Origin of the sequence: Rhodoferax sp. (assembly GCF_034519335.1) — a bacterium.
GTDB lineage: Bacteria > Pseudomonadota > Gammaproteobacteria > Burkholderiales > Burkholderiaceae_C > Allorhodoferax.
This window is the reverse complement of sequence record NZ_JAXHOL010000007.1, coordinates 1-57450: the sequence shown is the minus strand read 5'-3', so window position 1 is coordinate 57450 and position 57450 is coordinate 1. Positions and strand designations below refer to the sequence as shown.

Here is a 57450-nt window from a genome sequence, read left to right as displayed (position 1 = left end):
TCTTTTCCCCGGCAAGCGAGAGCGCGCGGGCCAAGCACCGCTTCGAAGTGGCCGACTGGCACGGCCAGCAACGTGCCCAGCGCGAGCGCATCGAGTTTTACGACCTGCGCGTGAAAGAGTGCTCCAAGCGGCTGGAGCGCGAGTTCAAGGCGGGGGCGCAGGCCATGGAGGTCTGGCAGCAGATCAAGCTGCACTACATCGGGCTGCTGGTGGACCACCACCAGCCAGAGCTGGCCGAGACCTTCTTCAACTCGGTCACCACCAAGATCCTGCACCGCAGCTATTTCCAGAACAATTTCATCTTTGTGCGCCCCGCGGTCAGCACCGAGTACATCGAGAACTTGGCCTCCGCCGGCCGCCCCAGCCACCGCCCCACCTACCGCTGCTACTACCCCACGCAAGACGACCTGCAGCAACAGCTGGTGCGCATGGTGCAGGACTTTGACCTGCGGGCGCCGTTTGAGGATCTGACGCGCGACGCCGCACGTGTGCGGGGGGTGATGCAAGCCCAGCTGGGCGACGTCAAGCTGCGCGCCAACTTTCAGGTGCAGGTGCTTACTGGGCTGTTCTTCCGCAACAAGGGTTGCTACATCATCGGCAAGCTCATCAACGGCTTTTACGAGCATGGTTTTGCACTGCCCGTGTTGCACGGCCGCGGTGGCCTTCGCATCGATGCGGCGCTGTTCGGCGAAGACGATCTGCTGCGCCTCTTCAGCTTTGCGCGAGCCTACTTCATGGTGGACATGGAGATTCCCAGCGCCTACGTGCAGTTCCTGCGCAGCATGATGCCGCGCAAGCCGCGCAACGAGCTCTACAACGCGTTGGGGCTGGCCAAGCAGGGCAAGACCTTGTTCTATCGCGACTTTTTGCACCACCTGCAGCACAGCACGGACCAGTTCCGCATCGCGGCTGGCATCAAGGGCATGGTCATGCTGGTGTTCGACCTGCCCAGCTACCCCTATGTGTTCAAGCTCATCAAGGACTTCTTTCCGCACCAGAAGGAAACCACGCGCGAGCAGGTGATGGCCAAGTACCAATTGGTGAAACACCACGACCGTGTCGGGCGCATGGCCGACACGCTGGACTATGGTGATGTGGCGTTTCCGCGCGAGCGCTTCAGTGACGAGCTGCTGGCGGAGCTGCAACAGTTTGCGCCCAGCCAGGTGGAGATCAGCGACCGCGACGCGGATGGCCGCACCGAAGTCATCATCAAGCATCTCTACATCGAGCGGCGCATGATCCCGCTGAATATGTATTTGCAGGAAGCCTTTGACGCGGGCGGCGCCGATCCTGCCAACACCAGCCCGGCCGCACTGCGCGCGCGCGAGCAGATCACCCGCGCTGTGATCGACTACGGCTACGCCATCAAGGACATGGTGGCTGCCAACATCTTTCCTGGCGACATGCTGTGGAAGAACTTCGGCATCACCCGCAACAGCCAGGTCGTGTTTTACGACTACGACGAGATCGAGTACCTCACCGCGTGCAACTTCCGCAAGGTGCCCGAGCCGCGCAATGAAGAAGAGGAAATGTCCAGCGAAATCTGGTACCGCGTCGGCCCGCACGACGTGTTCCCCGAGACCTTTGCCCCTTTCCTGCTGGGCAATCCGCTGGTGCGCGAAGTCTTTATGCAGTACCACGCCAACCTGCTCGATCCTGCGTTTTGGCAAACGCAGAAAGAGCGTATTGCCGCAGGGTATGTGCACGATGTGTTTCCCTATGAAAAGGGAAAGCGGTTTCCCCGTCACTCACATTCGGAGGCCTAGGTATGTGGAAGAGGTTTATAGGCGTCTGCGTCTTGGTCGCTCTGGCCGTCTTTCAGTCGGTAGCCGCGTATGCCCAGCCATCGACTGTCATCGATGTGCCGACACGTCCTGGCGTGACCGTGCGCTACCTGTGGCAATCTCCCCAGCAGCCCAAGGCGGTGGTGATTTTGATGGTGGGTGGCAACGGCGGGGTACGGCTGGGCGCCGACGGCAGCCTGGGTGGCATGGGCGGAAATTTTCTGGCCCGCAGCCGTGCACAGTTTGTTCAGCAGGGGCTGGCGGTGGCCTTGATGGATGCGCCATCCGACCGGCAGGTGGCGCCGTTTCTTGGCGGTTTTCGGCAAACACCAGAGCACATGGCAGATATCAAAGCCCTGATCGCAGACGTGCGTCAACGCAGTCAGCGTCCGGTCGCGCTGGTTGGAACCAGTCGTGGCACCCAGTCGGCCGCGGCTGCGGCGATTGCACTGTCGGATTCGGGTGGCCCCGATGCCTTGGTCCTCACGTCCACCATCCTCACCGACCCGCAGAGCCGCGCCGTGCCCAAGATGGCGCTCGAGCAATTGCGCATTCCGGTGCTGCTCATGCACCATCAGCAGGACGGGTGCAAGCATTGCGCATTCGCTGATTTGCCGGCGTTACGGGAAAAGCTGCCTGCAGACCATGCTGTTCGGCTCTACGAGGGCGGCAATAACGTAGGTGATCCTTGCGAGGCGATGGCCTTCCATGGGTTCAATGGTTTGGAAGCCCGGGTGGTTCAAGACCTGAGCACCTGGCTCATCGCCAAGCTCGCCCCCTGAAAAGCAGGGCACCGGGTTTCGCGTACACTCCGCGCTGCCCGGGGTGCGCAGTGGTTGCGCTGAGATGGATTCCAAACCCGTGAACTTGATCTGGTTCATACCAGCGTAAGAAGTGCAGAGCAGTGCCCCCCGGTCGTGTGCCGCGCGGGCGTTCGCTCACTCCAAGTTTTCGGGGGCCTATCGTTCTCTTCCTTCGGGCGTTAACCCGGAGATTTCCCAGTGAACGCACCCGACAAACTTGCCCAGTTCATCCGCCTCACGCGCGAACCGCTTCCCGCTTCCACCAAACGTTATCTGCAAGGCAGCCGGCCTGACATCCAGGTGCCGTTGCGCGAGATCATGCAGAGCAATGGCGAGGCCATCACGGTGTATGACACCTCCGGCCCCTACACCGATCCGCGTGCCGACATCGACGTGCGCAATGGCCTGCCGCTGGTGCGTGCCGGCTGGGTGGAAAGCCGGGGCGACACCGAGGCCTACGAAGGCCGCAAGCCCTTTGCGTTGGACGATGGCCTGAAGAACGGCGAGACCGATGCACTGGCCGCCCTGCGCGCCCAGGCCGCCGGCCTGCAACGCCAGCCGCGCCGCGCACGCAGCGGTGCCAACGTGACGCAGATGCACTACGCGAAGAAGGGCATCGTCACCCCCGAGATGGAGTACGTGGCGCTGCGCGAGAACCAAAACCTCGAATGGCAGGCGCAGTACCTGGGTAACGCCGAGCGCGAGCAGCGTCTGGCCGGCAACAGCTTTGGTGCCAGCATCCCCAAGATCGTGACGCCCGAGTTTGTGCGCGACGAAGTGGCGCGTGGCCGCGCCATCATCCCGGCCAACATCAACCACACCGAGCTGGAGCCCATGGCCATTGGCCGCAACTTTCTGGTGAAGATCAACGCCAACATCGGCAACTCGGCCGTCACGTCCAGCATCGAAGAGGAAGTGGAAAAACTGGTCTGGTCCATCCGCTGGGGCGCAGACACGGTGATGGACTTGTCCACCGGCAAGAACATCCACACCACGCGCGATTGGATCGTGCGCAACAGCCCCGTGCCCATCGGCACCGTGCCGATCTACCAGGCGCTGGAAAAAGTGGGCGGCATTGCCGAAGACCTGACCTGGGCCATCTTCCGCGACACATTGATTGAGCAAGCGGAGCAGGGCGTGGACTACTTCACGGTGCATGCCGGCGTGCGCCTGCCCTTCATCCACCTGACCGCCAACCGCGTGACTGGCATCGTTTCGCGCGGCGGCTCCATCATGGCCAAGTGGTGCATTGCCCACCACAAAGAGAATTTCATCTACACGCACTTCGACGAGATGACCGAGATCATGCGTGCCTACGACGTCAGCTATTCGCTGGGCGACGGCCTGCGCCCCGGCAGTGGTGCGGACGCGAACGACGAAGCGCAGTTTGCCGAGTTGCGCACGCTGGGTGAACTCACGCACAAGGCCTGGCAGCAGGACGTGCAGGTGATGATTGAAGGCCCCGGCCATGTGCCCATGCACATGGTGCAGGCCAACATGACCGAGCAGCTGAAGCACTGCGGCGAAGCCCCGTTCTACACACTCGGCCCGCTGACCACCGACATTGCGCCGGGCTACGACCACATCACCAGCGGCATTGGCGCGGCCATGATTGGCTGGTTCGGCACCGCCATGCTCTGCTACGTCACGCCCAAGGAACATCTGGGCCTGCCGGACCGCGAGGACGTGAGGGTCGGCATCATCACCTACAAAATTGCCGCCCACGTGGCCGATGTGGCCAAGGGCCACCCCGGTGTGCGGGCGCGGGATGATGCGTTGTCGAAAGCACGCTTTGAATTCCGTTGGATGGACCAGTTCAACCTCTCGCTGGACCCGGAAACCGCCAAGCAGTTCCACGACGAAACCCTGCCGGCCGAAGGTGCCAAGGTGGCGCACTTCTGCTCCATGTGCGGCCCCAAGTTCTGCAGCATGAAGATCACGCAGGAAGTGCGCGAATACGCCAAGAACCTGGGCGTGAGTGACGAGCAGGCGCTGCAAAGCGGCATGGACGTGATGTCCAACGAGTTCAAGAAGGTGGGCGGGGAAATCTACATTCCCATCGCCTTCGTGCCTGCGACGCCTGCTGACGCGATCTGACCATGCCAGCCATGCGCATAGGCATTGCTGGTGCGGGCGTGCTGGGGCGGCTGCTGGCCGTGCAGCTCAGCCGCGCGGGCCACGCCGTGCAGGTGTTCGACCCGGCCAGCGGCCCTGGCCCGCGCGCCGAATCCGGCTCGCAGGCCGCGGGCTGGACGGCCGCTGGCATGCTGAGCCCCGTGGCTGAGCTGGAGCGCGCGGGTGCCGAGGTTTTTGGCTTGGGCCTGCGCTCCTGCGTGCTGTGGCCGCAGATCGTGCTGGGCTTGGGCCAGCCGGTGGATCTGCGTATGCAAGGCAGCTTGCTGCTGGCGCACCGCAGCGATGCGGGCGCCGCGCAGCGCGTGGTGGGCCTGCTGCAGGCCAAGGCCGAGTCGGCCTACCAACCCCAGTCGTTGACGCTGGAGAAATTGCGCGAGCTTGAGCCCGCAGTGAGCGGCCCGGCGCTGGCCTGGCTACTACCCTGCGAGGGACAGATTCACCCCGTGCAAGCCCTGCAGGCCTTGGCCGCGCAAGGCACGGCGCAGGGTGTGGCGTGGCACTGGAATAGCTACGTGACGCACGTGAAAGCGGGTGCGTTGATGGTTACCTCCGCTCGCCCTGAGCTTGTCGAAGGGCTTCGACAAGCTCAGCCTGAGCGGGTTGGTTTCGACCACGTGTTCGACGTGCGCGGCGTGGGCGCCAAGCCCGCCGTGCCCGTGCGCGGTGTGCGCGGTGAGGTGTTCTGGCTGCACGCGCCCGGCGTGCCGCTGCACCGCCCGGTGCGCCTGCTGCACCCGCGCCACTCGGTCTACCTGGTGCCGCGGCCGGACGACATCATTGTGGTGGGCGCCAGCGAGATCGAGAGCGAAGACCGCTCCCCCGTGTCGCTGCGCAGCACGCTGGAACTGCTGAGCGCTGCCCATAGCGCCATCCCTGCACTGGCCGAGGCGCGCGTGGTCCACTTTGAGACCAACCTGCGCCCCGCGCTGCCCGACAACCTGCCCGCGCTGCGCCACGCACCGGGCCTCACCGTCATCAACGGCCTCTTCCGCCACGGCTGGCTCATCGCGCCGGCACTGGTAGAGCAGGCCCTGCAAGAGCTGGAACTATGAGCACCACCGACACCGCGCCGCACACCATCACCGTGGTGGTGAACGGCCAAGCCGAGAGCACCACCGCCCGCACCTTACAAGCCTGGGTCGACGCGCGCGGCGCGTTGCCCGCCGCACTGGCTACTGCTGTCAACGGCAACTTTGTGCCGCGCAGTCTGCGCGCGCAACAACCGCTGGCAGAAGGCGACACCATCCTCACCTTCCAACCCATAGAAGGAGGTTGAAACATGTTGAGCACACCAACAGACTGGGAGGCTGAGCGTTCTGCGCAGGTAAAGGAGGAGACCGCACAGCGGTCGGGGGACACGGAGCAGAACGCTCTGACTTCCAGGCTCTCCCCCAAACAGAGCGAATGGCAAATAGGCGGCCGTACCCTCACCAGCCGCTTCTTCCTAGGCACCGCCGCCTACCCATCCCCCCAAGTCCTGCAAGACGCCGTCGCCGCGTCCGGCGCCCAGGTCGTCACCATGGGCCTACGCCGCCAACTCAGCGCTGGCAGCGAGGCCGGCGACTTCTTTGCCCTCATCAAAGCCACCGGCGCCCACCTGCTGCCCAACACCGCCGGCTGCCACACCGCGCGCGAAGCCATCACCCTGGCCCACATGGCACGCGAGTTGTTCGATACGAAGTGGATCAAACTCGAAGTGGTCGGCGACGCCCACACCCTGCAGCCCGACCCCTTTGCACTGCTGGACGCGGCACGCCAGCTGGTCAGCGATGGCTTTGAAGTCTTTCCGTATTGCCTGGACGACCTCGTGAGCTGCCAGCGCCTGCTGGACGTGGGCTGCACCATCCTCATGCCCTGGGGTGCCCCCATCGGCTCCGGCCAGGGGCTGGTGAACCCCGGCGCGCTGCGCACCCTGCGCGCGCGCCTGCCCGGTGTGCCGCTCATCGTGGACGCGGGCATTGGTTCGCCGGCCGACGCCGTGCAGGCCATGGAGCTGGGGCTGGACGCAGTACTGCTGAACAGCGCAGTCGCCCACGCCATCGACCCCGTGCGCATGGCGCGTGCCTTCAGGCTTGGCATCGAGTCCGGCCGCCTGGCGTTCGAAGCCGGTGTCATGGCCCGCCAGGACATGGCCGTGGCATCCACCCCCGTGGCTGGCTATCCCATCTTGTTGTGAAATTGCTATGAAAAAAGAAGCTGCTTGCGCAATATCCATAAGGGCTAGAGGCACTTTAGACACTAAAGTTGGTCCCGTAGCGCCCGGTGCGCGCCCCGTGGTCTGGAGCATTGCCGGCTCCGACTCTGGTGGTGGGGCCGGTGTGCAAGCTGACATAAAAGCGCTGCAGGCCTTTGGCGTGCATGGCTGCTCGGCTGTGGCCGCCATCACCGCGCAAAACTCGGTGGCCGTCACGCGTATGGACCCTGTCAGCTCCGAACTGCTGGACGCCCAGCTGGCCGTGCTGGCGCAGGACATGCCGCCCCACGCCATCAAGACCGGCCTGCTGGGAAGTGCAGAGAACGTGCGCGTGGTCTGCCGTTGGGTGGATCGTGTACGCGCCGATGCGGCGGCCCACGGCTGGCAGGTGCCGCTGGTGGTGGACCCGGTGCTGGGCTCCAGCACGGGCGCCGCCTTTGCCGACGATGCAGTGCGCCAAGCCTATGTGGATGAACTGCTGCCCCGCGCCACCCTCATCACGCCCAACCAGACCGAGGCGCAGCTTCTCGGGCTGGCACAGCCCGTAGCGCAACAAACTCTGCTGGCACAAGGTGCATCCCTGTGCATCACCGGCGGTGATGCCAACGACGCCCAGGCCAGCGACTGGCTGCACAGCCCGCAGGCCACAGGCTGGCTTAGTCTGCCGCGTGTGGCGACCATTCATCACCACGGCACCGGCTGCACCTTCGCGTCCACCGCCGCCGCCGCGCTGGCCAGCGGCTACTGCGTGGCCGACGCCGTGGTGCTCGCCAAGATGGCCACCACCCACGCCCTGCGCCATGCCTATGCCGCAGGGCAGGGCGCTGGCCCGGTGAACGCGCAACCAGACTTCGCGCAGCACATCGACAACCTTCCCGTCTTCACGCTGCCGGGTGCGACGGCACCGATGAACGTGCACGCGCTGCCGTCCTTCGCACCGCTCAGCAATCCGGCCCTGGGCGTCTACGCCGTGGTCGATAGCGCCGCATGGGTACGCCGCGCGCTGGACGCCGGTATACGCACCGTCCAGCTGCGCATCAAAGACCCGGCCGAGCCCACGCTGGCCGCGCAGATTCAGGCGTCTATTGCCGCCGCACATGCCGTACCCGGCGCGCAACTCTTCATCAACGACCACTGGCAGTTGGCCCTGCAGCACGGCGGGTACGGCGTGCACCTGGGGCAAGAGGATCTGGAGCACGTAGACCTGCAAGCGCTGCGCCAGGCCGGTATACGCATAGGCCTCAGCACCCACAGTTATTGGGAAGTCGCCCGCGCCTGGGCGCTGCGCCCCAGCTACATCGCCTGCGGCCCCATCTTCGCCACCCAAAGCAAAGACATGCCCTGGATTCCGCAAGGCCTGAACAACCTGCGCTACTGGGCCAATGTGCTGCCGCTGCCCGTGGTGGGGATTGCGGGCATTGATGCCAGCAATGTGGCGGATGTGGCCGCAACTGGGGCGGCCAGTGCAGCGGTGATTTCGGCGATCACGAAGGCGATTAGCCCTGAGCAAGCGTGTGCGGCTTTGCTGCAGGGCTTTGCTGGCGGGACTACGCGCCCGGCTTGAGCGGGATGGCGATGTAGTTTTTCTCCGCCCCGTGCTGCACCAGCAGCGCCACGGAGCCCTTGGCCTGCGCCAGCAGCGCGCGGGCTTGTTCCACGGACGTCACCGGCACTTGGTTGATCGCCAGCAGAATGTCGCCGGGGGCGATACCGGCCTTGTCGGCCTCGGGTTGCACGCCCTCAATCATCAGGCCGTGGCGTGCCTCGGCGGCGCGCTGCTCCACGGGTAGCAGGGGGCGCACGGCCAGGCCCAGCTGGGAGAGCACAGGGACATTGGGTACCCCATGGGGCGCAGGTTTTGCGGTTGCGGTGTCTTCCAGTGTGGCGCGCACTTGCATGGCCTTGCCGTTGCGCAGCACGTCGATCTGCATCTGTTGGCCCGGCAATGCCATGGCCACCCACAGAGGCAGGTCGCTCGACGCGAGGATGGCGTGGCCGTCAATGCCCGCGATGACGTCTCCGGCTTGCAAACCTGCTTTGGCAGCTGCGGTGTCAGCGCGCACCTCCGAGATGAGTGCGCCTGCGGGGCGTGGCAACTTGAACGCATCAGCCAGCGCCTGCGTCACCTCTTGTACCGACACACCCAGCACGCCGTGCGATGCATGGCCGGTGGCCACGATCTGGCGTGCGACCGATTGCGCCAGGTCGATCGGGATGGCAAAGCTCAGGCCCTGGTAGCCGCCGCTGCGGGTGTAAATCTGCGAGTTGATGCCCACCACCTCGCCGCGCGCATTGAACAGCGGGCCGCCCGAGTTGCCGGGGTTGATGGCTGCATCGGTCTGGATGAAGGGCACGGTGTAGTCATCGGGCAGCGTGCGGCTCTTGGCGCTCACCACGCCGGTGGTGACGGTGTTGTCCAGCCCGAACGGCGAGCCAATCGCCAGCACCCACTCGCCCACGTTCAGGTCCCCCGGTTGGCCGATGGCTACCGTGGGCAAGTTCTTCGCGTCGATCTTCAGCACGGCCACATCGGTCTTGTTATCGCTGCCCAGCACCTTGGCCTTGAACTCGCGCCGGTCCGTCAGCTTGACGGTCACCTCGCTGGCGTGCGCGATGACGTGGGCATTGGTGAGCACCAAGCCATCGGCACTGACGATAAAGCCCGAGGCCCGACCGCTCACGGGAATCTGCATGCTGGCGCCAGTAGCGCCAAACTGCTCTTGAAACTTGCGCAGGAACAGCTGGGTCGGGTCTTCGCTGTCGGCGCCTTTGGCGCTGGTGTCACTGTCTTTGCTGTCGGCGGTGATGAGCCGCGTGCCGCTCACACTGATGTTCACCACCGCCGGTCCGTAGCGCTGCACGATCTGGGCGAAGTCGGGCGTGCCCAAGGTGCGGATGGCAACCGGCGTTGCGGGGGTGGGGCTGGTGTTTTGTGCATGCGCGGTTACCAGCAAGTTGGCGCTGGCCAGCGCAACAAGGGTGAGTCGGGTCAGGCGGGTAAGGGTAGAAGAGCTCATGCCCGCCATGGTGCCGGGCCCGCATGAAGACGTGTATGCGGCGCGTGAAGCCGGGGTAAAGATTTTCTGCCACAATTGACGTTTACGTAAACGTCAATTGCGACCTAGCAACCGAAACACCGAGGAAGACCATGCCAGAAGCCATCGTGATCGTCAGCGCCGCCCGCACGCCCATGGGGGCTTTTCAGGGTGATTTCGCCAGCCTTGCCGCCCATGACCTGGGGGGCGCCGCCATCCAGGCTGCCGTGCAGCGCGCGGGCATCAGCCCGGAGCTGGTGAGCGAGGTGATTTTTGGCAATTGCCTGATGGCGGGCCAGGGCCAGGCGCCTGCGCGCCAGGCGGCATTCAAGGGTGGCCTGCCCAAGAGCGCGGGCGCAGTCACCTTGAGCAAGATGTGCGGCTCCGGCATGCGCGCAGCCATGTTTGCGCACGACATGCTGCTGGCCGGCAGTCACGATGTGCTGGTAGCCGGTGGTATGGAAAGTATGTCCAACGCGCCCCACCTGCTGCTCAAGGGCCGCAGTGGCATCCGCATCGGCCACGACCGCGTGATGGACCACATGATGCTCGACGGCCTGGAAGATGCCTACGAGCCTGGCCGCTCCATGGGCACCTTTGGCGAAGACTGCGCCGCCAAGTACAGCTTCACCCGCGAACAACAAGACAACTTCGCCACGGCTAGCGTGCAGCGTGCGCAAGCAGCTATTAAATCAGGAGCGTTTGAGGCGGAAATCACGCCTGTCATTGTCAAAACTCGCACCGGCGATGTGCAGGTCAGCGTGGACGAAGGCCCCGGCAAGATCAAGCTCGACAAGATCCCAACGCTGAAAGCCGCGTTCAAAAAAGACGGCACCATCACCGCCGCCAGCAGCAGCTCCATCAACGACGGCGCGGCCGCGATGGTGCTGATGCGCGAAGGCACGGCCAAAGACCTGGGCTGCAAGCCGCTGGCCCGCATCGTGGCCCACACCACGCATGCGCAAGAGCCCAACTGGTTTGCCACCGCCCCCGTGGGCGCCACGCAGAAGCTGCTGGCCAAGGCCGGCTGGACGGTGGAGGACGTGGATCTGTGGGAAGTCAACGAAGCCTTTGCCGTGGTGCCCATGGCCCTGATGGCCGAGCTGAACATCCCGCACGACAAGGTGAACGTGAACGGCGGCGCCTGCGCGCTGGGCCACCCCATTGGCGCGTCCGGTGCGCGCATCATGGTCACGCTGATCCACGCCCTGAAGGCTCGCGGGCTGAAGAAGGGTGTGGCCACCCTGTGCATCGGTGGTGGCGAGGCCACTGCAATCGCGTTGGAATTGCTATAAATTCCGAAGCTGCTTGCGCATATTGCACGCGGGCTGGAGGCATAAATGAATGTATTCGTCATCGGCGCATCGCGCGGTATTGGTTTCGAAGTGGTGCGCCAGCACCTGGATACCGGCGATCGTGTCATTGCGACCGCACGCGACGACGCTGGCCTGCAGCGCTTGCGCGACATGGGCGCGCAAGCCATGAGGCTGGATGTGACGGATCCCGCCAGCGTGAGCGGCCTGAGCTGGGCGCTGGATGGTGAAAAGCTGGACTTGGCCTACTACGTGGCCGGCGTGTTCAGCACGGAAGATGCCAAGTCGCCCCCCACCACGCAGGCTTTCGATTCGATGATGCACGCCAACGTGCTGGGCGCCATGCAGGCCCTGCCCCAGGTCGCGCCCTGGGTGGAAGAGGCGCAGGGCCAGTTCGTCTTCCTGACCAGCGACTTTGCCCAGATTGGCGGCGTGGAGAGCAGCCGTGGCTGGGTGTACCACGTCAGCAAGGCCGCGCTCAACATGGCCGTGGTGGCCGCGCAACCCGACTACCCCAAGGCGCAGTTTCTACTCATCCACCCCGGCTGGGTGCGTACCGAGATGGGCACGCCCGATGCCCCCTTGCTACCCGAAGAAAGCGTGGCTGCCATCCGCGCCACCGTGGCAGCCCGCAAGACTGGCAAGGCCAATCTCGGCTGCAGCGATGTGCCCTACATCCGCTGGAACGGCACGCCCTTCTCCAGCTGGTAAGCCCCACAACATAAAGACCCGAGAGAGACAAACCCCATGCTGCTGACCCAAGACCAGGAAATGGTGCGCGACGCCGTGCGTGCCTTTGCGCAGGTTGAACTGTGGCCCCACGCCGCCCAGTGGGACAAGGAGCACACCTTCCCCAAAGCGGCGCACCAAGGCCTGGCCGCACTGGGCGCCTACGGCATTTGCGTGCCGGAAGAGTTAGGCGGTGCAGGGCTGGACTATGTGACGCTGGCCTTGGTGCTGGAAGAAATCGCCGCCGGCGACGGCGGCACCAGCACGGTCATCAGCGTGACCAACTGCCCGGTCAACGCCATCCTCATGAAATACGGCAACGCGGCACAACAAAAGCAGTGGCTGGAGCCGCTGGCCCAAGGCCAACTGCTGGGTGCCTTTTGCCTGACCGAGCCGCATGTGGGCAGCGACGCCTCCAGCCTGCGCACTACGGCCGTGAAAGAGGGCGATGAATACGTCATCAACGGCGTCAAGCAGTTCATCACCAGCGGCAAAAATGGCGATGTCGCCATCGTCATCGCGGTGACCGACAAGGGCGCGGGCAAGAAGGGCATGAGCGCCTTTCTGGTGCCCACCAACGCGCCGGGCTATGTGGTGGCGCGGCTGGAAGACAAGCTGGGCCAGCACAGCAGCGACACCGCACAGATCAACTTCGACAACTGCCGCATCCCCGCCGAGAACCTGATTGGCAAAGAGGGCGAGGGTTATGGCATCGCGCTGGGCGGGCTGGAAGGCGGGCGCATCGGCATTGCCGCGCAAAGTGTCGGCATGGCGCGCAGCGCGCTCGATGTGGCGATTGCCTACGCCAAAGACCGCCAGAGTTTTGGTCAGCCCATCTTCAACCACCAGGCCGTGGGCTTTCGCCTGGCCGAATGCGCCACGCAGATCGAGGCTGCAAGGCAATTGATCTGGCACGCCGCAGCGCTGCGCGATGCGGGCCGCCCGTGCCTGAAAGAAGCCGCCATGGCCAAGCTGTTTGCCAGCGAGATGGCCGAGCGCGTGTGCAGCGCCGCCATCCAGACCCTGGGCGGTTATGGTTATGTGAGTGACTTCCCGGTGGAGCGCATCTACCGCGATGTGCGCGTGTGCCAGATTTACGAAGGCACCAGCGACGTGCAGAAGATCATCATCCAGCGCGCGCTGGGCTGAGCGCATTGGGCGTTCAGATGGCGGGGCTTGCGCAGGCGCAGCGTTTGAGCGAGTATTTCCCTTTTGCAGGGGAGCGCGCCCAGGCGCGGAGATGATGTTCAACCGTCGGATCTTGATCCTGGCCTGCGGCATGCGGTTGTCGCTGGCAAGCATGGCACAAACCCCGGCGGAACTGCGTTTTTCGGGCGCCTCTGGCTGGTACCCCATCTTTCCCGCGCAAGACAAAAAGATGGTGCTGCCGGCGCTGGGGAACGACGTGGCCCAGGAGCTGGCCCGGCGCCTCGCGTGAGAGCCAATTGGGTCAAGGATGTGCCATGGGCACGCTTGTGGACCATGATGGACGATGGCGAACTGGACCTGATTGTTGGCGGTGCCAGCAGCGCAGAGCGACGGGAGAAGTACCTGCAGCTGGAGCCCTTCATGACCAGCAGCTACCACCCCTATGTGCCCTGGGGCAAGCAGTTCAAGTTTGAAAAACTCGAAGACCTGCGTGGCAAATCGGTAGCACGCGGCCTGGGCTCCAAATATGGCGACGAGTACGAGACCTTCCTCAAGGAAAGCAACGCCCCCGTGCAGGACATTGGCGGTGGCGTGAAGGAAAACCTGTTTCCCATGCTCGCTGCGGGTCGCATGGACTACATCGTGCAAGACCCCATGGACGCGAACTACTGGCTCAAGCAGAACAAGCTGGAGGGCCTGTTTGTGCCTCTGCCCCGGCCCATCTGGACCTCGGAAGTCTTCATCTTCTTGTCCAAAAAGTCACCTTGGGCGAAAGATGCAGCGCTGCTGCGAAAGACCTTGCAGGACATGAAGAAAGACGGATTTCTGGTCAATGCACTGACCCGCTACTGAAAGACCCCACCCGACATGACATTGCCCGACAGCATCACCGTTTTTGAGCGCGGCTGGCTCTCCAGCAACAACATCTTGATCCAGGGGCGCGACAGTGTGGCGCTAGTCGACAGTGGCTACTGCACCCATGCCGACCAGACGCTGGCGCTGGTGGCGTCTGCGTTGCAGGGCCGCCCGCTGGACCTGCTGCTTAACACCCATTTGCACAGCGACCATTGCGGAGGCAATGCCGCCTTGCAGGCGCGCTACCCTGCGCTGCACACCCACATTCCACCCGGCCATGCCGAGTACGTGCGGGTGTGGGATGCGCATGCACTGAGCTACACGCCCACGGGGCAGGCTTGCCCGCGCTTTCACTTCAACGCCACACTGCAACCCGGCACCACCATGCGCCTGGGCGATCTGGACTGGCAGGTGCATGCTGCGCCCGGGCACGACCCGCATTCCGTCATCCTCTTCGAGCCGCTCAGCCGCACGCTGGTGTCGGCCGATGCGCTGTGGGAGCGTGGCTTTGGTGTGGTGTTTCCCGAGCTGGACGGGGACGGTGCGTTTGACGAGGTGGCCGATACGCTGGACCTGATCGAGCGCCTAAACCCTGCCACCGTCATCCCCGGCCACGGCGCTGCGTTTGCCGATGCCACCGCAGCGATCACGTTTGCCCGCCAGCGGCTGAACGGCTTTGTGCAAAACCCGGCCAAGCACCTGCAGTACGCGGCCAAGGTGTTGCTCAAGTTCAAGCTGCTGGAAGCGCAGCGCCTGGAGATGGACGCGCTGCTGGGCTGGGCCCGCGGCACGTCCTACTTTGCGGCCATGCTAGCCACGCACTTTGCTGAGCAGAGCTTTGAAGCCGCTGCAGGCCAGCTGGTGCAGGACCTGGTGCGCTCGGGTGCTGCCACGGTACAGGGCTCGCTGGTACTCAACGCCTAACCCCAAGGAGACTCCCATGCCCATCACCAAAGGATTTCGCGCACTGGTCGACACCGCCATGGCGCAGGTCACCACCTACAGCGTGGCCGAAGTGCTAGCCAAGCTGCAGAGCCCGCGCGTGCAGCTGGTGGACATTCGCGATATCCGCGAGCTGGACCCGGGCACGGTGACGGGCGCTATCCATGCACCGCGCGGCATGCTCGAATTCTGGGTGGACCCCGAGTCGCCGTACCACAAGACGCTGTTTGCCGACGAGCATAAGGAGTTCATCCTGTTCTGCGGCCTGGGCTGGCGCAGCGCACTGGCCGCCAAGACGCTGCAGGACATGGGCATGACCAATGTGGCCCATATGGACGGTGGCTGGGAGGGTTGGTTGGCGGCGGGTGGCCCCACTGAAACGCTGGACCAGCAGAAAGCCCGCCGCGCTGCCAAGGCATGATGGAGGCCATGAAACGTTGTGAGATGAATTCCGCCTGCCCCTGCGGCAGGCTGCACCAGAAGAAACCCCTCGCCTACGGCGCATGCTGTGGCCGCTGGCTGGAGACCGATACCCCCGCGCCCGATGCCGAAAGCCTGATGCGCAGCCGCTACTGCGCCTTCGCTCTGGAGCGCGCGCCCTACCTGCTGCGCACCTGGAGCGCCAGCCAGCGCCCCGCGCAGATTGACTTTGACCCCGGCGTGAAGTGGCTGGGGCTGGACGTGCGCAGCCACACGCTGCAGGACGCGACCCATGCCCAGGTGGAGTTCGTCGCGCGACAAAAACCCGCCAGCGGTGCTGCCGTGCGCCTGCACGAGCGCAGTCGCTTTGTACTGGAAAACGGCCACTGGCTGTATGTGGATGGAGATGCGCTGTGAAGTTTGATGCGGTGTTGTTTGACTGTGATGGTGTGCTGGTGGACAGCGAACCGATTACCAATGGCGTGCTGCGTGACATGCTGGCCGAGCAGGGCTGGTGGCTGAGCGTGCAGGAATGCATGGATATTTTTGTGGGCAAGGCCGTGATCGACGAGCGCGCCCGCATAGAGGCGGAGACCGGCAAGCCGCTCACGGCTGAGTGGATGGCCGAATTTCGCGTGCGTCGCAATGCGGCGTTGGATGCGCAGGTGGCTGCCATTGCCGGTGCTGTGCCCGCAGTGGCAGCGGTGCACGCCAGCCTGCAGGGGCGCATTGCCTGTGCTTCGGGGGCCGACCGAGCCAAGGTGGAGATGCAGTTGCAGAAGGTCGGGCTGTGGCCTTACTTTGACGGGCGGGTGTTCAGCGGGCACGAGATGCCACGCTCCAAGCCCCACCCCGATGTCTACCTGGCCGCAGCGGCCGCCTTAGGGGCAGACCCGAAACGCTGCGCCGTGGTGGAAGACACCGTGACCGGCATTGCAGCCGGGGTGGCCGCCGGTGCAACGGTATTCGCCTATGCGCCCAGCGGGCAGGGCGACGTGCTGCTGCGGGCCGGAGCGGTCCAGGTCTTCGCGTCGATGGCAGAGTTGCCAGCAAGGCTGGGCCTATGAGGGCTAGCGCTATGCGTTGCGGGCTGTTTCTGCTCGCAGTCGCCTTTCTGGCGGGGTGCTCTACGGTCAGGCCTTGGATCAATCAACCGAACAAGGAACTTACTCCCTTGATTGCGCCGGTGGAGGGTGACGAGCGCGACCCCAGTATCTTGATGGCCGTCATATTTTCCGGCGGTGGCGCGCGGGCGGCGGCATTCGGATACGGGGTCTTGTCAGAACTGCAGGCCAGCCGGTTTGTGTGGAAAGGGCAAGAGAGCAACCTGTTGCAGAAAGTTGATTTGGTCGGGGGCGTATCTGGGGGCAGCATCATGGCGGCCTACCTGGCGACCTATGGTGAAAAAGGACTGGGCCGCTTTGAACACGAATACCTGCGGCGAGACTTCCAAGACAGCCTGCTGAACTACGCGCTGCGCCCGGGCAACCTGGTGTCTTTGACCTCACCTTGGTTTGGGCGCTCGCACTTGTTGGCGGAGCGGCTCGATGCGCTCTACCAATCGGCAACTTTCGGGGACCTGGCGCGTCGGCCCGGACATCCGGAGCTGCTAATCACGGCGACCGACATGTCCTTGGGCACCGGGTTTGACTTCAGCAAATCACAGTTTGACCTGATTTGCTCGAAACTGGAGGACGTTCCGGTTTCTTTCGCCGTGGCGGCCTCGTCTGCGGTGCCCCTGTTGCTCAGCCCCGTGACCTTGCGCAATTTTGCGGGCCAATGCCCGCCCCCTGCGCAGCAGGGTGACGCATGGGATGACTACCGCACCCGCCTGTACCGGGACCAGGCGCGCAGCTACCTCGATAGCAAGAACCGCCCCTACATCCATTTGGTGGATGGCGGGCTGTCAGACAACCTGGGCGTTCGTCGCATGCTGGACAGCGCCTTGGCGGATGGCGGGCTTCGCCCGACGCTGCTGCGTACCGGCATTGCGCCTGGAACGATCCGCAAGCTGGTCTTGATTTCGGTGAACTCCGAACGTGATCCGTCGGCCAACATCGACATGAGTGATCGCCTTCCTGGCACCGCAGAGGTTCTGGATACGTTGCTGTTCGGTGCCGGTGCCCGCGCCACCAAGGAGACGCAGGAATTTCTCGCCGATCTGACCCGCCAGTGGAAAAGTGAGCTGGCACAGCGGTACCACGGGGGGCAAGACGTGTTCGCGCCCGACGCCCAAGTGCATGTGATTCAGGTGAACCTGCGCGATGCGCCGGATGTCGTGCAGCGGCGCAAATTGTTGCAAGTACCCACGGCGCTGAGTATTTCTGACCAGGACGTCACCCAATTGATTGGCGCGGGGCGCACCATACTGAGCGAATCCCCGGAGTTCAAGAACTTGATGCAGGCCTTGAGGCAAGACGCGCCGCGCTGAAGTGCCCCACCTTGAGGGGGCGTCGGCCCATATGCCAGCCAGCCTGCAGCGGTATCAGGGGCGAATGTCGGGCGAGGGCGTTGTTGGCACACCTTGGTCCAGCGCCGCCTGGTGCTGCACCTGCAGCGCGCGCTGGTAGGCGGGGCGGGCTTGCAGGCGTTGCCAATAGGCGGCGACTGCGGGTGGAAACTGGGCGGACAAGCCCAGGTGCTGCGCCAGCAGCAGCGCGTAGCCCACCGCCACATCGGCAGCGGTGAAGCGGCCGGCACACAAGTATTCTGCGTTCTGCAGAGCCGCGTCCACCGCCCGCAGGCGCGCCAGAAACCAGCGCGCGTAGTCGGCCGCCACCTGGGGCTGCAGGCGTTCGGGTGGTTCAAAGTGCGTGTAGCGCAGCACCAGGGTCTGCGGAAAGGTGAGCGTGGCGTCGCTCATGTGCAGCCAGTTCAGGTAGGCACCGTAGGCCGGGTCGTCCGATGGCACATCGAATGCACCAGTGCCGTGTCGCGCGGCCAGGTACTGGCAGATGGCAGCAGATTCGGTCATGCTCGTGGCACCGTCCACCAACAGCGGCACGGTGCCCAGCGGGTTTTCTTCCAGGTAATGGCGCGCCAGGGCGCGCGGCGGAAAGGGCAGCATGCGCAGTTCGCAGGGCAGGCCCAGTTCCTCCAGCATCCACAGGGGGCGAAAGGATCGTGCGCTGACGCAGTGGTAGAGAACCATCATGGCAATCAGTGTAGGTCGCAGCCGGGTGCGGCGTGTGCCAGCGCAGGGCACAAATCATGCCAACTGCGTCAGTCCTGGGGCGTGGCCCGGCGGCGAAATTCGGCCGGCGACTGGCCGGTCCAGCCCTTGAAGGCGCGCATAAAGCTTTTCTCGTTCTGAAAGCCCGCCGCCTCCGCCACCTGCTTGATGGGGCGGCGCGTGCGTAGCAGCAGCTCGGTGGCGCGGCTTTGGCGCACTTCATCCTTCAGCGCCTGCAGCGTGGCGCCTTCGTCTTTCAGCTGGCGGTGCAGGGTGCGAGGGGACAGGTGTAGCAGGGCAGCAAGCGCCTCGGCGCCATGCGTGTCCTGCGGCTGGGTGGCCAGCAGCTGGCGCACGCGCTGCACCAGCAGGCGGTCGCGCCGGTACTGCAGCACGGTGAGCGGCAGGGCGTGCTGCAGCATCTGCTGCAGCGCTTTTTCATCGCGGCGCAATGGCAGCTGCAGGTACTGCGCATCAAAACTGATAGCAGCCTGCGCTTGGCTGAAGCGGGTCGGGCCCGAAAACAGCACTTGATAAGCCTCCGCGTGCGGCGGGGGAGCAAACGGAAACTGCGCTTGCAAGAGCGGAATGCGCGAATCCACCAGCCAGCAGGCCAGGCCCAAAATGTTGCGCAGCACCGAGACCAGGCAAAACTCGCGCAGCGCGCCCCGTTCGCCTAATTCGCGGTTCTCGGCAATAGTGATGCTGGCGGTGCTGCCGCTGGTCTGCAGCGTGAGGGTGATGTCGTCGGCAATCAGGCCGTGGTGGCGGCACCAGCGCTGCACCGCCAGCGCCAGCGTGGGCGCGCTGATGGATGCACGCGCCAGCATGCCGTAGCTGCCCCAGGGCAGGCGGCGATGGAACCAGCCCAGTGCCTCGTCGTCCAGCTCACGCATCGCAGCTTCCGAGATACGTTCCATCTGCCAGGCGGTAATGCGGGCGCTTTGGTCTCGCAGCTGCGCTGGCGCAATCTGTGCCTGGGCCAGTGCCTGCGTCGGGTGCTGCCCGTAGCGCGCATAGGCCGCCACAATGGCTTGGACAAAGGCCATGGGCGTGGCGGCGATGGGGGCGTGGGCGGGCATGCTTGCAGTGTGCCAAAAAATGCGGCGTGTGTGGCAGGATTTGCAACCTCGGCAGCGCTAGTGCCCACGGGCTACAGGCGGACAATGCCGCTTGACTGTCCAACCCCTGACCGGATGCGCCCATGACGATTCTGGAAACCCAGCTCAACCCCCGCTCTGCCGACTTTGCGGCCAACGCCAGCGCCATGCGCGCCCTGGTGGCCGATTTGCAGGCCCAGGTGGCCCGCGTAGCCGAAGGCGGTGGCGAGGCCGCCCGCGCCAAGCACACCGCTCGCGGCAAGCTGCTGCCGCGCGACCGCGTGGCCATGCTGCTGGACCCCGGCACGCCGTTTCTGGAGCTGGCGCCGCTGGCCGCACTCAATGTGTATGACAACGCCGCGCCTGGCGCCGGCATCGTCGCAGGCCTGGGCCGCGTGAGCGGGGTGGACTGCATGATCGTGTGCAACGACGCCACCGTGAAGGGCGGCACCTACTACCCGCTGACGGTGAAGAAGCACCTGCGCGCACAAGAGATCGCGGCGCAAAACCACCTCACTTGCATCTACCTGGTGGACAGCGGCGGTGCCAACCTGCCGAATCAGGACGAGGTCTTCCCCGACCGCGACCACTTTGGCCGTATCTTTTTCAACCAGGCCAACATGAGTGCGCAAGGCATTGCGCAGATTGCGGTGGTGATGGGCAGCTGTACGGCTGGTGGCGCGTATGTGCCCGCCATGAGCGACGAGACCATCATCGTCAAAAACCAGGGCACCATCTTTTTGGGTGGCCCGCCGCTGGTGAAGGCAGCCACGGGCGAGGTGGTCACCGCCGAAGACCTGGGCGGTGGCGATGTGCATACGCGCCTGTCCGGCGTGGCGGATCACTTGGCGCAGAACGACCTGCACGCCATTAGCCTGGCCCGTCAGGCGGTGGTGCATTTGAATAAAAAGAAGCCTCTAGCCCTTGCCACGCTTGCGCCAGCAGCTCCTAAATATGCAGCAGAGGAGCTGTATGGCGTGATCCCCACCGACACGCGCAAGCCTTTCGATGTGCGCGAGATCATTGCACGCATCGTCGATGGCAGCGAATTCCACGAGTTCAAGCCGCGCTATGGCGCTACGCTTGTCACGGGCTTCGCGCATATCGAAGGCATGGCCGTGGGCATCATTGCCAATAACGGCATCCTGTTTTCTGAGTCGGCACTCAAGGGCGCACACTTCATCGAGCTGTGCTGCCAGCGCAAGATTCCGCTGGTCTTTCTGCAGAACATCACCGGCTTCATGGTCGGCCGCAAGTACGAGAACGAAGGCATTGCCCGCAACGGCGCCAAGATGGTGACGGCCGTGGCCACCGCGAATGTTCCCAAGTTCACCATCATCATCGGCGGCAGCTTTGGCGCGGGCAACTACGGCATGTGCGGACGTGCGTACAGCCCCCGCTTCCTGTGGATGTGGCCCAACGCGCGCATCAGCGTCATGGGCGGCGAGCAGGCGGCCAGCGTGCTGGCTACCGTCAAGCGCGATGGCATCGAGGGCAAAGGCGGGCAGTGGAGCATGGAAGAGGAAGAGGCCTTCAAGGCCCCCATCCGCCAGCAGTACGAAGAGCAGGGCCACCCTTACTATGCGACCGCCCGCCTGTGGGACGATGGCATCATCGACCCCGCCGACACGCGCCGCGTGCTGGCGCTGGGCCTGAGTGCGGCGCTCAACGCACCGATTGAAGACACCAAGTTCGGCGTCTTCCGCATGTAAGGGCCTGGCCATGACCGCACTGACCCTGACCCACACCGGCGCGTTGCTCACCATCACACTGAGCCGCCCCGAGGTGCGCAACGCCTTCAATGACGAGGTAATCGCCGAGCTGACCCAGGCCTTCCAGACCGCCGCCGCCAGCGCCGAGGTGCGCGCCGTGGTGCTGGCCGCTGATGGCCCGGCCTTTTGCGCGGGCGCCGACCTCAACTGGATGCGCCGCATGGCCGACTACACGCGCGCCGAAAACCTGGCCGACGCGGCCAAGCTGGCCGAAATGCTGCGTGTGATGTACGCCTGCCCCAAGCCCACCATTGCCCGCATCCAGGGCGATGTGGTGGCTGGCGGCATGGGGCTGGTGGCCGCCTGCGACATGGCGGTGACCGTGGACACGGCCGGCTTTTGCCTGAGCGAAGTGAAGCTGGGCCTGATCCCCGCCACCATCAGCCCCTACGTGATCCGCGCCATGGGCGCGCGTGCGGCCCACCGCTACTTTTTGACGGCCGAGCGCTTCAGCGCACAAGAGGCGCACCGCATCGGCTTTGTGCACGAGGTGGTGCCCGCCGAGCAGCTGGATACAAAGGTGGCCGAGCTGGTGAAGGCGCTGGTCAATGCCAGCCCGAATGCCGTGCGCAGCTGCAAAGAGCTGGTGCAGACCGTGGCCGAGCGCGAGATCGACGGCACCTTGATCGCCCAGTCGGTAGAAGGCATTGCCGACATCCGCAGCAGCACCGAAGGCAAGGAGGGCGTGCAGTCCTTCTTGCAGAAACGCAAACCGAACTGGCTGGCCTGAGCCCCGAGGAGACAAATATGTTTACAAAAATACTCATCGCCAACCGGGGGGAGATTGCCTGCCGCGTCGCCGCCACCGCAGCGCGGCTAGCTATCAAGACCGTAGCGGTGTATTCCGATGCGGATGCGTATGCCAAGCATGTGGCGGCGTGCGACGAAGCCGTGCACATCGGCGGTAGCGCGCCCAAGGACAGCTACCTGCGCTGGGAACGCATCATCGAGGCGGCCAAGGCCACGGGGGCGCAGGCCATCCACCCAGGCTACGGCTTTCTGAGCGAGAACGAAGAATTCGCCAAGGCCTGCGCCGCTGCTGGGCTGGTCTTCATCGGCCCGCCTGCGTCTGCCATCCAGGCCATGGGCCTGAAGGCCGAGTCCAAGCAGCTGATGGAGAAGGCCGGCGTGCCGCTGGTGCCCGGTTACCACGGTGCTGACCAGGATCCTGCGCTGCTGCAGCGCGAAGCCGACCGCATCGGTTACCCCGTGCTCATCAAGGCCAGCGCCGGGGGCGGCGGCAAGGGCATGCGTGCGGTGGACAAGGCGGAGGACTTTGCCGCCGCGCTGGCCAGTTGCAAGCGAGAAGCCATCAACAGCTTTGGCGATGACGCGGTGCTGGTGGAAAAGTACGTGCAGCGCCCGCGCCACATCGAGATTCAGGTGTTTGGCGACGCCCAGGGTAACTATGTGTACCTGTTCGAGCGCGACTGCTCGGTGCAGCGCCGCCACCAGAAGGTGTTGGAAGAAGCGCCCGCACCCGGCATGACGCCCGAGTTGCGCGCGCGCATGGGCGCAGCGGCCGTGGAAGCCGCGCGTGCCGTGAACTATGTGGGTGCAGGCACGGTGGAATTCATCGTGGAGCAGCCGCTGGGCTACGCGCACCCCGGAGCCATGAAGTTTTATTTCATGGAGATGAACACGCGCCTGCAGGTGGAGCACCCGGTGACCGAGGCCATCACCGGGCTGGACTTGGTGGAGTGGCAGTTACGTGTGGCCAGCGGTGAGCCGCTGCCGCTGCAACAAGACCAGCTGCAGATTCACGGCCATGCCATTGAGGCGCGCATCTGCGCCGAGAACCCGGACAACAACTTCCTGCCTGCCACCGGCACGCTGCAGGTCTATGGCCTGCCCGCACACGTGACCTTTGAGCGGGCTAGCCACGGCACGCGTGTGGACTCTGGTGTGCGCCAAGGCGACACCATCAGCCCCTTCTACGATTCCATGGTGGCCAAGCTCATCGTGCACGGTGCCACGCGCGCCGAGGCCTTGGCCCGGCTGGACGCTGCACTGGCGCAGACCCACATCGTCGGCTTGGCGACCAATGTGCAGTTCCTGCGCCATGTGACCACCAGCGCATCGTTTGCCAACGCCGAGCTGGACACGGCCTTGATCCCCCGCGAAGCAGCAGCCCTGTTTCAGCAGGACAAGGTGGGCCTGCCTCTGGCCGCGGCGGCACTGGTAGCGCACACCCTGCAGGCCGAGCAGGCGCAGGGCGCCGCGGTGGACGCCAGCGGCTGGCGCGACCCTTGGGCGCAGCGCGATGGCTGGCGCTCGCACGGCGTCTCCACACGCAGCTTTGCGCTGGAATACGCGGGTGCCGCCCATATGGCCGTGCTGACCACCCAGCGCGATGGACAGACGCTGACGGTGAGCGGCGATACCCAAGCTCTGGCGTGCGCCGAAGCGGCCGGTGGTGCGCTGGACTTGCAGCTGGGAAGCCAGCGCGTGCAGGTCCATATCCATAAAAATGGCGATGTAGCCCATGTATTCACTGCGCAAGGCGCTACACAAATCGTAGCAATTGACGCGCTGGCGCACGCTGGCGACACGCAGACGGAAGGCGGGCGCCTGACCGCGCCCATGCCTGGCAAGGTGGTGTCCTTCGCGGTGAAGGCGGGCGATGCGGTGACCAAGGGCCAAGCCCTGGCGGTGATGGAGGCCATGAAGATGGAGCACACCATTGCCGCTCCCGCCGATGGCACGGTGGCCGAGCTGTTGTTTGCGCCGGGCGATCAGGTGACTGAGGGCGCGGAGCTGCTGCGCTTGGCCACGGCCTGAGGCAGGCGTGGGCGAGGGGGCTTTGCAAAGCGGCGAAAATCCGTCCATGTCTTCTCTGCGCATTACCTATTACTCGGCCGACATGGATGCGGCCTCCTGGATTCCCGGCCTGCAGGCCGCATTGCCCGGCGCCACGGTCACCCTATGGGAGCCCGGTGCCCCGCAAGCAGACTACGCGGTGGTCTGGAAGCCGCCCCAGCAATTGCTGGATGAGCAAACCAGCCTGAATGCCATTTTCAACACCGGCGCCGGGGTGGATGCGCTGATGAAGCTGCGCCTGCCGGCGGGTGTGCCCGTCATTCGGCTGGACGACGCCGGCATGTCGGTGCAGATGGCCGAGTACGTGTGCCACGCCGTCATCCGCCATTTCCGTGAGCTCGATGGCTACGAAAGTGACATGGCCATGGGCAATTGGTCCTTCCGCAAGCCGCGCAGCCGGGTGGACTATCCCGTAGGTGCGCTGGGGTTGGGCGTGCTGGGCGAACGTGTGGCCAAGGCCGTGGCGCAGTTCGACTTCCCGGTGAACGGCTGGAGCCAGTCACCCAAATCCATCGCTGGCGTGCAGTCCTTCCATGGCGCGGCGCAGCTGGACGCCTTTCTGGCCGCGAGCCGCATCGTGGTGTGCCTGCTGCCGCTCACCCCTGACACCGAAAACATCCTCAACGCCGAACGTTTGGCCAAAATTCGCACCGGTGGTTACCTCATCAATGTGGCACGCGGCGCCCATGTGGTCGATGCCGACCTGCTGGCCGCCATTGATGGTGGCCACCTTGCTGGCGCCACGCTCGACGTGTTTCGTATGGAACCGCTGCCGCAAGGTCACGCTTTCTGGAACCACCCCAAGATCACCATCACCCCCCACACCTCGGCCCGCACGCTGCGCAGCGAAAGCATTGCGCAGATCGCCTTCAAGATCGGCGCGCTGCAGCGTGGCGAGGCGGTGGCGGGTCGTGTAGATGCGATACGCGGCTACTGAGTTTGAAGTACTGAACAGCTATTGGCAGTCTACGGATCGAAAATGGGCGATCATCGACTAGGTAAGAAATTAAAAGGACGGCGTTGACGTCATCCTCCGCATAAGGAACGCGTAATGTTGATTTCTAAGTTGAAGCTACAGAACTGGCGCAATTTTCGAAAAGTCGAAGTTAGCTTACGGGAGCGTGTATTTGTTATTGGCCCCAATGCGTCCGGGAAGTCTAATCTTTTTAGACGTATTTAGATTCCTACGGGACGTGGCTAAGCCGAAGGGAGGAGGGCTGCAGCGTGCTGTGGAGGCGCGTGGTGGAATGACCAAACTACGATGCCTTCTGGCTCGGCGTGATCCAGAGGTGTTGATCGAAGTGGAGTTGTCCGAACGAGTGGATGAGCCTGCAATTTGGCGCTACACCCTAGCCTTCAAGAGTGAAGGAAAAGGGCGCCAGCGTGTAGTCGTGAGTCAAGAGAAGGTAGAAGACTTGCGTAGTCGAAAGACTCCATTAGATCGCCCGGATGATCAAGATAAATTGGACTCTGAGCGTTTGACAGAGACCAGCTTGGAGCAGGTTAACGCTAACAAGGATTTTCGTGAGATTGCGCAGTTCTTTGGTGGACTGACTTATTTGCACTTAGTCCCTCAGCTGCTCAAACATTCGGAGTTGGGTGGTTCCGCTCTCTTGGAGGGAGACCCTTTTTGGACAGTCGTTCCTTGAGCGGATTGCAAAAACAGCAGATCGTACGCGTGACGCTCGGTTGAAAAAAATCGAAGCTGCGCTACAAGCTTGCGTGCCTAACATGAAGCACTTGAAGTTTGTGCGTGATGACTCGACGGGGACCCCACACTTAGAGGCGCTCTACGAACATTGGCGGCCGGATGCAGGTTGGCAGCGCGAAGACCAATTTTCAGATGGAACCTTGCGTCTTTTGGGGATTATGTGGAGCCTATTGGACGGTGATTCCCTTTTGCTCTTGGAAGAGCCTGAGTTGTCCTTGAACGAGACAATCGTTCGCCAGATTCCTCCGCTGCTTTGGCAAATGCAACGAAAAGCGAAACATCGCAGGCAGGTTTTTGTGACAACTCACAGCGAAGCTTTGTTGGAGCACACAAGCGTTGACCCTCGAGACGTACTGCGACTTGAGCCATCGGGTGACGGCACTCGTGCCGCCACAGCGACTGAGCAGGAGATCGCCCTTGTGCAGGCTGGCTATAACGTGGTCGAGGCAATGGTTCACAAGCCGCAAACGGAACAGATCAAACAGATGTCGATTTTCTGATCGCTATGAGAGTTGATGTCGCTTTGGTAGCAGAGGATGTGTTGAGTCTTGCTGTTATGCGGAAAGTCATTGAGCACACAGGACGTGACTATCAAATAGTGCGCACTTTGAATGAAAAGGGCGTAGGCAATATTCGAAAGGCTTTGGATAAATACCGCAACGCGAGTTATGCGCTCGCGCATGTTGTTTTGGTGGATTTAGATGATGCGGAGTGTCCTCCTCTTTTGCGAGAACAATGGGGCGTTGTCAATCTTCCCGATGCGATGTTGTTTCGAGTCGCAGTACGAGAGATTGAATCTTGGGTGCTTGCAGATCGTGACGGTTTTTCTGCCTTCTTTGGGGTGGCTGTGAACAAAATTACACAGGATCCCGAGTCTCTTCAAGACCCGAAGCAGTCGTTGATCAACATTGTTCGTAAGGGACGAAATCGAAAATTGATTACCGAGATAGTCCCGGCACAAGGTGTTCCTATGTCGAAAGGCCCGTTGTACAACGAGCGGTTAACAGAGTTTGTGACGGATGTTTGGGATGTTGACAAGGCTATTTCATCTGCCCCGAGTTTGAGGCGAACGTTTGAGCGACTGCAAATTTTTTTGCAGTAAGACGGGCAGATTCTGTGACTTGAAAAAGCGCACAAGCTCCGTAGAAATGTCCGTTTGCACAGATTGACTCTCCATTGAAAGATACCTGATGAGCTATCCATCTAAGGTCAAAATCATCGATGTGGGCCCGCGTGACGGCCTGCAGAACGAGAAAGAACCCGTGCCGGCCGCCGTGAAAGTGGAGCTGGTGCACCGCCTGCAGGACGCGGGCCTGAAAGAGATTGAGGTCACCAGTTTTGTGTCGCCCAAATGGGTGCCGCAGATGGCGGACAACGCGGAGGTGATGGCGGGCATCTTGCGCAAACCCGGCGTGCGCTATTCGGTGCTCACGCCCAACATGAAGGGCTACGAGGCGGCGGTGCTGTCCAAGCCCGACGAGATTGTGGTGTTTGGTGCGGCTAGCGAGGCCTTCAGCCAGAAGAACATCAACTGCTCAATCGAGGAAAGCATTGAACGCTTCCGCCCCGTGACCGAAGCGGCCAAAGCAGCCGGCATTGCGGTGCGCGGCGCGATCTCTTGCGCCGTGGGCTGTCCGTATGAGGGCGAGATTGCCCCCGAGCGCGTGGCGCTGGTGGCGCGGCTGATGAAAGACATTGGCGTGGAGCATGTGGGCGTGGCCGACACGATTGGTGTGGGTACTCCGCTCAAGGTGCAACGCGCGATGGACGCGACGCTGCAGTACTACAGCGTGGACCACATCTCCGGGCACTTCCACGACACCTATGGCATGGCCCTGGCCAATACGCTGGCCTGCCTGGAGATGGGGATCTGGCACTACGACACCTCGTCCGCCGGCCTGGGCGGCTGCCCGTATGCCAAGGGGGCCACCGGCAATGTGGCCACCGAAGATGTGGTCTACCTGCTGCACGGCATGGGCATTGAGACGGGCATTGACCTGGACAAGCTCATCGACGCGGGCAAGTTCATCAGCGACTTCCTGCAGCGCAAACCGCACTCGCGCGCGGCCAACGCGCTGCTCACCAAGCGAGCTGGGATATGAGCGCCGCCGGGCCGTCCCAAGGCGCGAGGGCCCTCTTGGGGGGCAGCGCAGTACACGCAGTGACAAGCGCGGGGGTTTTGTTTTGATGTGTGGAGCTGAATTGACTGAATTACCCGAAGGCGTGCAGCGTGTCGCTGCCGAATTGCAAGCAAAAAATCACCCTCACAGCCCGGTGATGCTGGACGGCGCCGCGCGCACCGCGCAGCAGGCGGCGGATGCGCTGGGCGTGGCCGTGGGCCAGATTGCCAAGAGCATCATCTTCAAGCGCATCGAGGACGATGTGGCCGTGCTGGTCGTCACCTCGGGGGACCGCCGTGTGGACGAGGCCAAAGTGGCGGCACTGGTGGGGCCGCTGGGCCGGGCCAATGCGGCCTTCGTGAAAGAGCGCACCGGGTTCAGCATTGGTGGCGTGAGCCCGGTGGCGCATGCCATGCCTGGTGTCACGCTGATTGACCGTGAGCTGTTCCGTTTTGATGAGGTGTGGGCTGCTGCCGGACATCCGCATGGCGTGTTCCAGCTGCACCCCGAGCACCTGGTGGCGCTGACGGGCGCACCGGTGGCCGATGTGGTGGAAGTGCCTGAGCACGAAAACGTGCTCGATGCGCTGGCGCGTGAAAATGCTATCAAAACGCTAGCTGCTCGCGCACTATCCATAAGCCCCATGGCCGAAAACGTGCCTAGTCCTTGTGTGAATGTGTGCCGTATGGATACGGGCAGTGGCCTGTGCGAAGGCTGTTTTCGCACCATCGATGAGATTCGCGAATGGGGCCGCAGCGACGACGCAGCCAAAAAGGTGATGTGGACGCACATCACCGAGCGCCTGCGGCAGACCCACCCCAGCGCATTTGCCTGATTCCGTAGCCTCACCAAGGCCCCCCATGAAGCAAATCACGTTTTACCTGGACTTCATCTCGCCCTATGCCTACCTGGCATTTGAAGAGCTGCCGCGGGCCTTGCAGGGCCTGAGCCACCACGTGGTCTACAAGCCCGTGTTTCTGGGTGGGCTGCTCAAGCACAACGCGGTGCTGGGCCCGGCCGAGGTGCCTCCCAAGCGCGCCTGGATCTACCGCCACGTGCAGTGGCTGGCGCAGCGCAACGGCGTGGTGCTGGACTTCCCGGCTGCACACCCCTTCAACCCGCTGGGCCTGCTGCGCCTCGCCGTGGCCAGCGACGCGGCAGGGTTGCCCAACCGATATGTCTGCGAAACCCTGTTTCGCCATGTGTGGGTGGGCGGGGCAGATGCCGCGAACCCGCAACGGCTGGTTGATCTGACCCAGCACTTGTCTCCCGTGCAAGACCCCGGCAGTGATGCCGTGAAAGCCCAGCTCAAGGCCCATGCCGACGACGCCATTGCGCTGCAGGTGTTTGGCGTGCCCAGTTTTGCGGTGGATGGCAAAGTGTTTTGGGGGCTTGACGCTTTGCCAATGTTGCGTGCCTATCTCGAAGGGGACGCTTGGTTCGCGACCTTGGATTGGGATGGCATAGCAGCCATCCCCTCAGCCATTGCCTTGCGTAAATAGAACTCACCCGCGGGTTTCAGAACGGGAATAGGCGGAAACAAACAATTGCAACGATAGTCGGGGGTATTGCGCCCAGCAGCAAACTTAAGGGAGAAATTGCACCCTGATGGAAAGTCGACTTCAAAATCGAAGCACCTGCCGGGTTCGGCGCATTTGCAATGATGGTGAGTCCCCCACCGGTGACCGCGCCGGTAAGAAGGGCATACTTAAACTCTGGTGTCAAACCTTCGACCAAAGAACCCAAGTAGGTTAGCGCCGCATTGTCCGTGATTGCGGTTAGTGCGGTTGCTCCGAAATACACGGAGGTTGCATCCATGCTCAGCAACACGGGCTGAAGCCACCACTGCTGCATGCCTCCAAGGACAACGAGTCCTCCGAGGAAGAATGCAACTAGCAGGCCCTCACGCAAAATTAGTCGCTCTTGAAAAGCTGGATAGGCCGTAGCAACTCCCATGAATAATAAGAACACTGCAATAAAGGCTGCTGGATGGTGCGCAAATATGACAATTGCTACCAAGAATGCCAAATGTAGTGCGATCGCCCAGCCCGGAACACCGGTGTATGGCGACTGAGTGGAGTAGCTCATGCCTTTGAGCTCCTTTGCGAATAGCAAAGTCAGTACTCCGGCGTTGATGAATACTGCGATGGCCGCTTTCCAGCCAACATGAGTGATCATGTAGACGATATCCAAATCCCACTTCGCAGCTACCATCAATACTGGAGGCGCTGCAAAAGGTGTTAGGGTGCCTCCGATAGATATGTTGACAAATAGGACCCCTAGTGCAGCATATTGGAGCCGGCGCGAGGCCTTGGCGAATACGGTGTCTTTCATCAAAAGCGCTGCCAAGGTCATCGCTGCAGGCTCCGTAATAAAGGACCCTAGCAAAGGAACTATTGCCAGCGCCGTGAAGAAGAATGCCATGGTTCGGTGCATTGGTATCAACCGGACAATCGTCTGCACGGCCGCTGAAGAAACTTGCAACACTGGTTTGCTTGCCGCAACAACCATGATCGCAAATACGAATAGAGGCTCAGTGAAGTTGCGATTGTCCAAGTACTGCATGGAAGCAGCGAATCCTTCCATGGCACCCATGAGGGCCATGAAAATCATCGCCCACACACCAAAGACAATTTCTACCTCGGCAAGCAAATGCCAGACGCCGGCATGGGCTGGACGGGTATGCGCTAAATGCTCAAAAAATTTGGTGGAAAAAGTGTGGATCAATGCTAGGGCAAACAAGCCTGCGGCAACGGCCTGAATGGCGGTCGGGTTCATGAAATTTATCTCCTCTTTGGTGTCGGCTACGGATTTCGGCCATAGTGCTGAGGATTATGTTCTTGACTTCATGACATGAGGCCGACAAGGCGCGGACTTGGCGCAAGCCGTTGGGGAGCGGCAATGCAAATCTGAGGCTGTGCGCCAAATGCAGCCTGGATGTCGCTAGAGAACTTGAAAAAGCTTTTCCCGAAATTCTGGCAGTCTTTTAGTTCCAATGACGCTGCCTTTCATCGTCTCGACCCATTTAGGGTAAACCTTGCGCAGTTGTTCAGTGGTTCGGGCCGCAAAAATAGCCTCCATGAGGGTCAGTCGGGTGTTCTGTTCAAACACTGTGTTAACCGTATTCATCAGGAAATTGCGCGCCATATCAGCTTCTTTGGCAGTGCGCGTCTCGGCAGGGGGGAGCTTTGCCAATTCGTCACTAATGGTGAGAGTTGCACTGTTTGCCGCCTTGGCCATCGGTGCCTTTGCTTCACTAGCAATGGGCGCGACAACAGTTGCTGCAATGCACTCCTTGGAATGTAAAGCCTGCATCCGCTCTTTGAGGTCTGACGAGGGCACTAGGATTGCAAGCTCTGAATACGTTCGCTTCCCGTCAATCAGGATCAGCACTCTCCGCGTCAACGGATCCAGCCCCAATTCTCGTGACTGAATCTCGCGGTGCCCCAATTCTGTTTTCTCAAAAACAGTCAGCGTTACTTCAATGGGGACAGAGGACATATTTTGAGAACAGCGAGCGAAAGTTGATAAGGCGCTGCATCATTCCCTGAGCTGCAGCGAACGTAAATCCGGGTAAGCCCTTGTTGGTCCATTTTCAATCGACCCGGGTTTAACAGTGTCAAGCGTTCCGGTATGCACTAAACATTTAGAAAAATTAATCGCAGTGAAATTTTCCTAGGACTTACCCTAGGATATCGCCCGCCGAAGCAATGGGCAAGCTATGCGTAAGTTTCGAGACCCACAGTCCGCCTCGTAATGCCTCCTGCCACGAGTGGGCGGCGTTCAAGAAACCGGTGTGCAGCACCAATTTTTGATACTCATCACTCTTCCAAGGAGACTTCACATGTCCAGCGACAAAAGCGCAGGCGGATACTGGAAGGCCACAATCGGATTGCTCACAAAAATCATGATCGTATGGTTTTTGTGCTCATTCGGATTGGGCATTCTGTTTGCCGATGCAATCAACGGTATCAAGCTTGGGGGTTATCCACTTGGCTTTTTCTTTGCCCAGCAGGGTTCCATTTACGTGTTCATTGCGCTGATTTTTTACTACGGTAAAAAAATGGGCGAAATTGACCGTGAGTTTGACGTTCACGAAGAATAAGGAGTCCAACTCATGGATCTTCAAACCACAATCTACATCTTTGTCGGCTTGAGCTTCGCGCTCTATATCGGCATTGCTATTTGGGCCCGTGCCGGGTCAACCTCTGAGTTCTACGCTGCCGGTGGCGCCGTAGGCCCAAAGATGAATGGCATGGCGACTGCAGCTGACTGGATGTCCGCAGCCTCCTTCATTTCGATGGCGGGACTGATCTCCAACATGGGATACGGCGGCGGCTTGTTTCTGATGGGCTGGACCGGTGGTTACGTGTTGCTGGCGATGTTGCTGGCACCGTATCTTCGCAAGTTCGGCAAGTTCACGGTGCCACAGTTCATCGGCGATCGCTTCTATTCCAAGAGCGCATCTACGATTGCTGTGATTTGCTTGTTAACTGCCTCTATCACGTACATCATTGGGCAAATGACGGGTGTGGGTGTCGCTTTCTCCCGCTTCTTGGGCGTGAGTAGTGATACTGGCATTTACGTCGGGATGGCAATTGTGTTTGCGTATGCTGTGTTCGGTGGCATGAAGGGCATTACCTACACCCAGGTGGCGCAATATGTCGTGCTGATCTTCGCATACACCATTCCTGCAATCTTCATCTCTCTGCAGCTAACTGGCAATCCACTGCCCCAGTTGGGTCTGGGCTCCGGTTTTTCTGGAACCGACATGAGCTTGTTGGCCAAGCTGGACTTGGTAGTCACTGACCTCGGTTTTGGCAAGTACACCACAACCACCGCCGGCAGCACATTGAACATGTTCATGTACACCCTGTCGTTGATGATTGGTACTGCCGGCTTGCCCCACGTCATCATGCGATTCTTTACCGTTCCCTCGGTGAAGGATGCGCGTTCCTCTGCGGGCTGGGCATTGGTCTTCATTGCGATCCTGTACACCACGGCGCCTGCTGTGGCAGCCATGGCAAAGTTGAACCTGCATGGTACGGTAAACACCGCGGTGAAAGCTGGTGGTGATTTGTACGCCCCTGAAGCATCCATCAAGGCAGAGGATCGCCCTGACTGGATGAAGCGCTGGGAAAAAACTGGCTTGCTGAAATTCACAGACAAGAACGGTGACGGCCGTATCCAGTATTACAACGATGCCACCAAAAACCCTGACGCTAAAGCCAAGGCTGAAGCAGCAGGATGGAAAGGCAACGAGCTTACTGTGAACGCCGACATCATCGTGCTGGCCAACCCTGAAATCGCGTTGCTGCCCAACTGGGTGATCGCGTTGGTTGCAGCGGGCGGTCTGGCTGCGGCGCTGTCTACCGCAGCGGGCTTGCTGATGGCGATTTCTGCGGCCGTATCCCACGACCTGGTGAAGGGCATCTTCGCGCCCGGTATCAGTGAAAAGGGCGAGTTGATGGCTGGCAAGATTTCCATGGCCGTCGCGATCGTGATCGCGGGTTGGTTGGGCTTGAATCCCCCAGGTTTCGCTGCGGGCACCGTGGCTTTGGCCTTCGGTATTGCGGCTTCTTCCCTGTTTCCCGCCATCATGATGGGTATTTTCTCTAAGAAGATGAATAAAGAAGGCGCAATGGCAGGCATGCTGGCTGGCCTCCTGATCACCTTGTTCTATGTGTTCGCACACAAGGGCCTGTTCTTTGTGAAGGGCACTGAGTATTTGTCAATGATCGGAGGCGCCAATAGCTTCTTCGGCATCACGCCTGAAGCCTTTGGTGCAGTTGGTGCAATGCTGAACTTCGCAGTCGCCTTTGTCGTTGCGAAAGTCACAAGTCCCGTACCACATCACATCGAAGCGATGGTGGAAGCTGTTCGCGTACCACGCGGATCTTCTGCGGTTACTGGAGCGCACTAAAAACGCATTGCCGCCGACTTTGCTTCGTACCCCAAAGGCTGAAAGGCCCTAGGGTTGCCAGCAGAGGCCCTGCAAGCCGCTCGGTTTGCGGGGCTTTTTTGCTGAAAAGGTAGTATGTTGTTTGCCCTTCTAGGAGTGCTTGAATGACTTTTGATGTTTCAGTTGCGATGACTTGGGTTTTGTTTCTAGCCCTGTTTCCCATCGCGTATTTTTGGCTCCGTCGCGCCTGGCGGATTCTGGTGAGGCGCGATTTTTCCGATGTTGCGGTACGAAAAGGGGAGTCCCCGTTGAACCCCGAGAAATTTGCCCCGTACGAAATGGCGATCAATCTGGTGTGCGGTGTCGTGATCGCCGTAACTATTTTCTTTATTGTTATGGGACTTGTTCGTTATGAGGTGTGGTCGGCTATTGCCGGAAGCACTCTTTGGATCAAGTTTTTCTTGTCGTTTGCGCTGGCACGTTTTGCCCACTTGCCTACAACCAAGCCTGGGCCCAGAAAAAGCAAAGTCCAGGCCCGTGCACACAAGGCAGATATTTGATTTGCGGGTATGAAACCTCGGTGGATTCTTGCTGCCGGCGCTGCTGTTTTCTTACTGGCGGCATGCTTGTTGTGGATTGCGTTATCGGTCAGTCTGGTGTGGTCAACCCTCGACGTTTCTCCGCCGACTAGCTGGATTGAAATTCCAATTCCCGTCTATCTGGCGCGCTGGCCTTTACTTCTTCTTGCGGCCATTCCTGTTCTGTTTCTTATTGGCCTGATTGCGTGGCATGGCTCTCAGCGCTGGATCATAGAATTCCATCAAATTGCAGAAGCCTCTCATTTACTCTTGAAGGCTGGCCAGTCGCGATTTAACTTTCCAGCTCAATCCCAAGCAGGAAAGCAATTGTTGGGTGTTCTGCAGCAATTGGCATATCAACGCGATGAGGTGCGCGCGGATATCGCTGAACAAGTCGCGATAGCTGGTAGCCGCTTGGAACAAGAGAGAAGTCGTCTTGCCGCGTTGATGTCTGAGTTGTCTCAGAGTGTGGTTGTATGTAATCGCGACGGGCGCATCATTCTGTATAACCGTCGTGCACGTTTGCAGTTCAAAGCTCTGTCGAAACTTTCTTGGGCCCATCAAGGCACTGAATTATTGGGAATTGGTCGCTCCATCTTTACGGCATTTGATGAACAGCTTATTCAACATGCCGTGGAGAGCATCGAGCGAAGGCTGCGCAATGGAGCAGACCAGCCCCATGCACAATTCGTGACCCATACCCATGGCGGGCAATTGCTCCGGGTCCAAGTGGCCCCGGTCCTTTCAACGGAGGAGTTGGAGGGCGATGCCCATGCTCCCCGCGCAGCGCTGTCAGGCTATGTGCTAACGCTGGAGAACATAACGCAGACGTTTGAGTCGGACACACTTCGTGACCGGCAAGTGCTGCAATGGTTGCAATCTGCACGTGCCATTGCTGGAAACATCCTTTGCATGGCTGCGATCAGTCCAGCTTCGGGACAGGCAGCCGACCTCCGAGCCCAGGCTGATTCATTGGTCGGGCTATTGGGCGACGCCTTGTCCGAGATGCGTCATCAGTCCCCAACACGCTGGCCGCTTGAGGAGGCGCTGGCAAGTGACTGGCTGGAATTGGCATGCCATCGAATCGGCAAAGGCTCGAAGGTGCAAGTGACCGTTGAGCATCCTGCCGAGCCCATACTGATGCGCGTGGATAGCTATGGCTTGTTGCAGGTTGTGCATTCTTTGGTGCAACGGTTGAACACCGAATACGAGGTCCGACGAGTACGGTTGCGTATCAGCAAGAGCAGCGGAAGGGTATATTTGGATGTCGTTTGGCCGGGGTTGCCCTTGAGTACAGAAACTGTAATGTCTTGGGAAATGGATGGAATGCGTATTGATGAAGTGGATTTGCCACTGTCAGCCCGGGATGTACTAACACGTCACGGCGGTCAAATGTGGTTTGAGCGTGATCGACCTAGGCACGAAGGCTTTTTTCGTCTGGACTTGCCGTCCACATTAACATCGTTCAAGGGCACAAGTAGCAGTGAAGTACTTCCCGCGCGCACATCTGGACGGCCAGAATATTACGACTTTGATTTGTTCCAGATGAGTCCTCAAGTCCGGGCGTTGGAAGATCAAATGCTCTCAAACTTGGTTTACACCGTATTTGACACTGAGACAACTGGTTTGAATCCGAGAGACGGCGATGAGATTATCCAAATAGGCGCAACTCGCATCGTGAACTCTAAGATTCTCACAACAGAAGTCTTTGATCAATTGGTCGATCCGCGAAGGCGGATTCCAGCGCAAAGCACGTCGATTCACGGGATTACCCAAGAAATGGTGGAAGGGCAACCCCCTCTTGAGAGGGTGTTACCTGCTTTTCACGCTTTTGCCAAAGATAGTGTGCTGGTTGGGCACAACGTTGCCTTTGACATGAAATTTCTTGAAATCAAGTCTGAGAGCTTGGGCGTTGCATTTAATCATCCGGTATTGGACACATTGCTAATTGCAGCGGTGCTTTATCCCAGTCAGAAATCCAATCGGCTTGATGCTTTGGCCGAGCGATATGGATTGGCCATTCAAGGTCGACACACAGCGTTGGGCGATGCCTTGGTGACAGCTGAGCTGTTCGCTCGCTTTGTGCCACAATTACAATCTAGAGGTATTTACACGTTGCGCCAAGCAATTGAAGCTTCTCGGGCGACGTATTTGGCCCGGTTGAATTACTGACGGGTAGCACATGGGTAGGGCTTGGTAGTCAATTTCTCCCGCCATACCGCTGCTCTAAAACGCTCTGCAAGCCCTTTACCACTCCGAACGCCTCTTTGAGGAAAGAGCGCTCCAAGTGGGATAGCTCATTGATTTCCAAGTAGTTGTCCGGTCGAAGCCCAGCAGACACTTGCCGCGTTTGATGATCAATTCGCATTCCTGCGATCAATTCCAAAGCCTCGCGCAAATCTCTCGTTTTGTCTTCACTAATTTCGCCACCTTCGCTTGCGTGGATAAGACGCTCATCGGTATTGACGGCATGACTTCCTCCGGCTAGCGCGTAAATCCGTGCCAAGTCAATGATAGGGACTGTCCCGCCGTGTTTGAGGTCGATTTTTCGGAGATTTTCTTGATTCCGACTGAAGGTTAATTGACCGAAAAGTCCCAGAGGCGGCTGGTGCTTTAGTGCAATGCCAACCATGTGAGCCAAGAACAAACTATTTTTGCGAGTGGCTTCCAATACTGCCGCGCGCAATGATTGAAGCAAAGTGAAGTCACCTTCAATGGCGCGCATGTCAAAGAAAACACACGTCAACATGAGGGCCTTTGGATCTGGGGTTCGGATCCAGCGTTCGAAGTATGCCCGCCATTGTTTTAATGGCTGGCGCCATTGGGCTGTCATCGCCATCATCTCCCCGGGGCAATGAATGTATCCGCAGGCGTCGAGTCCATCACACACCCACCTTGAAAATTGTTCGAAATAGGCCCCGTGTTCGGACGCAGAGTAAGCATCGTCCAAGATCATGCAATTGTCTTGATCAGTTTTTGCACTTTGTTCTTCGCGTGCCTGGGACCCGGCAGCCACCCACAAATACGGAATCGGCGCAGGGCCGAATTTCGTGTGTGCCAAGGTAAGCAAGCGCTTGGTTAGTGCATCAGTAATGGCAGTCACCATTTTTCCTATGATGAGAGCACTTGCCCCCTGCAGAGCAAGTGTGAGCTGTAGTCGCCCCACTTCGGACACAACTTGGCACAGACCTTCAGTCGTTGACTGCTTCTGAATATTCTTTACGAGGAATATCGCCGATGCTTGGCGTTGTTCGGAAAGATCATTGGCACAGAGGACTCCGATGGGCAACCCCTCTTCCAAGATGGGAATGTGATGGATGTGCTGTTGGGCCATGAGCATGATGGCGTCAAACCCTTTGTCCCCAGCACTCAGCGTGCGTGGCTGAAGTGTTGCTATTGCTGATACAGGGCTTTGAATGTTGAGACCGGTAGATACAACCCGGTTGCGCAGATCTTTGTCTGTGACGATTCCCAAAAGCCGTGATTGATCCAATATCAATACTGCTGAAACTTGTCTCTCTGACATCAATATCGCGGCATCTCGTACGGACGCCTCCTGCTGGATGCAGATCGCCTCGCCACTGCGAAGCAACGTCCGCACAGGCGCAGACAGCCAATTGGATGTAGCCTGCCTGGTACCTATAGGGGGGGCTTCGATGGCCTCGGGCTTTCTGTGCGACAAATAGAAGCCCATCGCAGGTTCGGTTTGACAAAGCAAATCGATCTCTTTTGATGACCATTTAAGCCAAATAGTCGAAGAGATTCCGGTCGTAGTCCAAGCAGTTCCGTGCAAGCTTGAACGAGTGCCATAGCCCGTCAAGCTGTCGGCCTGCAGTCGAAGTGTCAATTCTTGATCCGCATCGTGAATCTCTGCGTTGCCTTCAAGAAGGAGGTACAGGTATTCTGTATGTTCGTGCGGGTCGGCAATCTTTTGCCTGGGAGCTGCATTTAGGGGAGTCCCCATCTCTGCTAGACGCAGCAGGCTTGCATCGTTAGCTTGAGAGAAGGCGTAATGTTTCTGAAGTCGGTGCACTAGAGTTTCAGGTTCCACAGCAGTGTCCTAGTAAAACTTTTTCGCCAAACTAAGGCGACCATTTAGAGGTGAACGTCAGAAATGCGTCAGTACGCAGCTGGATAGTTCTCGCAGTGCACATGCCCTTGCATGAAGCAGAGACTAACCGAGACAAGCACATGGTCGCTACTGTAGTCCGTCCGATGACGGGCGAAGAGAAGCACGTCATCTTCGCATCATCTTTAGGCACTGTTTTTGAATGGTACGACTTCTATCTATACGGGGCACTAGCGGGCGTCATTGCTAGGCAGTTCTTCAGCGGCTTGGACGATAGCTCAGCATTCATTTTTGCATTGCTTGCTTTTTCTGCTGGCTTTGTCGTGCGTCCGTTTGGTGCGCTGGTATTTGGTCGGTTGGGAGATATGGTCGGCCGCAAATACACGTTTTTGATCACCATATTGATTATGGGTCTCTCCACCTTTATCGTTGGAGTACTTCCGAGCTATTCATCTATTGGTGTAGCTGCTCCCGTCATATTGATTGGTTTGCGCTTGATGCAAGGGCTTGCCCTAGGTGGTGAATATGGCGGAGCAGCTACGTATGTAGCCGAGCACTCCCCGCCTGGGAAGCGCGGCGCATACACTGCGTGGATTCAAACGACTGCAACGCTTGGACTGTTGTTGTCGCTGATGGTTATATTGGGGACTCGTAAGCTTGTCGGCGAGCAGGCTTTTTCCGAATGGGCATGGCGCATTCCATTTCTCCTGTCTCTTGTGATGTTGGGTATTTCCGTCTACATCCGCTTGCGTCTGAACGAGTCACCAGCCTTTATAAAGATGAAAGCCGAGGGTAAAACATCTCAGGCGCCATTGTCAGATTCGTTTGGCCAATGGCATAACTTAAAAGTGGTGATCTATGCCCTGTTCGGCTTGACAGCCGGTCAGGCGGTTATTTGGTACACAGGACAGTTTTATGCACTTCTGTTTCTGACCCATGTACTTGCGGTAGACGAAACAACAGCCATACTCATGGTCGCAATTTCCCTGGTGATCGGAGCCCCATTTTTTGTCTTGTTCGGTGCATTGTCCGATAGGTTCGGTCGTAAGCCGATTATTCTTGCCGGCTGCTTGCTTGCGACATTGACTTATTTGCCGGCTTTTGAGGCGCTGACCAAAGCTGCCAATCCGGATCTTCATTTAGCTCAAAAGGAAGCCAAAGTCGTCGTATATGCAGACCCGGCTGAGTGCTCATTTCAGTTCAATCCGACAGAAACAAAAAAATTCACATCATCATGTGATGTAGCAAAGCAGCGTTTGGCCAGAGCTTCGGTTTCGTACGCTAACGCGGCCTCTTCTTCTGGTAGTCTGGCGACTATTTTGATAGGCGGCAACACCGTAAAGGTGAATTATTCGACGGAAGAGATTGAGCAGGCCAAATTGGAGGTGCGCGACCGCATTGTCGCAATGCGCAAGGAGGCTGCTGTCGACGAAAGTGCTGTCGCTGCCAGTCGCGAGCTGCTCTCTGAGCTCAGTATTGAGAAAACTGCATCGGCTGCGCTCTTCAATGCAAACGTGACTGCCGCTTTGAGGGGCGCCGGGTATCCTGAAAAAGCAGATATGGCCGAGTTTGAAGGTTGGGTGGTAGTCATAATTTTGACGTACCTTATAGTGCTCGCTGCCATGGTGTATGGGCCGATCGCAGCCATGTTGGTGGAAATGTTCCCAACTCGTATTCGCTACACCTCCATGAGTTTGCCCTACCACATCGGCAATGGATGGATTGGTGGCCTGCTGCCAACAACGGTTTTCGCCATAGTGGCGCAAACTGGCAACATATACAACGGTCTTTGGTATCCCATCATCATCGCCGCCTCTACTGTGGTGATCGGCGCGCTATTTATCAAGGAAACAAAGGATGTAGATATCCAAACTCTGCCTTGACTGAAGAGCCCGAAGCATGGAAGAAATTACGTGGGGTGACTGACCTTTAAGGGAAATGCCATAGGCGTCCAGTTGTCAGCGATAAAGGTCTCTAGAATGATTCTCCTCCTACCGAAGAGCATTCACTTATGTCCCTGGGAACCATCCGCATTCGCGGAGCGCGGCAGCACAACCTCAAGAACCTTGACCTCGACATTCGCACCGGCGAACTGACCGTGGTGACCGGGCCCAGCGGCTCGGGCAAGTCCAGCTTGGTGTTTGACACGCTGTATGCCGAAGGCCAGCGTCGCTATGTAGAGACTTTTAGTGCCTACGCCCGCCAGTTCCTGGACCGCATGGACAAGCCGGCCGTGGACAAGGTGGAGGGTGTGCCTCCGGCCATCGCCATCGACCAGACCAACCCGGTGCGCTCCAGCCGTTCTACCGTGGGCACCATGACGGAGCTCAACGACCACCTGAAGCTGCTGTTCTCCCGCGCGGGCAAGCTGTTTGACAAAGACACGGCGCTGCCCGTGCAACACGACACGCCGGAGACGATTTACGCCGAGCTGTTGCGTCGCGCCACCAGCGAGGGCAACCCCCGCTTGGTGCTGACTTTTCCCGTGGAGCTACCCGCCAGCACCACACAAGACGAAGTGACCCAGTGGCTCAGCGCCAGCGGCTTTACGCGCGTGCAGGCGGAGCGTGAAGTGGGCACCATCAGCGGTCCCCGCAAGGTTCTGGACGTGGTGGCCGACCGCTTCCGCATCGACGGTGTGGAGAAGGCCCGTGTGCTGGAGGCGATTGAAGTCGCTTTGAAGCGCGGCAGCGGTCGACTTAATGTTTATGTATTAAATGAGGCTCTAGCCCCCGCGGATACTGCGCAAACAGCTCCTGAAACTGTAGCGAATGCGGCACCTGGCTTGTGGCGCTTCTCCACTGGCTTGCATTGCCCGCAGAGCGACATCCGTTACAGCGACCCCCTCGCCTCCATGTTCAGCTTCAATTCCGCCGTGGGCGCCTGCGAGGCCTGCCGTGGTTTTGGCCGCGTGGTGGGGGTGGACTATGGGCTGGTCATTCCCAACGACAAGCTGACCTTGCGCGCGGGTGCCGTCAAACCCATGCAGACCCCCGCATGGCAAGAGTGCCAAGACGACTTGATGCGCCATGCCGAGGCCAGCGGTATTCCGCGCGACACGCCCTGGTACAAGCTGACCGAGGAGCAGAAGCACTGGGTGCTCAAGGGCTCACCGAACTGGAATGGCAAGTGGAACCAGCACTGGTTTGGGGTGGACCGTTTCTTTGAGTACCTGGAGAGCAAGGCCTACAAGATGCACATCCGGGTGCTCTTGTCTAAGTACCGCAGCTATACGCCCTGTGGTACCTGTAGCGGCGCGCGGCTCAAGACCGAGAGCCTGTTGTGGCGCATTGGCACCAAGGCACAGGCCGATGCGGTGCTGCCGCCTGCCAAGCGGTTCATGCCCCAAGGGGTGAAGTGGACGCGCGCGCAGCTGGAGGCGTTGCCGGGGCTGTGCCTGCACGACATGATGCTGATGTCGCTGGACAAGCTGAAGCGCTTTTTTGATTCACTGCAGGCGACGTTGGACGGGCGGGGGGTGGAGTTGGGTGTATCGGCAGAGGCCTCTTCGGCGGACGCTCTTCCGAACAGCGCAGCTGTAGGCAGGGGAGCGCGGGGTGACGAAATTGAGCTACGCGACGAGGAGCCCCGCACTCCCCTGTCTGCAGCCCTACCGGCGACGACGAGCGAAGCCGAGCAAAAGACCTTGAAGTTGCTTTTCGAAGAAGTCGGAACACGCCTCAAGTACCTGTGCGATGTGGGCATTGGCTACCTGACGCTGGATCGGCAAAGCCGCACGCTCAGTGGCGGCGAGGTGCAGCGCATCAACCTGACTACGGCGCTGGGTACCTCGCTGGTGAACACGCTGTTTGTGCTGGACGAGCCCAGTATTGGCTTGCACCCGCGAGATATGAACCGCATCATTGTGGCCATGCAGCGCCTGCGCGATGCGGGTAACACGTTGGTGGTGGTGGAGCATGACCCGGCGGTGATGCTGGCCGCTGACCGCATGATCGACATGGGCCCTGGCCCGGGCGAGAAGGGCGGGCAGATTGTGTTTGATGGCAGCACCGAAGCTCTGAAGGGCGCGGACACCATGACCGGCGCCTACCTGGGCGGCCGCAAGCAGGTGGGCATGGGTTTCAAACGCATGGTGGCGCCCAACACGCCGCGCCTGATTCTGGAAGGTGTGACCGAGCACAACCTTAAAAACGTGTCCGTGGAGATTCCGCTGCAGCGCTTGGTCTGTGTAACTGGCGTGTCGGGCTCCGGCAAATCCACGCTCATTCAGGATGTGCTGGCGCCCGCACTGCTGCGCCACTTTGGCAAGGCCACGGAAACCCCGGGTGCGCACGCGCGCCTGCTGGGGGCCGAGCAGCTGAGCGAAGTGGTCTTTGTGGACCAGTCACCCATCGGCAAGACGGCGCGCTCCAACCCTGTGAGTTATGTGGGCGCGTGGGATGCGATCCGTGAACTGTTCGCGGGTGCGGCTCTGTCCAAAGAGCGCAGCTACACGGCCAGCAAATTCAGCTTCAATAGTGGCGACGGCCGGTGCCCCACGTGCGGTGGCTCGGGCTTTGAGCATGTGGAGATGCAGTTCCTCAGTGACGTGTACCTGCGCTGCCCGGACTGCGATGGCAAGCGCTACCGGCCCGAGATTCTGGAAGTCACCATTGAACGCAAGGGCCGCAATGTGAACGTGGCCGATGTGCTGGACCTGACGGTGAGCGAGGCGGCCGACCTCTTTAGCGCGGACCGCGATGTGATCCGTGTGCTGCAGCCGATTGTGGATGTGGGGCTGGAGTATGTGAAGCTGGGGCAGCCCGTGCCCACGCTGTCGGGCGGCGAGGCGCAACGTCTCAAGCTGGCAGGCTTTCTTGCAGAGGCAGCGAAGGGTGTGAGCGCCAGCCGGCAATTCCTTGGCAAAAAGGGCTCGCTCTTCATGCTGGACGAGCCGACCACGGGGCTGCATTTTGACGACATTGCCAAGCTGATGCGCGCACTGCGCAAGTTGCTGGACGCAGGCCATTCGCTGGTGGTGATTGAGCACAACCTGGATGTGATTCGTGCGTCGGATTGGCTGATTGATTTGGGGCCCGAAGGCGGCGATGCGGGTGGCGAGGTGGTGGCGCATGGAACGCCTGAGGATGTGATGTTGCATGCGTCTTCGCACACCGGGCAGGCTTTGCGTGACTACGCGGCGGCGATGGGGGTGGTGCATGAAGTCGCAGAACCCTCTGCGAAGTATTTAGCTCTTGCTGCGGCGGATGGGCTTGCGCCCAGTGCCGCATACACTCGCTTTGCGATTGCAAAATCGGCCCAAGGCGCAAGCCCATCCACCGCTGGCGCTGGGGTGGTCGATGTATCCAATTCCATTCGCATCGTGAATGCGAAGGAGCACAACCTCAAGTCGCTGTCGGTGGATATTCCTCGGGGCAAGTTCAGTGTGGTCACTGGTGTGTCCGGTTCGGGCAAGTCCACGTTAGCGTTTGACATTCTGTTCAACGAAGGGCAACGGCGTTATCTGGAGTCGCTCAACGCCTATGCGCGCTCCATCGTTCAGCCCGCGGGGCGGCCCGAGGTGGATGCGGTGTATGGCATTCCGCCTACCGTCGCTATCGAACAGCGTCTGTCACGCGGCGGGCGAAAGTCCACTGTGGGTACGACAACCGAGGTGTGGCATTTCTTGCGCCTGCTGTATGTGAAGCTGGGCACGCAGCATTGCTACAAAGACGGTGCGGCGGTGGAGCCGCAGTCGGCAGACAGCATTGCGGCGCAGTTGCTCAAGAATTACCGTGGCCAGCACATTGGCCTGCTGGCCCCGCTGGTGCAAGGACGCAAGGGCGTGTACACCGAGCTGGCAGACTGGGCGCGTCCACGGGGCTACACGCACCTGCGCGTCGATGGCAACTTTCTGCCCACCTCAGGCTTTCCGCGCATTGACCGCTTCAAGGAACACAACATCGAACTGCCTGTGGCCAGCTTGGATGTGACGCCGTCCAATGAGCCTGCGCTGCGCCAGGCGCTGGCCGATGCGCTGACGCATGGCAAGGGTGTGGTTTATGTACTGAGTGACATTGATGGTTTGCGCGAGGCCATGGTGGCAGGCTCTCCGGCTGCGGGCATTGGCAAGCTGCAGGTGTTCTCCACCAAACGCGCATGCCCGGTGTGCTCCACCTCCTATGCGGAGCTGGACCCGCGCCTGTTTTCGTACAACAGCAAACACGGCTGGTGCCCCGATTGCGTGGGCACCGGTGTGGCGCTCACCAAGGAGCAGCGCAAGGTGTTTGACGATTCGGTGAAAGACGACGACAACAAGGGCCGCGAGCAGACCTTTGCCGAGGCCGACATTGAAGACCTGCACGACGCGACATGCCCCACCTGCAACGGCACACGCCTAAATGCCACCGCGCGCAACGTGAAGTTCGCGGGCGTGGGCATCACCGACATCGCGCGGTTGAGCGTGACCGATGTGCGCAAGTGGGTGCAGACGTTACAGGTCGCGGGTGGCATGAGCACACGGGAGGCTGACATTGCGCGCGACCTGGTGCCCGAGATCCGCAGCCGCCTGGAGTTTCTGGAAGAGGTGGGCTTGGGTTACCTCACGCTGGACCGTGGTGCGCCCACGCTGTCTGGTGGCGAGGCGCAGCGTATCCGCCTGGCGGCGCAGCTGGGCAGCAACTTGCAGGGCGTGTGCTACGTGCTGGACGAGCCCACCATCGGCCTGCATGCGCGTGACAACAAAATCCTTCTGGGGGCGCTGCAAAGCTTGAGCGACAAGGGAAACACGCTGGTGGTGGTGGAGCACGACGAAGACACCATTCGCCATGCGGACCACATCATCGACATTGGCCCCAGCGCAGGCAAGCGCGGTGGGCGGTTGGTGGCGCAGGGGTCGATTCCAGATGTGCAGAACGCGCCGGAGTCTCAGACGGGGCGCTATCTTTTGCATGCGATGAAGCATCCGCTGGCTGCTCGCAGGGGCATGGTTAGCCATGCGGAGACATTGGTGCTCGACGCGGCGGAAGCCGTTTCGCCGGGTTCCTCATACGGGACCAGCGAATATCGTCACCCGGCGCAACGACTTCCGCCGCGGGTGCTGGCGCCAAGCCTGCGAAAAAACTCAGTGCAAAAGCTGCGAAGGCGGCTGCCGCAGCTGCACAAGTGAGCGCCAGCGAAACGGCTAACGCCGAGCTTGTAGAACGCAGCCGCGTGGCCGCCGAATACGCCGCACTCGCTGATCGTCGCATCGCCCAAATGTCCGTCGCAGCAGCGAGTAGCCCGACAGTGGGTGACGATTTGGCAGTTGCGCAGCAAATGCATGAGGAGCCCGCTGGCGGGCTACCCGCTGCGGGCACAGAGCCAACGTACAAGCCCAAAATCGACTGGCTCACCGTCAACAGGCGCCAACCATGCACAACCTGCAAGGTGTCACCGCCCATGTGCCACTGAAACGCCTGGTCGCCATCACCGGCGTCAGCGGCTCCGGCAAGTCCACGCTGGCGCGTGATGTACTGCTGACCAACGTGCAGGCGGCCGTTCAAAAGCGCAGTACCAAAGCTGGGCGTGATGCGTTGGATGCAGGCGAGCAGATCGACTGGGCCGGCTGCGAAAGCGTCACCGGGTTTGAGTCCGTGGACCGCGTGCTCGAAGTGGACCAGACCCCCATCGGCAAAACACCACGCTCCTGCCCTGCCACCTACATCGGGTTTTGGGACACCATCCGCAAACTCTTTGCCGACACGCTGGAGGCTAAGGCGCGCGGCTATGCCTCCAACCGTTTCAGCTTCAACACCGGCGAAGGCCGCTGCCCAAGCTGCGAAGGGCAGGGCATACGCACCATTGGCATGAGCTTTTTGCCCGACGTGAAAGTGCTGTGCGAAACCTGCAAGGGCGCGCGCTTCAACCCGGAGACCTTGGCCGTGACGTGGCGCGGCAAAAACATTGGCGATGTGCTGCAGATGGAAGTGGACGAAGCGGTGGACTTCTTCGCCGCCATGCCCGTGATTGCGCACCCGCTGCAATTGCTGAAGGACGTGGGCCTGGGCTACCTCACGCTGGGTCAGCCGTCACCCACATTGAGTGGCGGCGAGGCCCAGCGCATCAAGCTCGTCACTGAACTCAGCAAGGTGCGTGATGACGTGGGCAAGCGTGGCAACAAGGTGCCGCATACGCTGTATGTGCTGGACGAACCTACGGTCGGCCTGCACATGGCCGATGTGGAAAAACTCATCCACGTGCTGCACCGCTTGGTCAACGGCGGCCACAGCGTGGTGGTCATCGAGCACGACCTGGACGTGATTGCCGAAGCCGACTGGGTCGTTGACCTGGGGCCAGACGGCGGCAACGGCGGCGGGCGCGTGGTGGCGGCAGCAACGCCCGAAGCGGTGGTTCGCTTGGGCACGCATACGGGCAAGGCGCTGGAGGCGGTGCTGGCGCGGTGATCGCAGTGGCTCATGCGAGCTTCTGGGCTTGGCGCACATCCCGTCGGAAGTTGAGCCATGCCCTGTGATCACTGGGCGAGATTGGGACCGTCAGCGTGCGATCGCCTTGCGGACGCCGAAGCCTGCCGTGTCGGCCCCCGCGCCAGAATGACCAACCTTCCCCAACGAGCGTAGAGACAAGTGCATTGATTTCTTTGGATTTGCAGTACTTCATTGCCAGTTGCCTTGCTTGTTGATGAAGCCCCACTTACCGCCTTGCTTGGCGGCTGCTTTTCCATCTTGAAACTCTTTGGCTTCGTCGAAACGTGGTTGGATGACCCACTGTTGTTGCTGGTTGATAAAGCCCCATTTGCCGGACTGTGCTTGTACCGGAGCTAATCCCTCGCTGTATTTGCCCACGTTGCGGTATTTCGGGCCGGGGGCGACGCAAGCGCCGAGGAAGGCGATGGCGAGGACCGTGGCGCCGATGCGGATGGTGTTTTTCATGGGTGGTTTTTGTGTTGCTCGTTGGTGGTCGCCCCGCCACCAAGGGCGGCGGGGCGTGTTCTGGGGTTTATTTGCCGCGCGGCGGGTTGTTGCCGCGGCCCCGGCCGGAAGGATTGCCGGTTTCGCTGGGGCCGTTTTTGAGGTCTGTGTTCATTGCGTTCTCCATGTCCCGGGAAAAAAAGAGTGAGCAGCATCGAGCCCGGGACGCAATTCCCATGCTGCTCAAGGTTCGGATGTGGGAGCGCTGCGGGCTATGCGTCTGACTGTGCGACGTAGCACAGACGAAAACCCACCTTGGCACCCTTGTATTTCATGGATAGATGAATAGGGCACAAGTCACGCTCAATTGACTCACCCATCAGCGCTTGTCCTGTGGCCGCACAAGCTGTGGGTGAGTGGCCATTTTTGCAATCGCCCAGCCACTCGGCAAAGCCGGTTACAGATAAAAATTCAAGTCCATAACGGTTGGTTGTCCACTTCAGGTTCGGGCCGTACTTGAGTACGCCACCTGGTTTGTATCGATGCGCTGAATTTCCTCCGCGCACGTCGTCACCCCCATGCACTGCCCAGTCGATCAGGTCATAGGCTTCGTCTGGCGGTATTGGGTCACTGCGTTTGACAGAAACGGAACATGTATTTCTGCGAATGTCCGATAAGTTAAGTGTTGGCTGCGGAGCGATTTGCCTCCAATCGTCCACAGTCAGCAGTCGTATCGGAAACTTGGTCTTCAACTCATAGTCTGTACAGAAAGCCATCGCATCGAGCCACGTCACGCTCACCGGCAATTTGCCCTCATCAAGGAAGTTGACTGGCGACAGGTGTTCCTCAATTTGAAAATTTCCTCTTTTTGCCTGCTCCAACCTGTCAGTCTTCCAGTTGTTCCTCTCATAGAACTCCCAAAATTCATCAATGGTGATCAGCTTCGACACCATCAAACAGTGGTTGCTCATCCTATGGGGCACGAAGTCCAGTGCCTTCTCTCCGGTGATCGGGCGAGGTTTTGCAAAGCCTTCGGTTGCAACCAATTCGCGCTCGGTAAGGGCTGTGGTACCGATGTGGATGGTGTTTTTCATAGATGGTGTTGTTCGGTTGTAGTGAATTCCCTGCCGCACCTGCGCGGCAGGGACTGGAGTCGCTTATTTGCGTGGTGGGTTATTGCTCCGGCCGCCGCCGGAGGGGTTGCCGGTTTTGCTCGGGGCGTTGTCGAGGTTCGTGTTCATTGCGTTCTCCATGTCCCGGGAAAAAAGAGTGAGCAGCATCGAGCCCGGGACAACATTCCCGTGCTGCTCAAGAAAGTGGAATTGGCTTGTTAGACCGGTGCCGGCCCTGGCGGGCTTTGAGCTTGTGTTCTGCGTGCTTCGTGCAGCGATGTGTTCAGCCTGTCAAAAACGTATGCAATGCTTTTGGCGGCCCACGGAGCATCCCGTGTAGATCCGTCGGCCAGTTGTTCAACCAGAGATACATGCAGTTGAACAAACTGTGGCCGCAACGTATTGCTCACGAGCAGTCGGTATGGAATTTCATCAGTGCGGATGACAATGCCGTACTCTGCGGTCGAAATGATCCAGAACTCCAATGGCCAATCCGACATCCAAGGCAGCAAGTCTTCCCAAAGTGTGGCGGCCAACCTGTTGATGATCAAGTGGTGGCCATTGCCTTCACGTTTGAAATTTTCCAGCGTTTCAGAATGCAGTTCCGCGAGGTCGCCGACAGTCAGCGCGACGAGTTCAGGCGTTGCGTCTAGTCCCAGTTTTTCAAATTCTTCAGCGCTGGGGTTGCGGCTGATGGCAAAGCGAAGTTGGGTGCACTCGGCAGGGATACAGGTGGCGTCGAACCCCGTTACAAAATTGGCGTTGGCATATGCCGAACGGGGCATCTCATCCAGCCAGAAGTCGTCAAGCCACGTGGGGGTCACCCATTGCAGTCCGCGCTCATGGGGCTGGCACCGTGCGAATCGCAAAGTGCGGTTCCAATGCGGAACCCTGGGGTGGAGCATGATGATTTGTAGCCAATGCTTTTCGCGCACAAACGCCACATGGGTGTCGCTTTCGTGCCGGTTCACAAAGAACTCTCGCAGTTCTGCGGCCACTTCATAGCGGACGGCGCTGACGCCCCGCAGAATTTCTGACCTTTCCGGCCCCCCAGCGCCGGTGCCGATCAGCATCCAGAACCCATGCATGCTTGCGGGCTCGTTCAGTTCGGCAAAGCTGTACCCGGTTAGTGCTGAGATTCCCTCGAATGCCTGTCGGTCTTGACTCAGTTGAGCGGCTTCCAATCGGTTGGCGATGCGTTCGGCCAACTCTCGGATGGGATTCGGATCGTCTTTGCAGGCCTCCAGTGCTTGGGCCAGTGCGGGTGATGCGCCGTTGGAGTTCAGTGCGTGGAGACGCTTTTCAATCGCGTCAATTCGGCTGGGTGCGGATTGGGAGACTTCCCCTTGCAAGTCCGAAAGATCTGTCTTAAGCACTAGTGCGGCGTGGCGGGCCATAGCAAGTGAAATTTTGCCTGTGCGCTCCCATCGCGAGGCACTGGTTCTCATTGTTTTGTCGACTGGCTCCATCCCGTCGCGAGCCTTTGTATTCGCTAAAAGGTACACCTGCTTCGCGAACGAAGTCAGTGTAAGGTTTGCATTTTTCCGAAGTTGTTGGAGCCGCTGTCCATTAATGCGAAAAGGGGGTCTTCCGGTTGGTTTGGATCGATGTGTCATGGCCAGTAATGTCGCTCAAGCATTTGTTGTAGCCAAGACACAATAAGGCTACAAAAATAATATTCCAGAGAATTTTTAGAAAATCGTCTGTACGCTGATCGGTTTAGTAAATGGACCTGTCAGTCCGACTGGTGCAGTTCAGTCCATGCTGTTGATACGCTGGCAGCCCGCAGCCCGCAGCCCGGTACCTCTCCACATCCACCCTGCTGCGCAAAAACGTGGCATCGCCGCCAATAACCAGGTGCGGCATGGCGGCGTTTTCGGCGATAAGGCGGACTGCTAGAGTCAAGGGGCGGTCATTGTGGGGCTGTGGTGGTAAGTTGCTCGGCCGACATAAACCGATACAAAGTGAAACCACTTTGATACCTTGTCAGTCGACGGCCCCTCCACCATCAGCGCCTCACTTTTTTCAAAAGGTTTCTGTGATGGTTTTACAAGTATCCGCACTGTCTTTTTCTGCTCTGGCCGCGGCCAGCCTTGCAATGCTGGGTGTTGCGCACGCCCAGCAGCCCCCCAGGGAAGGGGGGCGCGTCGGTCTGGCGGCTTTGGGGGGCTACGAGTACCAAGGGTCGGACGAAACGCGCACCCTGGTGCTGCCCACACTGGACTACACCTGGGCCAACGGATGGTTTGCCGGCGTCAACGGCGTGGGGCGCCAGTGGAGTGCGGGCGACAGCTTGCAATACGGCCTCAAGCTGGGCTACGACATGGGGCGTGAAGAAGGGCGCAGCACGGCGCTGCGCGGCCTGGGCAATGTGGATGCGAGCGCCGAAGTTGGTGGCTTTGCCCGTTTTGCCCTGGGCAGAGGCTTTGCCGCCAAGACCAGCGTGCGTGCGGGCTCAGGTTTAGACAACAAGGGTGCGCTCTGGGATGTGGGGCTCGAATACGGTCAGCCATTGGGCGCAAGCTGGCGCTTGGGGAGTGAGCTGGTCGCGACCTATGCCAATGCCGACTACCTGCAGTCCTACTTCGGCGTAACGGCCAAGCAGGCGCAGGCCAGTGGCTACGCGGTGTACACACCGTCTGCCGGCCTGCGCGATGTGAGTGCACGGGTCTCGCTCACCTACTTGATCAGCCCGCAGTGGTCGCTGACGGGGGGCTTGCGTCATACCCAGTTGATGGGTGATGCCAAAGATGCCCCGATGGTGCGCAAGACCAGCGCCAACACGGCCTTGCTGGCCCTCGGCTACGCTTTTTGAGCGACATAAACCGAAACAAAGCGAAACTGCCCTGACACCCAGTGTCAGGGCCCCCGTAGCACCATTGCGGTCATGTTCAACCCGTCCTGTAGGACACGAAAGACCGCCATGACACACTTCACCCGCATCAGCCTCAAACGCACCCTCTTGGGCGCCCTGACCGCCACCGTGTTGGTGGGCGGGCTTGCCGCCTGCGCTGGCAACCGCCATGACTACAGCGCCAGCATGAACGCCGAACAATACGCCCAGAAGCGCGACAAGATGGTGGAGAAGGCGGCCAGCAAGCTGGACCTCAACGATGACCAGAAAAAGCGCCTGAGCGTGCTGGGCGACAAGCTGTATGAGCAACGCGCCGCACTCGTTGGCCAGACCAAAAATCCACGCGCCGAATTGCAAGCGCTGATGGCCGGCGAGAAGTTTGACGCCGTGCGTGCCCAGGCCCTCATCAACGAAAAAACCGCCGCCCTGCAGTCCAAGAGCCCTGAAGTCATTGCCGCGCTGGCCGATTTCTACAACAGCCTGAACCCGGTGCAGCAACAAAAAGTTCGCGACTACATGGAAGGTCGTGGCCACTGGTTCAGCCGCGGGTGAGTGCCATGGCCACGGCAGCGTTGAACGCCATCGCCGCACCGCTCCGGGCCTATGGCCCAGTGGTGTTTGAGGGCTATGAAGAACCCCACGCCGAGGTCATGGCACTGGTATGGGGTCCCCGGTTTGACCGGGAGCACGCCCACACCTTGTTGGAGCGTCGCCCTGGGTATGTGCCGCAGGTGCTACAGGCCGTGCGCCAGGCCGCAGACCACTTTGACCGCCTGCCCGAGGCCGAGCGGCAGCGCCTGCGCACTCTTATCCTGCGGCACCGAAGCCGGTGGGACAATGTACGTGCAGCCCACTAACGCCCTATGCCCCGCATCCTGCTGATCGACGACGACACCCAACTGGGCGGCCCCCTGGCCGCGTACTTTGCGCGCTTTGACATGGAGCTGGAGCACGCATTGCGCCCCAGCGAAGGCTTGGCGCGCCTGCAGCAGGGCGGTATCGATGCCGCCATTCTGGACGTCATGCTGCCCGAGATGGATGGCTTTGCCCTGTGCCGCACCATCCGCAAAGACAGCGACATTCCCATCATCATGCTGACCGCACGCGGCGAGGTGATGGACCGCGTGGTGGGCCTGGAGCTGGGCGCCGACGACTACGTGCCCAAACCCTTTGAGCCACGCGAATTGGTGGCTCGCGTGCAAACCGTGCTGCGCCGCCGCGCACCCGTGGCCGCCAAGGCGGCGGCGCCTGATGCCAACACGCTGGTGTTTGACGGTCTGCAGGTCAACGCCACCACCCGCACCGTGCTGCGCGGGGGCGAGGCGGTGGACCTCACCAGTACCGAGTTTGATTTGCTTTTGCTGCTGGCCCGTGCGCCAGGCAAGGTGTTCAGCCGTGATGACATCCTCAACCAGCTGCGTGGCCACGAAGCCGAGCTCTACACCCGCGCGGTGGACATCGTGGTCAGCCGCCTGCGTAAGAAGCTGGAGCCGCTGGACTGCATCAAAACCCTGCGTAACGCAGGCTACACCCTTGCACTGGCTGGCAGCACTGCATGAAGTTCAAGGGGCTCAAGTTTTGTGTCATGGCGCACCGCCGTGCCAAGCACGCGCTGGGGCACTCGCTGCGCGTGAAGCTGGTGGTGCTGTTTGTGGTGCTGGCGCTCACCATGGCCGCCGCGTTCACCTTTGGCATGCAGGCTGCCATTGGGGCCAGCTGGCGCGCCGTGGCCAAGCCCCTGCTCGCCGATTACGTGGACCGCCTGGCTGCCGATATTGGCAGCCCACCCAGCACCGAGCGGGCCTTGGCCCTGACCGAGCGCCTGCCCCTGAGCATTCGCATCACCGGCCCGCAACTCAACTGGCGCAGCCACCCGCAGGAGCCCGAGCTGGAGTGGATGTATGACGACCACGGCCCCGGGGAGGAGTACAAATTCTTCCAGCGCACCACCGCCGATGGGCATCGTGTCCAGTTTGGTATCAGCGTGCAGGCTTGGAACCAGAAGCCCCGCTTCATTGGCTGGGTGACCTTGGCCACCCTGCTGCTGCTAACCTGGGTGGCCTACAAGTGGGTACGCCGCATGCTGCGTCCGCTGGACGATATTCGGGCTGGTGCCCTGCGCTTTGGCGCGGGCAACTTTGCCCACAACATCCCTGTGCGCCATGCCCACCGTCCCGACGAGCTGGGTGAACTTGCCGCCACCATCAACACCATGGGCGCCGACATCCACCAGATGCTGGAGGCCAAGCGCACGCTGCTGCTGGCCATCAGCCACGAGCTGCGCAGCCCGCTGACCCGCGCGCGCCTCAATACCGAGCTGCTGCCCGAAACCAGCGAGCTGCAACCCAACCGCGAAGCCTTGTTGCGCGACCTGGCCCTGATGCGTGACCTGGTCACCGACCTGCTGGAGAGTGAACGCCTAGCCAGCCCCCACGCCGCCCTGCACCGCGAGCCGGTGGACTTGCCGGCCCTGGTGCGCGACGTGGTGTGCGAGCTGCAAACCGCCCACGCGCAGCCCCACGGCTCGGACGCGCCGCACATCGACGCGGTGCTGCCCGCCGCCTTGCCACCGCTGTCGCTGGACCCCACCCGCATGCGCCTGCTGGTGCGCAATCTGCTGGACAACGCCTTGCGCCACAGCAGCGGCGCCAGCGCCGCTCCGCGGATTGAGGTGCAGCCGCTTGCGGATGGTGCGGTACAGATCACGGTGCGCGATTTCGGCCCCGGCGTGGCCGAAGACCAGCTCCCCCACCTGGGCCAACCCTTCTTCCGCCCCGATGCCGCCCGCACCCGCGAAGGCGGTGGCGTCGGCCTGGGCCTCTACCTCTGCCGCCTGGTCGCCCAAGCGCACGGCGGCAGCTTTGCGGTGCGCAATGCGCAGCCGGGCTTGGAAATCAGCGTCACGCTGCCTGCCCCGCAGTTGTAAATTGCTCCTGTATTGATAGCTGTTTGCGCATATTCCATGAGGGCTGGAATGCTATTTGACTTGTAACCTAGAATGCAAGCCAAGGGAGGACGCGAGGCATGACGCCAGAGCAAAAAGCCAGAGTCAGCATCGATGCGCTGTTGCAGCAAGCGGGCTCGCACGTCTGCTATGTTTCAGACGCCAACCTCCAGCGCGCGCAGGCCCTCCGGCAGGAGACTCTGGCAAAAGTGTTTTTGGCAGGATAGGCAAATGGCTGAGAAGTTGCCTTCGCATTTTGTGGAGCTGGTTCAGGATGCCTTGCTCAAGTCCTATTGGCGTCGCAAAGCGTTTCGCAATGTCTTGCGTCGCAACGGTGTTGCTGAGGCCTTTTTAGATGGCTGGGCTGAAGACGAGTCAAAAAGGCAACTCTTAGACAGGCTGATTCCTGCGCTTGAACGTGCGGAGAGGGGCACATAGTCATCAAACAACTTGCAGTGCATTTGGCAGATCAAGCTGCATTCCCTGATTTGATGGGCTGGGCTGACGAAAAGGAAAAAATTGCGTCTGCAAAGACCGCGGTGGCAGCGTTGAAAACCTACGTTGATCGTGAGCGCTCAAAAGCTGAGGTTGAAGCTGCCCGAGTTGCGATCCGTGAGGAGGCGGCACGCCAACGCGCTGAGAAGGTAGCCAGCTAACAAGACTTAACAAAGCTACAGGTTCAATTGACAGAGCTTCATCCTCAGGCGGGTACCCAGGCGGGTGGCTATGCCTTCGAGAAATGGTTCTATGAATTTGTGAAGTTTTTCGATGTCGATCATCGACCTCCGTACAAGGCAGACGAGCGTCAAATCGACGGGTCAGTCACGATTGAAGGAACGACCTATCTCGTAGAGCTGAAATTCACTGCCAATCAGACCGGAACGGGTGACATTGATTCGTTCATGGCCAAGGTAAATAGCAAAGCGGACAACACGATGGGGCTATTCGTATCTATGGCCGGCTACAGCTCGGTAGCTATATCTCAAGCTTCAAAACCCAGAACGCCATTGTTGCTGTTAGATGCGAGCCATGTGTTTCTGTCCTTGCAGGGGCTATGGGAGTTCCCGGAGCTGGTTTCTCGTGTAAGGCAGCACGCGTCCCAGACCAGCGAGGCCTATTTGCCTGCAAATAGGTTATCTCGTTAAGTGGACTGATTTCTTGTTGCTACAGGGAGTGAATGTGACGAAAGATCTAAACAGTAACGCAAGTGATAGTGAGTCAGGGGAGTTCAAGATTCACTATCACTTGAATGGCGGTGTGCACCGAATGGATGCCACTGTCCGAAATCGGGCCGAGGGCGAATTGCTCGCGTTGCTGAAGGAAGTGGGTGTAGTGCTTGGATTGCCAGTTCAAGTGGAGACTCACGCCTACGGAGAAGGCGGTCTAGTTGAGTATCTAGACCTGATCTTTCAGAACAAAGAACAGATCGCAGCGGTGATGGCTTTGCTGAGCCCGTTGCTTGGTGCACCTTTCTACATCGACAAAATTAAGCAGTCAAAGCAGCAAACTGCTCTCAATGAACTGAATCTTCAAAAGATCAAGCTGGAAATCAAGGAAAAGGAGGATTCCGCAACCCTGCGCGAGGCCGAAAAAGTGAAGAGGGTAGAAAGCAAGAACAAAGTGTTTGAGCTTGAGACACCTCCCACAGCGGATGAAATAGCACAAGCGCTACTGACTAGGAAGAGAGTCGCTCGGCGTAGGTCTAACTACTATGAAGCACTTCTCGTTGACTCAAAAATCGAAGCCGTTGGTTTTGCCCCTTCCCATGACAAAGATGTTATGGAACTGCGAGTTGCAAGAGGGAATTTTTCCTCTTACGTGATTGCTAGGTCTGACCTAGAGCCACTGATATACGAACGAATTTCACTGGAAATTGTGTCGCCAGTCCTTCGCTCGGGGGCAATCAAGTGGAGGGGGATTTTCGACAAGAAGGTCGTTAGTTTTGAGTTGCTAGATCAGGCGTTTCGCAGCGAGGTTGCAAGCCAGAAGGTTCAATTCCAAAACGGAACGACGCTGGTTTGCGATTTCGAGGTACATCAGCGAGAGGATGACATTGGTGACATTGAGATCGCAGGCTATGCTGTTACGAAGGTGTATGAGGTAAACACTCCGCTGGCGCTGCAACAACGTCGTGAAGAGCAGTTGCCGTTGCAGTTGCCCGAGCCCCCTGCGTCTGGCGAGGAGTCTGCGTGAGTATTCCTTTCTCCCTCCGCCTCCTCGTCGCTGATGGCGACCCCGACAGCCTGCGCATCGTCGACAAGTCCAGCTGGATCGGCCAGGCACTGGTGCCCCCGTTTGCGCTGCTTCTCAGGTCAAGTGCAGCCCGAACTGGCGCAGACCGGGCATTCCTCTTGGCTGACAGCATCTAGGTATGTCTGAAGAGCTAGACGGGCTGGAGCCACTGCAATCTGTGCTGAACCGTGATGAGCGTTGGTGCGCACTCGGTAACCGCTCCTTGGAACAGCATCACACTTTGATTGCACAGTACTCCTTGCACGCAGGCGTGCCCGAGCAGGTGGCGCAGCAGTACGAAAACGCTCGCAACACTTGGCTGTATGCCTTTTTCAGCTACCGGCTGTTGCAGGTCGCGCTTATGCAAGTGCATGTGGCCGGCGAAGCTGCTATCAAAGCAAGAGCTAAGGCTGAAGGAGTGGATACAGCCAAGACATCTCTCAAAGTGCTGATGGATATGGCGTTGGATCGCCGCTGGCTGCTGGATACCAACTTTGAAGTGACGGCTAGGAGGGCGGAGCGAGAGGCAGAACAATTGAAAAACCTTCGCTTCATGGGTGTGGATCGCAGCCCTTTTGTCGGCCCCTTGCATGAACAGGACTACGCCAAACGGTTAGTTGACGCTTTTCGTCATATTCGCAACTCGCTGGCCCATGGTGAAGTTCTTCTAGACCCGAATCTGGGTTGGGCGTTTCTGGCGGTGCGCGATTTGATCAATCAGCTATTTCCACTGCCAACAACTTGATTTCGCGACTAGCAACTTTAAGTTCGCCTCTATTTTGATAGCGACTTGCCTAATGAATACGATGGATGGAGCGAAACTTCATCCGTGGCTTGCTTTCTCATAGAAATTTA

General features: G+C 60.1%; 54 protein-coding genes, 1 pseudogene and 1 riboswitch. Of the genes and pseudogenes, 46 read left to right on the top strand and 9 right to left on the bottom strand.

Annotation, left to right across the window (positions count from 1 at the left end; genetic code table 11):
• From aceK to thiD, 7 genes are all read left to right on the top strand, one after another.
• Positions 1–1766, top strand: a 1766-nt coding sequence (gene aceK, locus U5O12_RS05180) for a bifunctional isocitrate dehydrogenase kinase/phosphatase (protein ID WP_322577613.1), incomplete at its 5' end; no start/stop codon positions are given.
• Between the two features lie 32 nt (positions 1767–1798).
• Complete coding sequence (locus U5O12_RS05175; protein WP_322577612.1) at positions 1799–2566, top strand: alpha/beta hydrolase; 768 nt, start codon at positions 1799–1801, stop codon at positions 2564–2566.
• A 29-nt stretch (positions 2567–2595) separates the two neighbouring features.
• Positions 2596–2696, top strand: a riboswitch (TPP riboswitch).
• Positions 2697–2785: 89 nt separating this feature from the next.
• Entirely contained in the window at positions 2786–4684 is a 1899-nt protein-coding gene (gene thiC, locus U5O12_RS05170) for a phosphomethylpyrimidine synthase ThiC (protein ID WP_322577611.1), read from the top strand.
• A gap of 11 nt (positions 4685–4695) precedes the next feature.
• Positions 4696–5775: an FAD-dependent oxidoreductase gene (locus U5O12_RS05165; protein ID WP_322577615.1), complete on the top strand. Its 1080-nt coding sequence runs from the start codon at positions 4696–4698 to the stop codon at positions 5773–5775.
• A complete protein-coding gene (gene thiS, locus U5O12_RS05160; protein ID WP_322577610.1) occupies positions 5772–5999 on the top strand; it encodes a sulfur carrier protein ThiS in 228 nt (75 codons plus the stop codon). The genes U5O12_RS05165 and thiS overlap by 4 nt, the downstream gene beginning before the upstream one ends.
• A 3-nt stretch (positions 6000–6002) precedes the next feature.
• Positions 6003–6899, top strand: coding sequence for a thiazole synthase (locus tag U5O12_RS05155; protein WP_322577609.1), 897 nt, complete (start codon positions 6003–6005; stop codon positions 6897–6899).
• 97 nt (positions 6900–6996) lie between these two features.
• Complete coding sequence (gene thiD, locus U5O12_RS05150) at positions 6997–8481, top strand: bifunctional hydroxymethylpyrimidine kinase/phosphomethylpyrimidine kinase (RefSeq protein WP_322577608.1); 1485 nt, start codon at positions 6997–6999, stop codon at positions 8479–8481.
• Here the strand turns inward: thiD and U5O12_RS05145 are convergent.
• Positions 8465–9934: a Do family serine endopeptidase gene (locus U5O12_RS05145; protein ID WP_322577607.1), complete on the bottom strand. Its 1470-nt coding sequence runs from the start codon at positions 9932–9934 to the stop codon at positions 8465–8467. The two genes, thiD and U5O12_RS05145, sit on opposite strands and share 17 nt — an antisense overlap.
• A 131-nt stretch (positions 9935–10065) precedes the next feature.
• Here U5O12_RS05145 and U5O12_RS05140 point away from each other — a divergent pair, with 131 nt between their 5' ends.
• The 10 genes from U5O12_RS05140 (at position 10066) to U5O12_RS05095 (ending at position 17791) form a co-directional block, all read left to right on the top strand.
• Positions 10066–11247, top strand: a complete 1182-nt coding sequence (locus tag U5O12_RS05140; protein ID WP_322577606.1) for an acetyl-CoA C-acyltransferase — start codon at positions 10066–10068, stop codon at positions 11245–11247.
• Between the two features lie 45 nt (positions 11248–11292).
• Complete coding sequence (locus tag U5O12_RS05135; protein ID WP_322577605.1) at positions 11293–11976, top strand: SDR family oxidoreductase; 684 nt, start codon at positions 11293–11295, stop codon at positions 11974–11976.
• Between the two features lie 36 nt (positions 11977–12012).
• A complete protein-coding gene (locus tag U5O12_RS05130; RefSeq protein WP_322577604.1) occupies positions 12013–13143 on the top strand; it encodes an acyl-CoA dehydrogenase family protein in 1131 nt (376 codons plus the stop codon).
• Between the two features lie 91 nt (positions 13144–13234).
• Complete coding sequence (locus U5O12_RS05125; protein ID WP_322577603.1) at positions 13235–13432, top strand: hypothetical protein; 198 nt, start codon at positions 13235–13237, stop codon at positions 13430–13432.
• Positions 13429–13995: a transporter substrate-binding domain-containing protein gene (locus U5O12_RS05120; protein ID WP_322577602.1), complete on the top strand. Its 567-nt coding sequence runs from the start codon at positions 13429–13431 to the stop codon at positions 13993–13995. Before U5O12_RS05125 ends, U5O12_RS05120 begins: the two co-directional genes overlap by 4 nt.
• A 15-nt stretch (positions 13996–14010) precedes the next feature.
• A complete protein-coding gene (locus tag U5O12_RS05115; protein WP_322577601.1) occupies positions 14011–14922 on the top strand; it encodes an MBL fold metallo-hydrolase in 912 nt (303 codons plus the stop codon).
• 16 nt (positions 14923–14938) lie between these two features.
• Entirely contained in the window at positions 14939–15361 is a 423-nt protein-coding gene (locus U5O12_RS05110; RefSeq protein ID WP_322577600.1) for a rhodanese-like domain-containing protein, read from the top strand.
• Positions 15361–15777 (top strand): YchJ family protein, encoded by a 417-nt coding sequence (locus U5O12_RS05105; protein WP_416221452.1) that lies wholly within the window; start codon positions 15361–15363, stop codon positions 15775–15777. The genes U5O12_RS05110 and U5O12_RS05105 overlap by 1 nt, the downstream gene beginning before the upstream one ends.
• Positions 15774–16427, top strand: a complete 654-nt coding sequence (locus tag U5O12_RS05100) for an HAD family phosphatase (protein ID WP_322577598.1) — start codon at positions 15774–15776, stop codon at positions 16425–16427. The genes U5O12_RS05105 and U5O12_RS05100 overlap by 4 nt, the downstream gene beginning before the upstream one ends.
• Before the next feature lie 107 nt (positions 16428–16534).
• Positions 16535–17791 carry a patatin-like phospholipase family protein gene (locus U5O12_RS05095; protein WP_322577597.1) on the top strand — a complete coding sequence of 419 codons (1257 nt, stop codon included), beginning with the start codon at positions 16535–16537 and terminating at the stop codon, positions 17789–17791.
• 54 nt (positions 17792–17845) lie between these two features.
• Here U5O12_RS05095 and U5O12_RS05090 read toward each other — a convergent pair whose 3' ends face one another.
• Together U5O12_RS05090 and U5O12_RS05085 are read right to left on the bottom strand one after the other, a co-directional pair.
• On the bottom strand, positions 17846–18514 hold the full coding sequence (locus U5O12_RS05090) for a glutathione S-transferase family protein (protein WP_322577596.1): 669 nt from the start codon (positions 18512–18514) through the stop codon (positions 17846–17848).
• A 68-nt stretch (positions 18515–18582) separates the two neighbouring features.
• Positions 18583–19614 carry an AraC family transcriptional regulator gene (locus U5O12_RS05085; protein WP_322577595.1) on the bottom strand — a complete coding sequence of 344 codons (1032 nt, stop codon included), beginning with the start codon at positions 19612–19614 and terminating at the stop codon, positions 18583–18585.
• 122 nt (positions 19615–19736) lie between these two features.
• On the opposite strand from U5O12_RS05085, the gene U5O12_RS05080 reads away from it, so the two are divergent.
• From U5O12_RS05080 to U5O12_RS05030, 11 genes are all read left to right on the top strand, one after another.
• On the top strand, positions 19737–21344 hold the full coding sequence (locus U5O12_RS05080) for a carboxyl transferase domain-containing protein (protein WP_322577594.1): 1608 nt from the start codon (positions 19737–19739) through the stop codon (positions 21342–21344).
• Positions 21345–21354: 10 nt separating this feature from the next.
• Entirely contained in the window at positions 21355–22134 is a 780-nt protein-coding gene (locus U5O12_RS05075; protein WP_322577593.1) for an enoyl-CoA hydratase/isomerase family protein, read from the top strand.
• A 17-nt stretch (positions 22135–22151) separates the two neighbouring features.
• A complete protein-coding gene (locus U5O12_RS05070) occupies positions 22152–24185 on the top strand; it encodes an acetyl/propionyl/methylcrotonyl-CoA carboxylase subunit alpha (protein WP_322577592.1) in 2034 nt (677 codons plus the stop codon).
• A gap of 46 nt (positions 24186–24231) precedes the next feature.
• A complete protein-coding gene (locus U5O12_RS05065; protein ID WP_416221451.1) occupies positions 24232–25161 on the top strand; it encodes a 2-hydroxyacid dehydrogenase in 930 nt (309 codons plus the stop codon).
• 114 nt (positions 25162–25275) lie between these two features.
• The gene (locus U5O12_RS05060) at positions 25276–25404 is read left to right on the top strand and encodes an AAA family ATPase (protein ID WP_322577591.1); all 129 of its coding nucleotides are present in this window, start codon (positions 25276–25278) and stop codon (positions 25402–25404) included.
• 67 nt (positions 25405–25471) lie between these two features.
• Positions 25472–25873: a hypothetical protein gene (locus tag U5O12_RS05055; RefSeq protein ID WP_322577590.1), complete on the top strand. Its 402-nt coding sequence runs from the start codon at positions 25472–25474 to the stop codon at positions 25871–25873.
• A gap of 40 nt (positions 25874–25913) precedes the next feature.
• Complete coding sequence (locus U5O12_RS05050; protein ID WP_322577589.1) at positions 25914–26435, top strand: AAA family ATPase; 522 nt, start codon at positions 25914–25916, stop codon at positions 26433–26435.
• A 5-nt stretch (positions 26436–26440) separates the two neighbouring features.
• Complete coding sequence (locus U5O12_RS05045; protein WP_322577588.1) at positions 26441–27037, top strand: hypothetical protein; 597 nt, start codon at positions 26441–26443, stop codon at positions 27035–27037.
• Positions 27038–27125: 88 nt separating this feature from the next.
• Complete coding sequence (locus tag U5O12_RS05040) at positions 27126–28037, top strand: hydroxymethylglutaryl-CoA lyase (protein WP_322577587.1); 912 nt, start codon at positions 27126–27128, stop codon at positions 28035–28037.
• 100 nt (positions 28038–28137) lie between these two features.
• Entirely contained in the window at positions 28138–28890 is a 753-nt protein-coding gene (locus U5O12_RS05035; RefSeq protein WP_322577586.1) for a YbaK/EbsC family protein, read from the top strand.
• A 25-nt stretch (positions 28891–28915) separates the two neighbouring features.
• Positions 28916–29557, top strand: coding sequence for a 2-hydroxychromene-2-carboxylate isomerase (locus U5O12_RS05030; protein ID WP_322577585.1), 642 nt, complete (start codon positions 28916–28918; stop codon positions 29555–29557).
• Between the two features lie 16 nt (positions 29558–29573).
• Here the strand turns inward: U5O12_RS05030 and U5O12_RS05025 are convergent, their stop codons facing one another.
• Positions 29574–30833: a putative Na+/H+ antiporter gene (locus U5O12_RS05025; protein ID WP_322577584.1), complete on the bottom strand. Its 1260-nt coding sequence runs from the start codon at positions 30831–30833 to the stop codon at positions 29574–29576.
• 165 nt (positions 30834–30998) lie between these two features.
• Positions 30999–31556, bottom strand: coding sequence for a hypothetical protein (locus tag U5O12_RS05020; RefSeq protein ID WP_322577583.1), 558 nt, complete (start codon positions 31554–31556; stop codon positions 30999–31001).
• Between the two features lie 343 nt (positions 31557–31899).
• Between U5O12_RS05020 and U5O12_RS05015 the strand changes: the two genes are divergently transcribed.
• The 4 genes from U5O12_RS05015 to U5O12_RS05000 all read left to right on the top strand — a co-directional run bounded on the left by U5O12_RS05015 (position 31900) and on the right by U5O12_RS05000 (position 36707).
• A complete protein-coding gene (locus tag U5O12_RS05015) occupies positions 31900–32160 on the top strand; it encodes a DUF4212 domain-containing protein (protein WP_322577582.1) in 261 nt (86 codons plus the stop codon).
• A gap of 12 nt (positions 32161–32172) precedes the next feature.
• Positions 32173–33978 carry a sodium:solute symporter family protein gene (locus U5O12_RS05010; RefSeq protein WP_322577581.1) on the top strand — a complete coding sequence of 602 codons (1806 nt, stop codon included), beginning with the start codon at positions 32173–32175 and terminating at the stop codon, positions 33976–33978.
• A 143-nt stretch (positions 33979–34121) separates the two neighbouring features.
• Positions 34122–34517 carry a hypothetical protein gene (locus U5O12_RS05005; protein WP_322577580.1) on the top strand — a complete coding sequence of 132 codons (396 nt, stop codon included), beginning with the start codon at positions 34122–34124 and terminating at the stop codon, positions 34515–34517.
• Positions 34518–34526: 9 nt separating this feature from the next.
• Complete coding sequence (locus U5O12_RS05000) at positions 34527–36707, top strand: exonuclease domain-containing protein (RefSeq protein ID WP_322577579.1); 2181 nt, start codon at positions 34527–34529, stop codon at positions 36705–36707.
• Positions 36708–36735: 28 nt separating this feature from the next.
• On the opposite strand, the gene U5O12_RS04995 is transcribed toward U5O12_RS05000, so the two are convergent.
• The gene (locus U5O12_RS04995; protein WP_322577578.1) at positions 36736–38586 is read right to left on the bottom strand and encodes a DUF294 nucleotidyltransferase-like domain-containing protein; all 1851 of its coding nucleotides are present in this window, start codon (positions 38584–38586) and stop codon (positions 36736–36738) included.
• A gap of 140 nt (positions 38587–38726) precedes the next feature.
• Here U5O12_RS04995 and U5O12_RS04990 point away from each other — a divergent pair, with 140 nt between their 5' ends.
• Positions 38727–40487 (top strand): MFS transporter, encoded by a 1761-nt coding sequence (locus tag U5O12_RS04990; protein WP_322577577.1) that lies wholly within the window; start codon positions 38727–38729, stop codon positions 40485–40487.
• A 128-nt stretch (positions 40488–40615) separates the two neighbouring features.
• A pseudogene (locus U5O12_RS04985) lies at positions 40616–46988 on the top strand (hypothetical protein); the annotation flags it as partial.
• A 210-nt stretch (positions 46989–47198) separates the two neighbouring features.
• Here the strand turns inward: U5O12_RS04985 and U5O12_RS04975 are convergent.
• The 3 genes from U5O12_RS04975 to U5O12_RS04965 all read right to left on the bottom strand — a co-directional run bounded on the left by U5O12_RS04975 (position 47199) and on the right by U5O12_RS04965 (position 49962).
• Positions 47199–47474 carry a WG repeat-containing protein gene (locus tag U5O12_RS04975; RefSeq protein ID WP_322577576.1) on the bottom strand — a complete coding sequence of 92 codons (276 nt, stop codon included), beginning with the start codon at positions 47472–47474 and terminating at the stop codon, positions 47199–47201.
• 251 nt (positions 47475–47725) lie between these two features.
• Positions 47726–48547, bottom strand: coding sequence for a hypothetical protein (locus U5O12_RS04970; protein ID WP_322577575.1), 822 nt, complete (start codon positions 48545–48547; stop codon positions 47726–47728).
• 236 nt (positions 48548–48783) lie between these two features.
• Complete coding sequence (locus tag U5O12_RS04965) at positions 48784–49962, bottom strand: hypothetical protein (RefSeq protein ID WP_322577574.1); 1179 nt, start codon at positions 49960–49962, stop codon at positions 48784–48786.
• A gap of 644 nt (positions 49963–50606) precedes the next feature.
• Between U5O12_RS04965 and U5O12_RS04960 the strand changes: the two genes are divergently transcribed.
• The 12 genes from U5O12_RS04960 to U5O12_RS04905 all read left to right on the top strand — a co-directional run bounded on the left by U5O12_RS04960 (position 50607) and on the right by U5O12_RS04905 (position 57340).
• Positions 50607–51380 carry a MipA/OmpV family protein gene (locus U5O12_RS04960; RefSeq protein WP_322577573.1) on the top strand — a complete coding sequence of 258 codons (774 nt, stop codon included), beginning with the start codon at positions 50607–50609 and terminating at the stop codon, positions 51378–51380.
• Between the two features lie 108 nt (positions 51381–51488).
• Positions 51489–51971 carry a Spy/CpxP family protein refolding chaperone gene (locus U5O12_RS04955; protein WP_322577572.1) on the top strand — a complete coding sequence of 161 codons (483 nt, stop codon included), beginning with the start codon at positions 51489–51491 and terminating at the stop codon, positions 51969–51971.
• A gap of 5 nt (positions 51972–51976) precedes the next feature.
• On the top strand, positions 51977–52276 hold the full coding sequence (locus U5O12_RS04950; RefSeq protein WP_322577571.1) for a hypothetical protein: 300 nt from the start codon (positions 51977–51979) through the stop codon (positions 52274–52276).
• A gap of 6 nt (positions 52277–52282) precedes the next feature.
• A complete protein-coding gene (locus U5O12_RS04945; RefSeq protein ID WP_322577570.1) occupies positions 52283–52978 on the top strand; it encodes a response regulator transcription factor in 696 nt (231 codons plus the stop codon).
• Complete coding sequence (locus U5O12_RS04940; RefSeq protein WP_322577569.1) at positions 52975–54345, top strand: HAMP domain-containing sensor histidine kinase; 1371 nt, start codon at positions 52975–52977, stop codon at positions 54343–54345. Before U5O12_RS04945 ends, U5O12_RS04940 begins: the two co-directional genes overlap by 4 nt.
• A gap of 98 nt (positions 54346–54443) precedes the next feature.
• Positions 54444–54590, top strand: a complete 147-nt coding sequence (locus tag U5O12_RS04935; RefSeq protein WP_322577568.1) for a hypothetical protein — start codon at positions 54444–54446, stop codon at positions 54588–54590.
• A gap of 4 nt (positions 54591–54594) precedes the next feature.
• Positions 54595–54801, top strand: a complete 207-nt coding sequence (locus U5O12_RS04930; protein ID WP_322577567.1) for a hypothetical protein — start codon at positions 54595–54597, stop codon at positions 54799–54801.
• Between the two features lie 23 nt (positions 54802–54824).
• Complete coding sequence (locus U5O12_RS04925; RefSeq protein ID WP_322577566.1) at positions 54825–55019, top strand: hypothetical protein; 195 nt, start codon at positions 54825–54827, stop codon at positions 55017–55019.
• A 27-nt stretch (positions 55020–55046) separates the two neighbouring features.
• On the top strand, positions 55047–55508 hold the full coding sequence (locus U5O12_RS04920; RefSeq protein WP_322577565.1) for a hypothetical protein: 462 nt from the start codon (positions 55047–55049) through the stop codon (positions 55506–55508).
• A gap of 34 nt (positions 55509–55542) precedes the next feature.
• Positions 55543–56556 (top strand): hypothetical protein, encoded by a 1014-nt coding sequence (locus U5O12_RS04915; protein ID WP_322577564.1) that lies wholly within the window; start codon positions 55543–55545, stop codon positions 56554–56556.
• Entirely contained in the window at positions 56553–56732 is a 180-nt protein-coding gene (locus U5O12_RS04910; protein WP_322577563.1) for a hypothetical protein, read from the top strand. The genes U5O12_RS04915 and U5O12_RS04910 overlap by 4 nt, the downstream gene beginning before the upstream one ends.
• Before the next feature lie 2 nt (positions 56733–56734).
• Positions 56735–57340, top strand: coding sequence for a hypothetical protein (locus U5O12_RS04905; protein WP_322577562.1), 606 nt, complete (start codon positions 56735–56737; stop codon positions 57338–57340).
• Positions 57341–57450 lie beyond the last annotated feature (110 nt).

Bases quoted from the DNA above. Each gene is read 5' to 3' on its own strand.
- U5O12_RS05165 (WP_322577615.1), top strand. From the start codon at position 4,696: ATGCGCATAGGCATTGCTGGTGCGGGCGTGCTGGGGCGGCTGCTGGCC.
- thiS (WP_322577610.1), top strand. From the start codon at position 5,772: ATGAGCACCACCGACACCGCGCCGCACACCATCACCGTGGTGGTGAAC.
- U5O12_RS05155 (WP_322577609.1), top strand. From the start codon at position 6,003: ATGTTGAGCACACCAACAGACTGGGAGGCTGAGCGTTCTGCGCAGGTA.
- U5O12_RS05145 (WP_322577607.1), bottom strand. From the start codon at position 9,934: ATGAGCTCTTCTACCCTTACCCGCCTGACCCGACTCACCCTTGTTGCG.
- U5O12_RS05140 (WP_322577606.1), top strand. From the start codon at position 10,066: ATGCCAGAAGCCATCGTGATCGTCAGCGCCGCCCGCACGCCCATGGGG.
- U5O12_RS05135 (WP_322577605.1), top strand. From the start codon at position 11,293: ATGAATGTATTCGTCATCGGCGCATCGCGCGGTATTGGTTTCGAAGTG.
- U5O12_RS05130 (WP_322577604.1), top strand. From the start codon at position 12,013: ATGCTGCTGACCCAAGACCAGGAAATGGTGCGCGACGCCGTGCGTGCC.
- U5O12_RS05125 (WP_322577603.1), top strand. From the start codon at position 13,235: ATGATGTTCAACCGTCGGATCTTGATCCTGGCCTGCGGCATGCGGTTG.
- U5O12_RS05115 (WP_322577601.1), top strand. From the start codon at position 14,011: ATGACATTGCCCGACAGCATCACCGTTTTTGAGCGCGGCTGGCTCTCC.
- U5O12_RS05110 (WP_322577600.1), top strand. From the start codon at position 14,939: ATGCCCATCACCAAAGGATTTCGCGCACTGGTCGACACCGCCATGGCG.
- U5O12_RS05105 (WP_416221452.1), top strand. From the start codon at position 15,361: ATGGAGGCCATGAAACGTTGTGAGATGAATTCCGCCTGCCCCTGCGGC.
- U5O12_RS05090 (WP_322577596.1), bottom strand. From the start codon at position 18,514: ATGATGGTTCTCTACCACTGCGTCAGCGCACGATCCTTTCGCCCCCTG.
- U5O12_RS05085 (WP_322577595.1), bottom strand. From the start codon at position 19,614: ATGCCCGCCCACGCCCCCATCGCCGCCACGCCCATGGCCTTTGTCCAA.
- U5O12_RS05080 (WP_322577594.1), top strand. From the start codon at position 19,737: ATGACGATTCTGGAAACCCAGCTCAACCCCCGCTCTGCCGACTTTGCG.
- U5O12_RS05075 (WP_322577593.1), top strand. From the start codon at position 21,355: ATGACCGCACTGACCCTGACCCACACCGGCGCGTTGCTCACCATCACA.
- U5O12_RS05070 (WP_322577592.1), top strand. From the start codon at position 22,152: ATGTTTACAAAAATACTCATCGCCAACCGGGGGGAGATTGCCTGCCGC.
- U5O12_RS05065 (WP_416221451.1), top strand. From the start codon at position 24,232: ATGTCTTCTCTGCGCATTACCTATTACTCGGCCGACATGGATGCGGCC.
- U5O12_RS05060 (WP_322577591.1), top strand. From the start codon at position 25,276: ATGTTGATTTCTAAGTTGAAGCTACAGAACTGGCGCAATTTTCGAAAA.
- U5O12_RS05055 (WP_322577590.1), top strand. From the start codon at position 25,472: ATGACCAAACTACGATGCCTTCTGGCTCGGCGTGATCCAGAGGTGTTG.
- U5O12_RS05045 (WP_322577588.1), top strand. From the start codon at position 26,441: ATGAGAGTTGATGTCGCTTTGGTAGCAGAGGATGTGTTGAGTCTTGCT.
- U5O12_RS05040 (WP_322577587.1), top strand. From the start codon at position 27,126: ATGAGCTATCCATCTAAGGTCAAAATCATCGATGTGGGCCCGCGTGAC.
- U5O12_RS05030 (WP_322577585.1), top strand. From the start codon at position 28,916: ATGAAGCAAATCACGTTTTACCTGGACTTCATCTCGCCCTATGCCTAC.
- U5O12_RS05025 (WP_322577584.1), bottom strand. From the start codon at position 30,833: ATGAACCCGACCGCCATTCAGGCCGTTGCCGCAGGCTTGTTTGCCCTA.
- U5O12_RS05020 (WP_322577583.1), bottom strand. From the start codon at position 31,556: ATGTCCTCTGTCCCCATTGAAGTAACGCTGACTGTTTTTGAGAAAACA.
- U5O12_RS05015 (WP_322577582.1), top strand. From the start codon at position 31,900: ATGTCCAGCGACAAAAGCGCAGGCGGATACTGGAAGGCCACAATCGGA.
- U5O12_RS05010 (WP_322577581.1), top strand. From the start codon at position 32,173: ATGGATCTTCAAACCACAATCTACATCTTTGTCGGCTTGAGCTTCGCG.
- U5O12_RS05005 (WP_322577580.1), top strand. From the start codon at position 34,122: ATGACTTTTGATGTTTCAGTTGCGATGACTTGGGTTTTGTTTCTAGCC.
- U5O12_RS05000 (WP_322577579.1), top strand. From the start codon at position 34,527: ATGAAACCTCGGTGGATTCTTGCTGCCGGCGCTGCTGTTTTCTTACTG.
- U5O12_RS04990 (WP_322577577.1), top strand. From the start codon at position 38,727: ATGGTCGCTACTGTAGTCCGTCCGATGACGGGCGAAGAGAAGCACGTC.
- U5O12_RS04975 (WP_322577576.1), bottom strand. From the start codon at position 47,474: ATGAAAAACACCATCCGCATCGGCGCCACGGTCCTCGCCATCGCCTTC.
- U5O12_RS04970 (WP_322577575.1), bottom strand. From the start codon at position 48,547: ATGAAAAACACCATCCACATCGGTACCACAGCCCTTACCGAGCGCGAA.
- U5O12_RS04965 (WP_322577574.1), bottom strand. From the start codon at position 49,962: ATGGCCCGCCACGCCGCACTAGTGCTTAAGACAGATCTTTCGGACTTG.
- U5O12_RS04960 (WP_322577573.1), top strand. From the start codon at position 50,607: ATGGTTTTACAAGTATCCGCACTGTCTTTTTCTGCTCTGGCCGCGGCC.
- U5O12_RS04955 (WP_322577572.1), top strand. From the start codon at position 51,489: ATGACACACTTCACCCGCATCAGCCTCAAACGCACCCTCTTGGGCGCC.
- U5O12_RS04950 (WP_322577571.1), top strand. From the start codon at position 51,977: ATGGCCACGGCAGCGTTGAACGCCATCGCCGCACCGCTCCGGGCCTAT.
- U5O12_RS04945 (WP_322577570.1), top strand. From the start codon at position 52,283: ATGCCCCGCATCCTGCTGATCGACGACGACACCCAACTGGGCGGCCCC.
- U5O12_RS04940 (WP_322577569.1), top strand. From the start codon at position 52,975: ATGAAGTTCAAGGGGCTCAAGTTTTGTGTCATGGCGCACCGCCGTGCC.
- U5O12_RS04935 (WP_322577568.1), top strand. From the start codon at position 54,444: ATGACGCCAGAGCAAAAAGCCAGAGTCAGCATCGATGCGCTGTTGCAG.
- U5O12_RS04930 (WP_322577567.1), top strand. From the start codon at position 54,595: ATGGCTGAGAAGTTGCCTTCGCATTTTGTGGAGCTGGTTCAGGATGCC.
- U5O12_RS04905 (WP_322577562.1), top strand. From the start codon at position 56,735: ATGTCTGAAGAGCTAGACGGGCTGGAGCCACTGCAATCTGTGCTGAAC.